Consider the following 55033-nt stretch of genomic DNA (forward strand, 5'->3'; position numbering starts at 1 on the left):
GCCCGATCTCGTACTGCGCTGTACCCGCTCCTCCACGCCACTGTTCACCACGCCGATGTCGACGGCGGCGGTCATCGACAGTCTGCGCATGTACATTTCGCGTGTGTTCGCCCCGCGATGCACGATGCACGGCGTATTTCTCGACATTCTGGGCATGGGGGTGCTGCTCACCGGCGATTCCGGCCTCGGCAAGAGCGAGCTCGGCCTGGAACTGATCAGCCGCGGTCACGGACTGGTAGCAGACGATGCGGTCGATTTCGTGCGCCTCGGGCCGGATTTCGTCGAAGGCCGTTGCCCGCCGCTGCTGCAAAACCTGCTGGAAGTGCGCGGCCTGGGTTTGCTCGACATCAAGACGATCTTCGGTGAGACGGCCGTGCGCCGGAAAATGAAGCTCAAGTTGATCGTTCAGTTGGTGCGCCGCCCCGATGGCGAATTCCAGCGGCTGCCGCTCGAAGCGCAAACCGTGGATGTGCTGGGCCTGCCCATCAACAAGGTGATTCTGCAAGTGGCGGCCGGGCGAAACCTCGCCGTGCTGGTCGAAGCCGCCGTGCGCAACACGATCCTGCAACTGCGTGGCATCGACACCCTCAAGGATTTCATGGAGCGCCAGCGTCAAGCCATGCAAGATCCGGACGGCATGCAGAATCGGCTGCTCTGAGCGATCTCCTGCCGGACGAATGCCCCGGGTTTACCGCAATTTCTGCGTCTTTCTGTCAACGCCGCGCGATTGCGGCGCGTTTTCTTTCATGTTGTAATCGCCACGCGGTCCAATCCCGTGCGTGTCGACCTTATGGAGAGACGATCATGAAAAAAGCATTCGCTGCATTGCTTCTGGTATCCCCGCTGCTCGCATCGCCCGTGTTTGCCCAGACGGCCGCCCCCGCACCTGCGCCCAAGGCTGCCAATACCCAACAAAGCAAGATGGGCGTCTGCAATGCGCAAGCTGGCAGCAAGAAAGGCGACGATCGCAAGGCGTTCATGAAGGAATGCCTGTCGAACAAGCCCGCCGCCAAGCAGACCCAGCAGGAAAAGATGAAGACCTGCAATGCCCAGGCTGGCGACAAGAAGGGCGACGATCGCAAGGCGTTCATGAAGTCGTGCCTGTCGAACAAGTAAGCGCACCGGGGGCTTTCCCGCACCGACCTTCTGACGAATCGACGGATGGACGGATAAGCGGCGAGCCTGCCCACAGGCTGACACAACGGCGCCCCTCGCGGGCGCCGTTGTCGTTTCTCGCGCGTCATTCTCGCGAATGGAGCAAAAACGCATGGAACGTTCTTCTTTTTGGCCGCTCGACACCCATACGACACAATCGCTTACCATGATCGCTGTATCCGGGGAATCTCATGAAGATCGTACTGATTACCGGCGTTTCGGGTTCCGGCAAATCGCTCGCCCTGAACGTCCTCGAAGATGCGGGTTACTACTGCGTCGACAATCTACCGTCGCGCTTTCTCCCTGAACTCGCCGAGTATCTCGAAACGCAGAACTACACACGTCTCGCCGTTGCCATCGACGCGCGCAGCGGCGGCTCGCTTGCCGATCTGCCGCCGATCATTGGCGGCCTGCGCCGCTTCGGTCACGACGTGCGAGCCCTGTTCCTCAACGCCACCACGCAAACGCTGGTTCAGCGCTTCTCGGAGACACGCCGCCGTCACCCGCTCTCCGTGACGAGCGACGATACCGTCTCGGCCAATGGTTCGCTGGTCGAAGCGATCGAGACCGAGCGCGAAATGCTCAACAGCGTGGCCGAACTCGGTCACCAGATCGACACCAGCAATTTGCGCGCGAGCGCGTTGCGCCGTTGGATCCGCGAGTTCGTCCAGCACGATCACACCGGACTCACACTGATGTTCGAGTCCTTCGGATTCAAGCATGGCGTGCCGCTCGACGCCGATCTCGTCTTCGACGTGCGCTCGCTGCCCAATCCGTATTACGACACGCAGCTGCGTCCGCTGACCGGTCGCGATCAACCGGTGATCGACTTCCTGTCGGCCATCCCCGAAGTCGACGAGATGACCAACGATATCGGCGCCTATCTGCAGAAATGGCTGCCGAGCTATATGCGCGACAACCGCAGTTACCTGACGGTGGCGATCGGCTGCACGGGCGGTCAACACCGCTCCGTGTTCATCGCCGAAACGCTGGGCAAGCGCTTTCGCTCCGAAGCCAGCGTGCTGGTACGCCATCGCGAACTCGCCCCGCTCGAGTCGACGACCTGAACCGGAACAGCCCGCTCAGGTCGGCAACGACAGTTGGCCGTCGCTCGGCGAACCGATCGACAAGGCATCGGCAATCTTGCGGATCGGCGAGGGTAGGCCGGCGGCGGCAACGCCGGCGGCGTCCAGCCACGCGTGGCGCGAGCCGTTTGGCGGCACCGCGGCGCTCGCGCCCAGCGTCACCCGCCACGGCCGCAAGTGCAGCCGAAAATGTGTGAAAACGTGCGTGAGACCGTGCAGCGGTTCGAGCGACTGCACCCTCCCGTCACCCGCACCGAGCGCGGCGGCATGCGCGCTCAGACGCTCGCGCAGCAACGCATCGTCGGCGTCGCGCGCGTCGGTCGGCGGGGTCAGTTCCGGCAGGCTCCATAAGCCGCCCCAGATACCGCTGTCCGGCCGTCGCTCGAACAACACGCGCTCGCCCGCGCAAATCACCAGCACATCGACATAACGCTCCGGCTGCGCCTTTTTGGGCTTGGATGTGGGTAACGTGCGCTCGCGTCCGGTCGCATGCGCGACGCAATCGCCGTCGAACGGGCACTCGCCGCAACGCGGCTTGCCGCGAGCGCACAGCGTCGCCCCGAGATCCATCATCCCCTGCGTATAGGCGGGCAAGTCGCGTTGCGGCAGCAGGGACTCAGCCAGCGTCCACATCGCCCGCTCGATCTTCGGCGTGCCCGGAAATCCCTCGATGCCGAACACCCGCGCGAGGACTCGTTTGACGTTGCCGTCGAGAATCGCGGCGTGCGCATCGTAGGCAAACGCGGCAATCGCCGCGGCCGTCGAACGGCCGATGCCCGGCAGCGAGGCGAGCATCTCGGGGTCGGACGGGAAACGACCGCCGTGCTCGGCCACCACGACCTGCGCGCAACGGTGCAGATTACGCGCCCGCGAGTAGTAGCCCAGGCCGCTCCAGAGCGCCATCACGTCGTCCTGCGCGGCGCTCGCCAATGCCGCGACGTCGGGGAAGCGCTCGAGAAAACGCGTGTAGTAGGGGATCACCGTCGCGACCTGGGTCTGCTGCAACATGATCTCGGAGAGCCAGATGCGATAGGCGTCGCGCGTGTTCTGCCATGGCAGGTCGTGACGGCCGTGCTCGGCCTGCCAGGCAATCAGACGCTCGGCGAAATGGCTCGCCGGCGGGCCGGCGGTGGAGTCGTTGAGGGAGTCGGTCATATCATTTTTGGGGGGCGTCGTGTACGGCAGCCGTCGCGGCCAAACCGCCGACCCGCTGCGCGATCTGCGATTGCCGCTTGCGTTATTTTTGACAATGCGGGCAGAAGAACGTGGAGCGCTGCCCTTGCACGATCTGCCGGATCGGGGTGCCACACACGCGACAGGGTTGCCCGGCACGATCGTAGACGAAATATTCCTGCTGGAAATAGCCGCGATTGCCGTCGCTGCCGACGAAGTCGCGCAACGTGCTGCCGCCCTTCTCGATCGCCGCGGCAAGCACGTCCTTGATGGCTTGGGCGAGCTTCTCGGCCCGGGGCCGCGAGAGTTTGCCCGCCGCCATGCGCGGCGCGATGCCCGCGCGGAAGAGGCTCTCCGACGCATAGATGTTGCCCACACCGACAACGATGCTGCCCGCGAGCAATGCCTGCTTGATGGCGACGGTCCTGCCGCGCGTACCTGCGTAAAGCCATCGGCCGTCGAAAGCGTCCGTCAGCGGCTCGACACCGAGACCGGCCAGCAGGGGATGTGCCAGCACGTCGCCCGCCGAGCGCGGATGGAACAACACCGCGCCGAAACGACGCGGATCGCGATAGCGCAGCGCGCATCGCTCGAAAACGAGATCGATATGGTCGTGCACCCCGGCCGCCGGCAGCGCCTGCGGCTCGGGCAGGACACGCAACGTGCCGGTCATGCCCAGATGCACCAACAGCCAGCCGGGCGCGTATTCCAGCAACAGGTACTTGCCGCGACGGGTCACGCCGACGAGCGTTTCGCCGCGCAGGAGCGTGTCGAGTCCGTCGGGCACCGGCCAGCGCAATGAGGCGTTGCGCACGTCGATGCGGGCAACGCGTGTGCCCGCCACGTGCGGCGCAATCCCGCGACGGGTGACTTCGACTTCTGGGAGTTCAGGCATGCCTGCGAACGTTTGCTGAGGATTTAGACTCTATTGTATCGGGCGCGCTACAATCGCTCGAAACCTGTCGTGGATCCCTATGCCGAACACCCGATTCCAGTCCATCCCCGCCGCGACCAGCACGGCGCTCACCGTGGCACCCGTGGTTTTGCGCCTGCGCGGCGCCCTGGCACGCGGGGCGTGGGCCGGCGCAACGGCGCTTGGCGTAACCTGCGCCAGCGCCATCATGGCATTCCTGCCTTCGTCGAACGCGTTTGCACAGTCCCGGCCGACGGCGCAAGCCGCGCCAGCGAGCGCGCCGGCAGGCGCGAGCGACGCCAGCGCAGACGTCGGCAGCGAAGCCGGGGCGTCCGCGGCGTCAGATGCGAGCGTCCCGCGCGAAAAGCTTCCGAACGTCGCGCTCTCCAGCGAGATCGTCTTCGAGGTGATGGCCGCCGAGTTGAGCCTGCAACAAGGCAGCCTGGCGCCCGCCTTCAACACCTATGTCGCACTGGCCAATCGCACGAAGGACCCGCGCATGGCCCGCCGCGCGGTCGAGATCGCGCTCGGCGCCCGCCAGCTCGGAGACGCGCTCATTGCCGCCCGACTCTGGCACGAACTCGATCCGACCTGGCGTCCTGCATCGCAGTTGCTCGCGAGCCTCGAGGTCGGCACCGGCCATCTGTCCGACGCCGAACCGCTGCTCGTCGACGAACTGAACAAGGTGCCGGAAGCACGCCGCGGCCAGGCCATTCTCGAACTGCAGCAGATGATTGCGCGCAGTCCGGAGCGCGCCACGGGGATCGCGTCGCTCAAGCGGATGCTGGCGAACGACATGCAACGCCCCGAGGCGCAACTGGCCATCGCCCGCTCGCAACTCGATGCCGGCGACACCGCCGGCGCACGCGCGTCGCTGGAAAAGGCCCTCAGTCTCAAGCCCGATTACGAGGCCGCCGCACTGCTTTACGCTCAGATGGGGCCGGAAGAGCGCAGCAGCGCCATTGCCGGATTGAAGACGTTCCTCGATCGCAATCCGAACGCCAAGGAAGCGCGCTTCGCCTACGCCAAGCTCCTGCTGGCCGACAACCAGCTCGACGCGGCACAGAAGCAGTTCGAAACGCTGGAAAAGCGTTACCCGCACGAACTCTCGACGCTCATGGCGCTCGCGCTGCTCAACCTGCACGCCAAACATCCTGAGCAGGCCGAACAATATCTGCAGAAGTACGCGTCGGAAGCCGAACAGCAGAACACCGACGGCGCGCAAGCCTATGTCTATCTCGCGCAGATCGCCCAGGACCGCAAGGATTACCCGGCCGCCGACAAGTGGCTTTCGAAGATTCGCGAAGACAGCAACGCGTATCTGCCCGCGCAGATCGGGCGCGCGCAGCTGCTCGCCGATCAGGGCAAGGTCGACGAAGGCCGTGCGCTGCTGCACAGCATCAGCATCAAGACGAGCGATCCGCGTGAGCAACTCGCGCTCAAGCGCGCCGAGTCGGATCTGCTCGTCAAGGCAAAACGCTACGACGAGGCGGAAAAGCTGCTCGCGGTCGAGGTAAAGAATCATCCCGACGATCCGGACCTGCTGTATCAGTACGGCATGGTGGCCGAGTTGAACAAACACTACGACGTCATGGAAAAGACGATGCGTCGTGTGATGGCGTCACAGCCGGAAAACGCACAAGCCTACAACGCGCTCGGCTACTCGCTGACCGTGCGAAATACCCGTCTGCCGGAAGCGCTCAAACTACTGCAAAAGGCGTCGGCGCTCGCGCCGGACGATCCGTACATTCTGGACAGCCTGGGCTGGGTGAAGTATCGCCTCGGCGACAAACCGCAGGCGCTCGAACTGCTGCGCCGCGCGTATGGCATTCAGGCGCAGGCCGAGATCGGCGCTCACTTGGGCGAGGTGCTGTGGGAATCGGGCCAGCAGGACGAGGCACGCAAGACCTGGCGTGAAGCCCTCAAGCTCGACGGCGACGACGACACGCTGCGCGCGACGATGAAACGCTACAACGTGACGCCGTAATGCATATGAGGTCGCCGTTTTCGCTCGTGGCGTCGCGTTCGGCTCGCGCCACGACCCTGGTGCTGGCCTGTGCGCTCGCCGGGCTCGTCGCCGGCTGTGCGAGCCTCGCGCCGCCCACCGCGGTGACGTCGGCGGCGGGCGCCAGCGTCGAACACTACCGTGGCCGCTTCTCCGTGCGTTACGAGCAGAATGGCGAGACGCGCAATACCTACGGCAATTTCGACTGGCAGCAGAATGGCGACAACGCGATCGTCCAGTTGCTCGACCCGCTCGGACAAACCCAGGCGATCGTGCGCGAGAATCCGCGTCGTGCGTCGCTCGAATTACCCGGCAAGGCACCGTTGAGTGGCCCGCGCCTCGAAGATGTCATGCACGACGCCCTGGGCTTCGCGCTGCCGGTGGGCGGCCTGCGCTACTGGCTGCAAATGCAGGGCGCTCCGGGATCGCAGGCGAGCATCGAGCGCGATCCCCAGACACAACGGCCGACGCATTTGAAGCAGGACGGGTGGACGATCGACTATCAGGCCTTTTTCGACGGCGCGCCACTACGCGTCAAGCGCATCGACCTGTCTCGCGATCTCGACGGGTCGCCGCTCGCTGTGCGGCTCGTGATCGACGAGTAAGGTCGAGCGACGCCGATTGGGCCGGGCACCGCCATCGCTTTGGCGACATCGGCGGTATCGACGGCCACTTGGGCGCGCTTGTTGCGACGGTGCTATGCTTGGCGCCGCCCGCTCCAGCGCACGTCGAATGCCACGCGCGCCTTGCGCAAAGGGATCGAATTGCGCGGGGAAGTCCCGTCTCCAGACACCGACGTTGCGACAGTGCCGCGTCGACGCTCGTTATCCATCGTTTTGCATCGCCATGTACGAAATCCTGCGTGACTGCCCGGCTCCGGCCAAGCTGAACCTGTTCCTGCACATCGTGGGACGCCGGCCGAACGGCTATCACGAGCTGCAGACTGTCTTCCAGCTGATCGACTGGGCCGATACGCTGCATTTCGCGCGTCGCGACGATGGACGGATCGTTCACACGAACCCGCTGCCGGGGGTGCCCCCTGAGACGGATCTGACGGTGCGCGCCGCCCGCCTTCTGCAGCACCATTGCGGCGTGCGCTTCGGGGTGGAGATTGCCATCGAGAAGCGGCTGCCGGCCGGTGGCGGCATCGGCGGCGGCAGCTCCGACGCCGCGACGACGCTGCTCGCACTCAATCGCATGTGGCAACTCGATCTGCCGCGCGCGGAACTTCAGGCGCTCGCCCTGCAACTCGGGGCCGACGTGCCGTTTTTCGTCTTCGGCCGCAATGCGTTCGCCGAAGGGCTGGGCGAGGAATTGCACGCCGTGGATTTGCCGCTTCGGTACTTCCTCGTGGTCAACCCGCGCGTCCACGTCGCGACCGACAAAATATTTCGCGATCCACTGTTGACAAGGGATTCGAAGATCGTCACAATGGCGTTCTTTCTCGAACACACCAGCAAAAACGTGTTAGGAACGGATGAAATTTTCCGTAACGACATGCAAGCGGCAGTGATTCGAGAATACGCGGAAGTCGCTGCGGTGATTGACTGGTTCAGCACCTTCACCACCGCACGTATGACGGGCTCCGGCGCCAGTGTGTTTGCAGCATTCGACACGAAGGCAGAGGCGGAAGCGGCATACCAGCGATTGCCAGAGCGCTGGCTGGGTCAAGTGACCGCCAGTCTGGCCGAACACCCGCTGTTCGCCTTCGCGTGAAGGGTTTTACTTTGTTGCGTTTCCTACGACGCGGCAAGGGCAACGGTTAGTGTAGGGGAGTCGCCAAGTTGGTTAAGGCACCGGATTTTGATTCCGGCATACGAGGGTTCGAGTCCTTCCTCCCCTGCCAATTTCTCTGTCGTGCAGTCTCAGCATCCCAACGTTCCGCAGGTAGCCAGATGAGTAGTGATAACCTAATGGTATTCACCGGGAACGCCAATCCCGCCCTGGCCCAAGCGGTCGTCGACACTCTCGGCATTCCCCTCGGCAAGGCCATGGCGAGCCGGTTCTCGGACGGTGAGATCCAGGTCGAAATCCAGGAAAACGTGCGCGGCAAGGACGTCTTCGTCCTCCAGTCGACGTGCGCGCCGACCAACGACAACCTGATGGAACTGATGATCATGGTCGATGCGCTCAAGCGCGCGTCTGCCGGCCGGATCACCGCTGCCATCCCGTATTTCGGCTATGCCCGTCAAGATCGCCGCCCCCGTTCGGCGCGTGTCGCGATCTCGGCGAAGGTCGTCGCCAACATGCTGCAAATCGCGGGCGTCGAGCGCATCATCACGATGGACCTGCACGCGGACCAGATTCAGGGTTTCTTCGATATCCCTGTCGACAACATCTACGCCTCGCCGCTGCTGCTGGCCGATGTGCGCGCGCAGAACCACGAAAACCTGTTGGTGGTCTCGCCGGACGTTGGCGGTGTGGTGCGTGCGCGTGCGCTCGCCAAGCAACTGCATTGTGATCTGGCGATCATCGACAAGCGTCGTCCGAAGGCCAACGTCGCCGAAGTGATGAACATCATCGGTGAAGTCGAAGGCCGCACCTGCGTCATCATGGACGATATGGTCGACACGGCCGGTACGCTGTGCAAAGCCGCGCAGGTGCTGAAGGAGCGTGGCGCACAGAAGGTCTATGCGTACTGCACGCACCCGGTGCTTTCCGGCGGTGCGGCGGCGCGCATCAACGCGTCGGAACTCGACGAAGTGGTCGTGACGGACACGATCGCGCTGCGCGACGACTCGAAGGGTGGCAAGATCCGCCAGTTGAGCTGCGCCAATTTGCTCGCCGAGACGTTCTCGCGTATCCGTCGTGGCGACTCGGTAATGTCGCTGTTCGCGGAATAAGCGTTCGGTAAATTTTTGCGACGGCGCCTGTGTGGCGCCGTTGTTGTGTCGGCGGGGAGCGTCTCCCCGCCTTTGTCATTCCTGAAGCCGATGTTTTTTGCACGGCATTTGGGAAGCTATCGCTGCCTGGTCGCGGGCAGTCCAAGGAGTTGTTATGAAAGTCGTCGCTTTTGAGCGTAATCTGCAAGGTACGGGTGCGAGCCGCCGCCTGCGCAATGCCGGTAAGACCACGGGCATCGTGTACGGTGGAAACGTTGATCCGAAGATGATCGAACTCGATCACAATGCGCTGTGGCATGCCCTGCGCAAGGAAGCGTTCCACTCGTCGATTCTCGAGCTGGAAGTTGCCGGCCAGACCGAACAAGTGCTGCTGCGCGATGTGCAGTACCACCCGTTCAAGCAATTGGTTCTGCACGTGGATTTCCAACGTGTCGATCCGAACAAGTCGATTCACGTGAAGGTGCCCCTGCACTTCCTGGGTGCTGAGAACGCCCCGGCCGTGAAGCTGGCGTCGAACGTGATCAGCCACACCGTGAACGAACTCGACGTGAACTGCCTGCCGGGCAAGCTGCCGGAATTCCTGGAAGTCGACCTGTCGACCCTGGAAGCGGGCAAGACGGTGCACGCCAAGGACGTCAAGCTGCCCGCCGGCGTGACGCTCACGCTGCATGTCGAGCAAGAAAACCCGGTGGTCGCGCAAGCCGTCCAACCGGCAGGTGCGGCTGCTGACGAAGCGGCTGCTCCGGCTGCCGAAGGTGCAGCGCCGGCCGCCTAAGGCCCGCGCGTTAGCCTTCAGCGGCGACGCTGGACGCAAGACCCGCCGCGACGTCATGTCCGGCGGGTTTTTTTATGGCGGCGCGCATGCCGATTCGGCGCGCGCCAAGATCGTGATACCGAAATGATCAAGCTGATCGTAGGGCTCGGCAATCCGGGCGCCGAATACACAGCAACGCGTCACAACGCCGGTTTCTGGTTCGTCGACGCGTTGGCGCAGCAATGCGGTGCGTCGCTCACGAACCAGAAGAACTTCCACGGCTATGCAGCGCGCACACGCATTGCCGGCCAGGAAGTCTGGTTGCTCGAGCCGCAGACCTTCATGAACCGCTCGGGGCAGTCGGTTGTGGCGCTCGCACGCTTCTACAAGATCCTGCCGGATGAAATCCTCGTCGTGCACGACGAACTCGATCTGCTGCCCGGCACGGTGAAACTCAAGCGTGGTGGGGGCAGCGGTGGTCACAACGGACTGAAGGACATCGCCGCGCATCTGACGACGCCCGAGTTTTGGCGTCTGCGTCTGGGCATCGGCCATCCGCGCACGCTTCAGCCGACGGGCAGCCAACAGCAGGTCGTGGACTTCGTGCTCAAGCCGCCGCGCAAGGAAGAGCAGGCGCAGATCGACGACGCGATGTCGCGCTCGCTCGACATCGTCGATCAGGTCGTCAAAGGCGAGATGGAAAAGGCAATGATGCGCCTGCACGCCGCACCGGGGAAATAAGCGGCGCTGCCGCGCACAGTGCGCGGCTGGCTTGGCCGGCACGCCGCTCAGGCCGTCTTGGCCGCTTGCAGATGGGTGTACTTCTCGAGCAGTTGCTCGGGCGTCTCGACGTGTTCGGGGTTGATGGGAATGCACTCCACCGGACACACCTGCACGCACTGCGGTTCATCGAAGTGCCCCACACATTCGGTGCACTTGTTCGGATCGATCTCGTAAATCTCGACCCCCATCGAAATCGCGTCGTTCGGGCACTCCGGCTCGCACACGTCGCAATTGATGCATTCATCGGTAATCATCAAGGCCATACGGCACCTCCAGCCGTATCGCAACGCCGGTCAGCCGCAAGGGCCGGGCCGGCGTACGCGATACTCATCCGTTCGTCGGCAGGCTGCCGACTTTCGTCATCAGCCATTTTTCGACGGAAGGAAACACGAACTTGCTGACGTCGCCACCCAGTTGCGCGATCTCGCGCACGATCGTGCCCGAGATGAACTGGTACTGGTCAGACGGCGTCATGAACATCGTTTCCACATCGGGCAACAGATAGCGGTTCATCCCGGCCATCTGGAACTCGTACTCGAAGTCGGACACGGCGCGCAGGCCGCGCACGATCACACGGGCCTGGTGCTTGCGCACGAAGTCCTTGAGCAGCCCGGAAAACCCTTCCACGCTGACGTTCGGATAGTGACCCAGCACTTCGCGCGCGATGTCGATGCGCTCTTCCAGCGAGAAGAACGGCTTCTTGTTTCGGCTATCCGCCACGCCAACGACGAGCTTGTCGAAAATCCCTGCTGCACGGCGGACCAGATCTTCATGTCCTCGGGTCAACGGGTCGAACGTCCCCGGATAAATCGCCACTACCATGCCAACGTCTCCTCGCGGCTGGGGACCTGTGCTGCGTACTTGTTCATTGTGGTCTCTAGGTTTTCGGTATCGATTCAAGCAAATGATAATGCACGGCCCCGGCTTTCGCCCGTCGCAGGCATGCGAGGTCGAGCACCGCCAGTGCGTCGTCCTCCAGCGCGATGTCCGATTCGGCGTAGATCACCCCGCCAGGGGCGAGCAGACGGGCCGCAGGCGCCAGCAGGTCGTTCATCCAGCCGCTCGCAAACGGCGGATCGAGAAACACCACGTCAAAAGCCCCGGGCGGGAGTGTGGTTATCAGACGACGGGCATCGGCCTGCACGATCTCGATCTGATCGGCCCCGAGTTTGTCCTGATTGGCACGCAGTTGCCGAACGGCCCGCGCGGCGTGCTCAACCATCAGCACGCGGGCGGCACCCCGCGAGGCGGCCTCGAATCCCAGCGCGCCGCTGCCCGCGAACGCGTCGAGGCACCGCATGCCGCCCAGATCCTGACCCAGCCAATTGAACAGGGTTTCCCGCACACGGTCAGGCGTGGGCCGCAGGCCTTCGCCCGACGGCACCGGCAGCGGCGTGCGCTTCCACTGGCCGCCAATGATGCGCACCTGCTGCGGCGCGCCGCGTGCCACGTTTCCCGAACCGGACTTCATCGTGTTCCCCGCAGGACAGCCTTGCCGGAGACACCGTCACCCGTGCAAAAATGAGTTCGCGCGCGCGGCTGCGCACGCCAGGAATCCAAAATCATGACAATTCACGCTACATTGTTGAGGCGAAACATACCACATCGCCCGCAAGACCTGCCCCATCAAGGCATACGATGGCAGACGATGCGTCGATCCCGAGCGGCGAGCGTCTGCCTCGACGCCAGTGGCACAACGACGACGCGCCCGGCAGGACATCACAGGAAACCGCCCGATTCGCCATGACCGACGCCGCCATCGAGGTAATTGAGCTATGCAAGGCCTATGACGGCCGTCCCGTGGTCGACCATCTTTCGCTGCGCGTCGCGCCGGGCGAGTGTTTCGGCTTGCTCGGGCCCAACGGGGCCGGCAAGACCACCACGTTGCGCATGCTGCTGGGCCTGGTCACGCCCGACAGCGGTGAAATCCGTCTCGGTGGCCTGTCCGTGCCGCGACAGGCGCCACAGGCGCGACGCCGCGTCGGTGTCGTGCCGCAATTCGACAACCTCGATCCCGACTTCACCGTGCGCGAGAACCTCGCGGTCTTCGGACGCTATTTCGGACTCTCCTCTGCCGAGCTTCGGGAACGCGTGCCCGCCCTGCTCGCGTTCGCGCGACTCGAGTCGAAGGCAGATGCCCGCGTCAGCCAACTCTCAGGCGGCATGAAACGACGTCTCACACTCGCCCGGGCGCTCATCAACAATCCCGATGTGCTTGTACTCGACGAGCCCACGACGGGCCTCGATCCGCAAGCTCGCCACCTGATCTGGGAACGGCTCAAGTCGCTGATGAACGAGGGCAAGACGATTCTGCTCACGACGCACTTCATGGAAGAAGCCGAGCGCCTGTGCCATCGTCTGTGCGTGATCGATGCCGGCCGCAAGATCGCCGAGGGCACCCCGCCCGAACTTGTTGCGCGGGAAATCGGCTGCGATGTCGTGGAGGTGTTCGGCGACGTGCCGCAAGCCCTGCTCGCGCGCCTGACGCCACTGGCCGACCGCATCGAGACGAGTGGCGAGACCCACTTCTGCTATGTGCGCGACGCGGTGCCGGTCGTTGCAGCGCTGCAAGAACAGCCCGGCGTTCGATATCTGCATCGGCGAGCCAATCTGGAAGACGTCTTTCTCAAACTCACCGGCCGGGAGATGCGCGATGACTAAGCGTGACCATCCCATGCCCGACGCACCCGAAACATGCGACACCGGCGATACCGGTGATACCGGCGACAGCGCGGCAGTCTCGACGGTGGGCGCGCATCGCGCGGGCCCACCCCACGAACGCACCCCGGAGACGCCTCGCTACCTGCCCGGCATCTCGCCGTGGATGGGCGTCTGGCGGCGCAACTTCCTTGTCTGGCGCAAGCTCGCCATCGCGTCGCTGTTCGGCAATCTGGCTGACCCGATGATCTACCTCTTCGGGCTGGGGTTCGGCCTCGGCATGATGGTCGGCGAGGTCGACGGCACCTCATACATTGCGTTTCTCGCCGCCGGGACCGTTGGCTCAAGCGTGATGTTCTCCGCCAGCTTCGAATCGATGTACTCGGGCTTCTCGCGCATGCATGTGCAGCGCACGTGGGAAGCGCTCATGCACACGCCGCTCACGCTGGGCGACGTAGTGCTCGGCGAAGTCGTGTGGGCGGCGAGCAAGGCCGTACTCTCAGGTGTCGCAATCCTGCTGGTGGCCAGCGCGCTCGGCTACGCGCGCATCGACAGCATGCCTGTCGTACTGCCGGCGATCCTGCTGGCGGGGCTCGCGTTCGCCAGTCTGGCGATGGTGATGACGGCGCTCGCGCCGAGCTATGACTTCTTCATGTTTTACCAGACGCTGGTCATGACACCGATGCTGCTGCTCTCGGGGGTGTTCTTCCCCTTGGCGCAACTGCCGGCGGCAGCTCGTCACGTCACTGAATGGCTGCCCCTGGCCCACGCGGTAGCGCTGATCCGCCCCGCCATGCTCGGACGCCCCATCGACCTGCCATGGCTGCATGCAAGCGCGCTCGCCATCTATGCGGTCGTCGGGTTCGCCGCGGCACTCGTACTGCTGCGCAGGCGCATTCTTCGGTAACGCCGCGTCGTACCTTTCGGCCCGCTCACGCAAGCCAACGAAAAACGGCACCGAAAGCTGTCGGTGCCGTCTGTCGTATGTCGTATGTCAATACGTCGCGTCAATCCCACGACGATGCGATGATTATTTCGTTTGCGTGCGTACCGAAGATCTTCCGCTGGGCGCCGCCGCGCCTGCGCTTGCGCCGCCGAAGACGTCACTCGGCCCCACGACGACCGTGACGAGCCGGTCCGGCGCCACGTGACGCGCGAAGGCGCTCTTTACCTGCGCAGCGGTCACGGCCTCAACGTTGCGGGTCCACGTATCGAGGTAGTCCAGCGGCAGGTGATAAAAGCCGATAGCGGCCACGTTCGCCAGCAGCTTTCGATTACTGTCGAGTCGCAGCGGAAAGCCGTTGGTCAGGTTGTCCTTGGCGGCCTGCATCTCCGCGTCGGTCGGCCCGTCCTGGACGAACTTGGCGAGCGTTTCACGCACGACCTTGAGCGCCTCCGGTGCCTGCTCACGGCGCGTCTGCAAACTGATCTCGAACGGCCCCTCCTGCAACTGCGGCATGAAGCCACTCGACACGCCGTACGTCAGACCGCGTTTTTCGCGCACCTCCGTCGTCAAGCGCGACACGAAGCCCCCGCCGCCCAGGACATAGTTACCCACGAGCAACGGGAAGTAGTCGGGATCACTGCGCGCCACCGACGCCTGCCCCGTCACAATGTGCGCCTGCTCGGCCGGGTGCGGCAGATCGATCTGCACGGCACTGCTCAACGACGCGACCGACGGCATCGCCGGCGGCGTCACGCCCACGGGCATGGCGTCGGTCAGCGTGGCGACGAGCGCCTCCGCCTGCGCTCGATCGATGTCGCCGACGATCGTCACGACCGCCCGCTTCGGGCTGTACATGTCGCGGTAGAAACGCACCAGATCGTCGCGCTTCACGGCGTTCACACTCGCCACCGTCGGGCTGACACCATACGGATGGCTGCCGTAGATCGCGCGGCGAAATGCCTTCTCGGCAATCGCCTCGGGCTTCGTATCGGATTCCGCAATCGCCGCCGACAGACGCGCCGCTTCCCGCTTGAGCACCGCATCGGGGAACGTAGGATGTTGCAGGAACTGCGCCATCGCGCCGACCGCCGCATCGCGTTCGGTCGCTGACGACAGCGTGCGCAGGGTGACGGTCGCGGCATCGCGTCCGGCACTTGTCGCTTCCATCGCGCCCACGTCGGCAAAGCGATCGGCAATCTGCGCCTCGGTCAGCGCGGGGCGCCCGGCTGCGGCGGACGCGCCCGCGTCGAGCAAGCCCGCCGTGAGCATCGCCAGACCGGACTTCCCCGGCGGATCGTAGCGACTGCCGGCATCGAAGTCGATGTTCAGGTCGATCATCGGGATCGAACGACTCTCGACGAACATCACCTTGGCGCCCGACGGCGCCACCCAGCTTTGAATCGGCAGCGCCGCGCGAGCACTCAGCGGCGTGACGGCAATAATCGCACCCGCGGCAACGGCAGCAACGCTCGCCGTAAAGCCCGTGCGCGCAGGCACAGAGAACGCACGCAACAGTGCGGAAATTTTCATCATCGTGTGGCCCTCTCAGCGCATGTTCTTCAAGTCTTCCGCCCCTTGGGCGCGGCGCTTTCGTGTCGCTTCGTCGATGGGCTGGGGAACCAGCGTCGCCACAGTCAGGGACGCATCGCCGAAGTACTTGCCGGCCACCGCCTGCACCTGTGCCGGCGTGACCGCCTTCACCTTGTCGAGCATGCGATCGATCTGCCGCCACGAGATGCCCGACATTTCGTTCAGACCGATCTCCATCGCCTGGCCGAACACCGAGTCGCGTTTGTAGATTTGCGAGGCAACGACCTGCGCCTTCACCCGCCCAAGTTCCGCCGCGGTCACACCATGCGCCGCAATATCGGCCACCTGCGCGCGAAGCGCCTTCTCGAGCTGCTCAGGCGTCTTGTCCTTCGCGGGGGTGCCGTCGAGAAGGAAGAATTGCGGGCCACGGCCCACGCCATCGTAGTTGGCACCAACATCGTTCGCGATGCGTTGCTCGCGCACGAGACGGCTCGTCAGACGCGCATTGCCATAGCCGTCGAGCACGGCGGCGAGCACCTGCAACGCATAGACGTCGTCGTCCTTTTCGACGTCGGTCAGACGGGGCGCACGCCACGCGAGCATCACGTGTGGATTCTCGGCCGGCGCTTTCACGAACACCCGGCGCACGCCGAGTTGTGCCGGCTCGTTCTGAGGACGCCGATCGGGCAACGCATGCGGCTTGAGCGAGCCGTAATAGGTCTCGGCGAGTTGCTTGACCTGCGCGGGATCGACATCGCCGCTCACGACCACCACCGCATTGTTCGGCGCATACCAGCGCGCATACCAGTCGCGTGCGTCCTGGACGGTCATGTGCTGAAGGTCGTCCATCCAGCCGACGATTGGGCGACGATAGGGATTGGCAACGAGCGCCGAGGCCATCAGTTGCTCGTAGAGCAATGCGCGCGGCTGATCGTCCGTGCGCAGCCGGCGCTCCTCCATGACCACCTGAATCTCTTTGGCGAACTCGTCGCCGGAGAGCGTGAGGTTGGCCATGCGGTCGGCCTCGAGACGCATCATCTCCGGCAGACGCGACTTCTCCGTCTGCTCGAAGTAGCCGGTGTAGTCCTTGCTGGTGAACGCATTTTCGCGGCCACCCAGCGCCGCCACCTGACGCGAAAACTGGCCCGGCCCGACAGCCTTGGTGCCCTTGAACATCATGTGTTCGAGCACGTGGGCCACACCTGTCGTGCCGTTGAATTCGTCGAGCGAGCCCGCGCGATACCAAACCACGTGGGCCACCGTCGGTGCCCGGTGGTCTTCGCGCACGATCAGCCGCAGCCCGTTCGATAACGTGAATTCCGACGTGTTATCCGCCGTTTTGCTGCCGGCGGTGTCGGCCGCCTGGCTCAGGCATGCCACACTGGCCAGGATGAGTCCGGCCAAGGTATGTCGCCAGCGCATGGTTCCCGTCATGGATCCCCTTTCGCCCGTCACGGACGTTGATTCGCGTCTGATAAAATACGTCGCATTTCCCGCGTCGGAAATCACGACCCGCCCATTGTAGGGCGTTTTGTGCGACGCGAATGGCAAGACAAATCACAGACGCACGCTGACCGCGTGCGCCCACGTCGAGTTCTTCACCCCATGTTCAGTTTCTTCAAGCGCTTCAAGTCGGGCGGTAACAAAGCCGCCGAGACGAGTCCCGCATCGACCGAATCCCTCGCGTCCGACGCGCTGGCGCCATCGCCGGAAATCCCGGAAACGCCCGCTTCGCCAAGCTTGCCGGTCGAAGACGCTGCGGCGAAGGCCGACATCGCACCGGCCGTCGTGCCCGCTAGCGTGCCGGCCGAAGCCGCGCAGGCACCCACCGCACCCATCGACGCCGCGCCCCCGCCCGTCACCCCGGTCCAAAATGCGGTGCCGTCCGAGCCGGCGCAGGCGAATGTCCCATCGCTCGTCACGCCGGCGCAGTCCACACCCACGATTGCGCCGCAAATCGCGCCCGAACAGGCGGAACTGGCGGAACCCGTCGAGCCGATTGAGCCGATTGAGCCGATTGAGCCCATTGCGCCGATATCGTCGATCGAGCCGGCCGCACCGCCCCCGGCCGTCGTTGTCAAGGATGCCCACGGCGACGCCATCGGCGAGATCGTCGCGGCCCCGGCCCAAGCCCCGGCCACCAAACGCTCCTGGCTCACGCGCCTGAAGGCGGGACTGTCGAAGACGAGCGCCGGTCTCACGGGCATCTTCATCGGCGTGAAAGTCGACGAGAACCTGTTCGAGGAACTGGAAGACGCGCTGCTGATGAGCGACGCCGGCGTGGAAGCCACAGCTTTCCTGATCGGCGCCCTGCGCAAGAAGGTCAAGACTGACCGGCTGACCGAAGGCGAGCAGGTCAAGCGCGCGCTGCACGATCTGCTGGTCGAATTGCTGCAGCCGTTGGAACAGAGCCTGGTTCTCGGTCGCGAGTCGCCGATGGTCGTGATGATCGCGGGCGTGAACGGCGCAGGCAAGACGACAAGCATCGGCAAGCTCGCCAAACACTTCCAGCACTACGGCCAGTCCGTGCTGCTCGCCGCCGGCGACACCTTCCGCGCGGCGGCACGAGAACAACTGGCGATCTGGGGCGAGCGCAACAACGTCGCCGTCGTCTCACAGGAGAACGGCGACCCGGCCGCCGTCGTGTTCGACGCTGTGACTGCCGCACGCGCGCGCAAGATCGACATCGTGATGGCCGACACCGCTGGCCGACTGCCCACACAATTGCATCTGATGGAAGAGTTGAAGAAGATCAGGCGCGTGTTGGGCAAAGCTGCCGAGGGCGCACCGCACGAGGTGCTGCTCGTGATCGACGCCAACACGGGACAAAACGCGCTCACGCAGGTCAAGGCGTTCGACGACGCGCTGCAACTCACCGGCCTCATCGTGACAAAGCTCGACGGCACGGCCAAGGGCGGCATTCTCGCCGCCATTGCGCGTCAGCGTCCGGTGCCGGTGTACTTCATCGGCGTGGGCGAAAAGGTCGAGGATCTGCAGCCGTTCTCGGCGCGCGAATTCGCCGACGCCTTGCTCGGCTAACTCAGCCGACTCAGTCAAGCGCATCCGCCGGCCACAATGCCAACGGCCCGCCCGCATCACGGGGCGGGCCGTTGCCTTTTCCGGCGACGCAAGACAGCGCCGCCCGATAACAACGCATTACCACTGCTGCGCGACGAGTCCTGCGCAGAGCCCCCACATCATCATGCCGACGATCCCATCGAGGATCTGCCATGCTCGCGCGCGCGCAAACAGCGGCGCAAGCAACCGGGCGCCATAGCCGAGCGTGGTGAACCACAAAACGGAGGCGGTCATCGCGCCCACGGCAAACCACGCATTCCCGGGCGGCACCTCGCGCGCGCCGATGCCGCCCAACAGAATCACCGTGTCGAGATAAACGTGCGGATTGAGTAACGAGAGCATCAACACGAGCACGAACGCTCGCTGCCAGGTCATGTCCTGCGTAGCCGCGCGGCTGCCGTCGGCCTGCAAGGCGCCCGCACCGCGCAACGCGGCACGCCACGCGCGCAGACCGTACCAGAACAGAAACGCGGCGCCGCCCCACGTCACGGCCGTCAGGAAGCGCGGATAGGCGGCGATCAAACCGCCCATGCCCGCGACCCCCGCCGCAATCAAGACCATGTCGCAAATTGCGCAGACAGCCACGACCACGCCGACATGGCGTCGAAGAATGCCCTGACGCAGCACAAACGCATTCTGCGCGCCAATGGCCATGATGAGGCTGGCGCCCAGCGCCATGCCCCGCCAGAACGCGGGATCAACCATCGTGTGGCTTACTCGGCGTCGGGTTGCGCTTCGGGCGCGGCGCGGCGGAAGGCGTCAAGTGTCAGGCAGTGCGCGTTGACGGCGGCAATTCGCGGGAAGCGCGTCATGTCTACCTTGAATCGGTTCGCGTTGTAGACCTGCGGCACGAGGCAGCAATCCGCGAGCGTCGGGGTGTCGCCAAAGGTGAACCTGCCGTGCGGCGACTGCGCCGCCAGGCGGGCTTCCAGCGCCGTGAAACCCTCCACGACCCAGTGGACATACCACGCATCTTTCTGCGCGTCGGTCACCCCCAGGTCGTGCTTGAGGTAACGCAGCACGCGCAGGTTGTCGATCGGGTGGATGTCCGCGGCGATGTCGAGCGCCAGTGCCCGCACCTGAGCGCGCGCCACCGGGTCGGCCGGCAGCAGCGCAGGCGTCGGATGCACGTCTTCGAGATACTCGATGATGGCCAGCGATTGATGAAGGTTCACACCCTCGTCGACGAACGTCGGCACCAATCCGTTGACGTTGAGCGCAAGGTACGCCGGTTTGCGCTGCTCGCCGCCCTCGCGCACCAGATGCACCGGCACGGTCTCGTAATCGAGGCCCTTCAAATTCAGGGCGATCCGCACGCGATACGCGGCGGAACTGCGGAAATAGCTATACAGCGTGGACATGGCTGACCTCGGAGGCGAGATTGGGGAAGGCGCGGCGCCGGCGTCAAGCCTCAGGGGCCGCGTCTGAACACGAAATGGTACTTCAAGCGCTGGTCGCGATGACACTTGATTGCGTATGATAGATGGATATCCGGCGGCAGGATCACAGCGGCTCGCCCGTCCCCTGCACCGCCCCCGCGACCCCAACACCGACGTGCCATGACCTCTGCCGCTCCTTTCGCCTGTGCACCGCTGCTCAAAATCATCGCTCGCGGGGCGAAAGGCGCACGGGCACTCAACGCCGACGAGACGCGTACCCTGTTCGACGCCATCCTCGCCGGCCGCGTGGCCCCGGCTGAGCTGGGCGGGGTTCTGATCGCCTATCGCATCAAGGGGGAAACGCCGGTCGAACTGCGCGCGATGCTCGACGCCGCACACGCGACATTTACGCCGCTCATCGCCCCCACCGACGCCCCGCCACCGGTGCTGCTGCCCAGTTACAACGGCGCGCGCAAGCAACCGAACCTCACGCCGCTGCTTGCCTTGCTGCTCGCCCGCGAGGGGATTCCGGTACTCGTGCACGGTCAGCATCACAGCGGCGCGAATCGCGTGGGCTCCCAGGCGATCTTTACCGCACTGGGTCATGCCGCCTGTCAATCGGCGACCGAGGCCGAGGCGGCACTGCGAACGCGTCGTGTCGCCTATCTGCCGATTGCGGCGCTTTCCCCGGCGCTGGAGCGACTGCTGGAGATGCGTTCGGCGCTGGGTGTTCGCAACTCCGGCCACACCGTGGTGAAGTTGTTGCAGCCGTTTGCCGGTCCCGCGTTGCGGCTCGTGAATTACACGCACCCGGAATATCGCGAAACGCTCAGTGAGATGTTTGCCGACGCGGCCAACAGTCCGGCGCCGGGCGTGCTGCTCGCGCGGGGCACGGAAGGTGAACCGGTCGCGGATGCGCGCCGTCAGGCCGCCATCGACGGCTTTTCGGATGGGGCTTACCAACTTTGGCAGGAAGCGGAAGACGGCGCGACGGGCACGCCGCCGATGCTCCCGGCGGCCGACGCACCGGCAACCGCGCAGTGGATTGAAGCGGTGCTGGCCGGCACCGTTGCCGTGCCCGCGCCGATCGCCCGGCAAGTCGAGGTGATTCGTCAGGCACTGGGGCGCATCCAATAGAAAGCCGTCGCATGCGCTCCAGCGACGCTCGAGCGCAACGGCGAGGCCCCCCCCTGGACTTCGACGCCCCGCACCTGAACACAATCAATAATTTTCGGAACAATTCATTCCGAAATTAATCAAATATGCTGTTTTGAGGCACATATCCAGCGAGTGCCAGGGGAACGCGGGGCCTAATCGGCCTGACGAAATACTGGCGATTCAGTCGGTCGACGCCATGCGAGTCGCCTGCCACGAAATGAGGTGCCATTCGTTGGCCTCAAGCACGTGCACCGCCGTATAAGCCATTTGCGACTCGAGCGAGCCGGTGGCGGTTTCCAGTTCGACCTTCAGCTTGCCCGTGACGACCACGGTGTCGCCGAACTGGCGCAGTTCCTGTGCGCGGATATCGATGTCGAGGTAACGACGGCGGCCCGAGGTGAGCGCGTCGAGAAATTCGCGTTTGCTTTCGCGTTTGCCATTCGAATGAACGTAGTGGAGACCGTCGGCCAAGAGGGCGTCGAGTTGTTCGACGTCCCCTTCGACCATCGCGTCAAAGCGCGCCGACTCGCGTTCGCGTACCGCGTCAATTTGCTTCTCCGCCATGTCGACCTCCCGTCGTCTTCGCCCCAAACGCGCGCGGCTTGGGTTGCAATTTACACCATCCGCGTGACGTTTGCGCCAGTGACTTTCCCCGTTTGATGGGGGGTGCTGGAAAACCCCGAGATTGCGGAAACTTCCCGCCCGGTAAGGGTTCTAACGTCTTTAGCACTCATTCGAAGAGAGTGCTAAAATGCTTTCCAGAGGCTAACCAGGAGTCTGCCACTTGAGTACTGCCGCCACTTTGCATCCGACGACGCCGGCCACCGGCACGGCGCCGACTTCGCGAGCCCTTGCGTTTGCCCCGTCTGCATTGATGCTGCCGGGCAGTCTGGGCAATATCGAAAGCTATATTCAAGCCGTCCATCGTATTCCGCTGCTTACCGCCGAGGAAGAGCAGTCGCTTGCCAAGCGTCTGCGCGAGAACGACGACCTCGAAGCCGCCCGTCAGCTCGTGCTCTCGCACCTGCGCCTGGTGGTGTCGATCGCGCGTAACTACCTCGGCTACGGTCTGCCGCACGCCGACCTGATCCAGGAAGGCAACATCGGCCTGATGAAAGCCGTCAAGCGCTTCGATCCGACCCAGGGGGTGCGACTCGTGTCGTACGCCATGCATTGGATCAAGGCCGAGATTCACGAGTATGTGCTGCGCAATTGGCGCACGGTCAAGGTTGCGACGACCAAGGCCCAGCGCAAGCTGTTCTTCAATCTGCGCAGCCAGAAGCAAGGCCTGCAGGCGTTCACGCCGGACGAGATCGATCAGGTCGCCCGCGATCTGAACGTCAAGCGCGAAGACGTCGTCGAGATGGAAACGCGCATGTCGGGCGGCGATATCGCCCTCGAAGGGCATAGCGACGACAGCGACAGCGCAAGCTTCGCCCCCATCGCGTATCTGGCCGACTCGCACCAGGAGCCGACCGCCGTGATCGCCGCACGCGAGCGCGACCGTCTGCAAAGCGATGGCCTGCAAACGGCCCTCGGCCGTCTCGACGCACGCAGCCGCCGCATCATCGAAGCGCGCTGGCTGTCGGTGGCCGACGACGGCAGCGGCGGCGCCACGCTGCACGAGCTGGCAGACGAATTCGGCGTGTCTGCCGAGCGCATCCGTCAGATCGAAGTCGCCGCAATGAAGAAGATGAAGGGCGCGCTGCAAGCCTCGGCGTAACACCTCGATCGGATTGTCGACGGCAATGCGACACGTTGCCACACGACATCGCCGGCACCGAAACCCCGTGAGATCCACGGGGTTTTTTTATTGGACTTCGAAAGTTCGCGCTTCATTTGCGTCGAACTTGATGCATCGCAATGTCGTCGGCGAGCGCGGTCGATAGAATCAATCTGTCTGTACGTGGCCATGCTACGTGCGAAGGACGGCCCGGGGGCCGTTCGCTGCGCCGGACCCGTGTTTCGAATCCGCATCGAACTGGCGTCGTCGGCGTGTCATCCGCCCCCGCGCCGCGGTTTGACATTTTCAAGCGATGAGGCAAAATGCGGCGAAAGTCGACGCGGTTTCCGACACAACGACTTTCGACGCCAGGAGCCGTCACGGATGGACACCCACTCTCCTAGCAGTCTGAAGCCTCCCGCCACGGCCGCGCCTGTCGCGGCGTCGCGTCCTGCCATCGCCGCCCTGCGTGCCTGGGCGATGCAGCGCTGGCGCAACCGCCCGTCCCGCTTCATGTTCGAAATCCTGATCGTCCTCGCGATCAAGGTAGCACTCCTTTTCATCCTGAAGCACGCGTTCTTCGACGCTCCGATGGCCAAGCACATGCAATTGCCGCCGGATGTCGTGGCGCGCGCCCTGATCGGGCCGCAAGCCGTCGAAGCGCCATCCCCCACCCCAAGTCAAGGTGTCCGCCATGATCAGTAGCGAAGTCGTTGACCTCTCGCGCCTGCAGTTCGCCATAACGGCGTTGTATCACTTCCTGTTTGTCCCGCTCACCCTGGGCCTGTCGTGGCTGCTTGTCATCATGGAATCGGTCTACGTGATGACCGGCAAGCCGATCTACAAGGACATGACCCAGTTCTGGGGCAAGCTCTTTCTGATCAACTTCGCGATGGGCGTGACCACCGGCCTCACGCTCGAATTCCAGTTTGGCACCAACTGGGCGTACTACTCGCACTATGTGGGCGACATCTTCGGCGTGCCACTTGCGATTGAAGGCCTGATGGCGTTCTTTCTCGAAGCCACGTTCGTCGGCCTGTTCTTCTTCGGCTGGAACAAGCTCTCGCGCATCGGCCACCTGGCCACCACGTTCGCGGTGGCACTGGGCTCGAACCTCTCGGCGTTGTGGATTCTCGTGGCCAACGGCTGGATGAACAATCCGGTCGGCGCGCACTTCAACTACGAGACCATGCGCATGGAGTTGACCAGTATCTGGGACGTGATCTTCAACCCCGTGGCCCAGGTGAAGTTCGTGCACACGCTCTCGGCCGGCTACGTCACCGCCGCCATGTTCGTGCTCGGCATCTCGGCCTGGTACCTGCTCAAGCGCCGTGACGTGCCGTTCGCGCTGCGCTCCTTCGCCGTCGCGGCCGGCTTTGGTCTGGCCTCGACGCTGTCGGTCATCGTGCTGGGCGACGAATCGGGCTACACCACGGGCGAAGTGCAGAAGGTCAAGCTCGCCGCCATCGAAGCGGAATGGGAGACGGCCAAGCCGCCTGCATCGTTCACGCTGTTCGGCTTCCCGAACCAGAAGGAAGCGCGCACGGACTATGCGGTGAAGATTCCCTGGGCGATGGGCCTGATCGCCACGCGCTCGATCGACACGCCGGTGATCGGCCTCACGCAATTGCGCGACGAACACGAGGAGAACATCCGGCGCGGCATGCTCGCCTTCGCGGCCCTCGAGAAGCTGCGCGGCGGCGACACGTCGCCGGCCATGCACGCCGAGTTCGACAAATACAAGGACGATCTCGGCTACGGTCTGCTGCTCAAGAAGTACACGCCGAACGTCGTCGACGCCACGCCTGAGCAGATCCGCCTGGCCGCCAACGATACGATTCCGGCCGTCGCGCCCGTGTTCTGGTCGTTCCGCGTCATGGTCGCGCTGGGCTTCCTGTTCCTGTTCACGTTCCTCTGGGCGTTCTGGCTGTGCGCACGTCGTCGTCTGCTCAAGCCTCGCTCGGCGTGGTTCCTGCGCTGGACGGTGTGGGCGATTCCGCTGCCGTGGATCGCCATCGAATTCGGGTGGATCGTCGCCGAGATGGGGCGTCAGCCGTGGACCATCGCCGGCGTGCTGCCGACCCACCTTTCGGTCTCGTCGCTCTCGGCAACCGACCTGTACCTGAGCCTCGCGGGCTTCATCATCTTCTACACCGCGTTGCTCATCGTCGAAATGTTCCTGATGGTGAAGTACGTCAAGCTCGGCCCGTCGTCGCTGCACACCGGCCGCTATCACTTCGAGACCGAAGGGACCGACGGCGCGGCCATGGTTGGCAAGCGTCCGACGGCTTCGGTCTGATCGTCAGGGAGACACCACATCATGATGATCGATTACACCGTACTCAAGCTGGTCTGGTGGGTGCTCATCGGCGTACTGCTGATCGGCTTCGCCTTCTTCGACGGGTTCGACATGGGCACGGCCACGCTGCTGCCCTTCCTGGGCAAGACCGACGCGGAGCGCCGCGTCATCATCAATACGGTCGCGCCCACCTGGGAAGGCAACCAGGTCTGGTTCGTGACGGCGGGCGGCGCCATGTTCGCCGCCTGGCCGCTCGTCTACGCGGCGGCGTTCTCGGGCTTGTACTGGGCGCTGCTGCTCGTGCTCTTCGCGTTGTTCCTGCGCCCGGTCGGCTTCGACTACCGCAACAAACTGCCGAGCGCACGCTGGCGCAATTCGTGGGACTGGGCGCTGTTCGCCGGCAGCGTGGTGCCGTCGCTGGTGTTCGGCGTGGCCTTCGGTAACTTGCTGCTCGGCCTGCCGTTCTCGTTCGACGACACCATGCGCTCCACGTACACCGGCTCGTTCTGGGCGCTGCTCAATCCGTTCGCGCTGCTGTGCGGCCTCGTGAGCCTGCTGATGCTGCTCACGCACGGCGCGGCCCATCTGCGCATGAAGGCCGATCCGATCGTGGCCGAACGTGCCGGACGCATCATGCGCCTCACCGCGCTGGGCACGCTGCTGCTGTTCCTCGTGGCGGGCGTGCTCGTCGCCACGCATGTCGACGGTTTCGCCATCACGAAGATGGCCGCGACCGACTCGCCGGCCAACCCGCTCCTGAAGCAGGTCACGACGGGGCCCGGCCTTTGGCTCTCGAACTATCAGACGTACCCGTGGATGATGGCGGCACCGATCGTTGCCTGTTTGTGCGCCCTGCTCGCGGCCCTGCTGGCGACCAGCCGGGCCTACGCGTGGACGTTCGTCGTCACTGGCCTGATGATGGCTGGCATCATCCTCACCGCGGGCTTCTCGATGTTCCCGTTCGTGATGCCCTCGGCTACTGTGCCCGGCAACAGCCTGACGGTCTGGGACGCCACCTCGAGTCAGCTCACGCTGCAAATCATGCTCATCGCCGTCGTCGTCTTCCTGCCCATCGTCCTGCTCTACACCGGCTGGGTGTATCGCGTGATTCGTGGACGCGTGACGATCGAGACGGTCAACGACAACCCGCACACGATGTATTGATCAAGGAGTCGCGACATGTGGTACTTCTCTTGGATTCTCGGCCTCGGCCTCGCGCTCGCGTTCGGCATCATCAATGTGATGTGGTTCGAAGCGCATGACGACCTCGAACGCCGCAGTCAGGAAGGCAATGGCCCCTGAGCGCTCCCGCTCGGGGCCGGGTCGGCAGAAGTGAAAATCGCGCCCCGAGGGGCGCGATTTTTTTGTACGCCACGCGCGATGCCGACTCAGCTCAGCAACGTGTGCAGATCCTTGGCCATCGCATCGACCGATTCGTCGGGACGCATGAACAGGCGCAACTGACCGCTCGGGTCGAAGACATAGATGCCCGCGGTATGGTCGATGGTGTAGTTGGTCGGCGTGGAGCCTTCCACCTTGTTCACCACGACGCGGAACGACTGGGTAACGGCCTTGAGCGCCGCATCGTCGGCCGGACGAAGCCCCACGAACGTCGGGTTGAACGCAGGCGCATACTGCCCCATCAGTTCCGGCGTATCGCGCTGCGGATCGACGGTCACGAACACGACCTGCACGCGTTGCGCGTCCGGACCGAGCTTCTGCATGACCTGATTGAGCTGCGCCATCGTTGTCGGGCAAACGTCTGGGCAATGCGTGTAGCCGAAGAACATCACCACCGCCTTGCCCTTGTAGTCGGCGAGCGTACGCGTCTTGCCCTGCGGATCCTGCAGCGAGAAGTTTTGTGCAAACGCCTTGTTGCCGGTGATATCGAGACTCTGGAACGTCGGGCCGTCGTTGCCGCAGGCGGCGAGCAGCACGGTGAGTCCCATCAGCAACAGCGCGCGACGCAACCAGATGACAGCCAGATTCATGAACGAATGCCCCAAAAACGGATGAAAAAATGCGTCGCGCAAAGACAACAGGCGCGCCGGTCAGGAATACCGTAACGCGCCTGTCATCGTGACTCAAACGACTGTGGACCACGAACCCGTGACTGCAACGCCAACGGCAAGGGCTTAGCCGAGCAGGAAGATCTGAACGTAATGATCCACCAGCAGTGCGGCAAACAGCAGCGACAGGTAGATGATCGAGTAGCGGAACATCGATCGCGAGAGCGCATCGGAATAGTGGCGCCACAGCTTGATCGCGTAGCCGAGGAAGATGCCCGAGAGCACGACCGCCGAAATCAGGTACACGTAACCGCTCATGCGATGCGCGAACGGTAGCAGGGACACCGCGAAGAGCACCACACTGTAGAGCAGGATTTGCAGACGCGTGTATTTCTCGCCGTGCGTGATCGGCAGCATGGGCAGCCCCGAATTCACATAATCCTGACGGCGATAGAGCGCGAGCGCCCAGAAATGCGGCGGCGTCCAGACGAAGATGATGAGCACCAGTATCCAGGCGTCCGCCGGCACGGCACCGGTGGCGGCAGCCCAGCCGAGCGCCGGCGGCATGGCCCCCGACGCGCCGCCGATCACGATGTTCTGCGGCGTGGACGGCTTGAGGATGATGGTATAGATCAGCGCATAGCCGACGAACGTGGCCAACGTGAGCCACATCGTCAGCGCATTGGTGAACGTATAGAGCACCGCCATGCCCGTTGCGCCGAGGATCGTCGAGAAGACGATGATTTGCCACGGCGCGATCTCGCCACGGGCGGATGGCCGCCACGCCGTGCGGCGCATCAGCGCGTCGACGCGTTGCTCGATCAGGCAATTCACGGCAAAGGCGGATCCAGCCAGCAGCCAGATACCGAGGGTGCCGCCGATCAGCACCTGGAGCGGCACCATGCCCCGCGTGGACAGGAACATGCCGATCACGGCGCAGAACACGGCGAGCTGCGTCACACGGGGCTTGGTCAATGCCCAGTATTGTGCGATACGGCTCGCTGGCGGATGGGGAAGGGTCGTGCTTTTCATACACTCAGAGGCAATGCGCTACGCCGAGCCAGTCGGGGCGCCGGCGAGTGGAGCGGCAGCCGGCTGCGCTGCTGGAAGGGGCTTCTGGCGGGCCGGAAGGTCATCAGCCTGATCGCTCAGGCGGGCCGCCATTAACGCCGTTTTGGCGGCGCGGATGCGGAAGTTTAACATAACGAGCAATAGCAGCAGGATCGCCGCCCCGCCGTTGTGGGCGATGGCGTTGAGCAGCGGCCATTGGAAAACGATGTTCGACAATCCGGTCGCGAATTGCACGAACACCAGGATCAATACCAGGATCGATGGCTTTCTGAGCGCGGCAAAACGTCGCAACCGGCTCGCCAGCCAGGCCAGATACGCCACCACCACCACCGCGAACGTGCGGTGCACCCAATGGATCGCGACCAGCGCGTCCATGGGAATCACCTCGCCACCGGCCGTTTTCCCCAGCGCGCGCCAGAGCCTGAAGCCGTTATGAAAGTCCATCGGCGGCACCCACTGGCCCTGACACGTCGGGAAATCGGTACAGGCAAGCACTGCGTAGTTGGTGCTCACCCATCCACCGAGCGCGATCTGGAACACCAGCAACACCAGTCCGAAGAGTGCGGCCCAGCGCCAGCGCAGCGCGCCGGGGTCGGCCGCCACGCTGGCGAGCGGCATCTGGCGCGATGCCAACCAAACGAGCGACGCCAATAAAGTGAGCGCCAACATCAAATGTGTCGAGACGATCACTGGCTGAAGCTTCATCGTGACGGTCCAGGCGCCGAACGCACCCTGCACGCAAACGAGCACAAACAGCCAGGTGGCGAGCCAGGGCGACTGCTTCAGTTCGCGTCGCTTCACCCAGGCCGTCACCATCAGCGCAATGATGAGCACGCCCACGGCCATGGCAAAGTAGCGGTGAACCATCTCGATCCACGCCTTGACGAACGTCACCGGGCCGCTCGGCAGCAGCAACTGCGCGGCATGAATGTCCGCATGGGCGGCGAACGGCGACGACGTGCCGTAGCAGCCTGGCCAGTCAGGACACCCGAGCCCCGAATCCGTGAGCCGCGTGAAGCCGCCGAACATGATCAGGTCGAGCGTGAGAAAGGTCGTTACCCAGGCCAGTTTGCGGTATTTGTTCGCGTCGCGGCGCAGCAGCACCCAGCCCAGCGGCAGCACCGCGATACACAGGCCGATAAAGCCCAGTTCCAGAAGGTAAAGCATCGGTTTTACGTCAGGTCTTCGTCATGTCCGGTGCGCCATTGCACACGGTCTCGTTGCAGTTGTCGGGGCTCGCCCCTCAACCCGTTCCCGACCACTTGAGCAGGCGCGACAGATCGCGCTTGATCTTGCTCGGGTCGGCGTGCTTCGGGAACGCCATCATCAGGTTGCCCAGCGGATCGACCAGATAGATGTGGTCGCTCACCTGGGTGCCGTCCTGCGTTGGCAGCCAGGCGGCCAGTGCGGCAGGATCGACGCGCAGACGGCGCGTGTCCGGATACGCGCTGTCGATTTTCTGCGGCACGGAGGCGGCATCCGTCACCAGCCAGAGCGTTTCCACGCGCGTGCGCTCATTGCCCTGCAACACGCGAATCTGCCGCATGTAGAAGAGCTTGCTCACGCAATTCTCGTCGCAAGCGGCCGTGTCCGCGCTGATCATCAGCCACTTGCCTTTGAGCGACGACAGCGGCAGCGTCTGCCCCGTCTCGTCGTCGCGCGCCACCAGCGCGGGCAGCGGACGCTGCGGCTCGATCAGCTTGCCGTAGGCCGACGTGCCGCCCTGCGGCTTGAAGACGTAATACATCAGGTACGCCGCCACCGCCGGCGCCGCACACACGACGAACAGCAGCACCAACATACGCCGCGCTCGGCGTCGCTGCGCCGGGTCGATGGCGGGGCCGTCGGCGTGCCCGGGATTCACCTCTGTACTCATGTTCGCCTCATGCCCGCTTGAAGTGGTTGTCGGGGGACGCCGCCAACCGGCGTCCTCGCCGATACGCCAGACGCAAGCCCAGCAGCGCGAGCATCAGCGACATGCCGGCCCACTGCGCCATATACCCGTAGTTGCGATCCGCCCCGCTGGCCGGCGCAGGCCAGTCGCGCAACAGATGATCGCCCGTGTCGTTCGTTTGCATGATCACGAACGGCTGCAGCGGCAGCGCCGATTCGCGCGCGTAATCCGCCACGTCGAGGTTCTGGCGAATCGTCATCCCCGGCGCAGAACCGCCTTTGCCCAACTCGAACGCCCGCGACGGGTCCGGCTGCGCCAGGCCTTCGATGGTGACGTCACCGGCTGGGGTCGCGTACGGCATGATCGACGTGCGATCGCGCAAATCGCGGGGCAACCATCCCCGATTGACGAGCACCACGTGATCCGGTGCGATCTGCAGCGCCATCACCACATAGAAACCGGGCAGTTCGTTGCGGGGACGATTGTCCAGGTACACCACGCGGTTCTGCAGGAAGCGTCCCGTGACGCGCACGCGCCGGTTCGCCACGTCACCGAGCGTGTAAGCCTGTGCACCCAGCACGAGTACCGGCGCGTGTTCGGCCTGCTCGATCTGCGCCTGACGCGCCAGACGCATCTGGGCACGATCGTATTGCCACACACCAAGCGCCGCCGTCAGCATCACGGCAAACAGCACCAGCACCGCCGGCACCGGGCGCATACCGCGCAAAAGGGTTTTCAACACATCCATTCCTTGTCTGACATCGCGACGCAGGCGGGCGATCAACACACCGCATTGCAGCGTGCCAGCGCGTGTTCGTTGCCCGATAATGTCGCATCATTGTGATCGGACACATCATGCGCATTATCGTTGCCATCGCCTTCGTCCTGATTCTCGGCAGTCTGGCGTCCGCATTGTTTTTCATGATGCGGGACAAGGGCGGATCGAATCGCACCGTGCATTCGCTCATGGTGCGCGTCGGCCTGTCGGTGACGCTGTTCCTGCTCATCCTGTTCGCCAACTGGATGGGGTGGATTCACAGCACGGGCATACGATACTGAGTCCCGCGCCGCTTCTCTGCGGCAAAACGCCGCACCCCATGCCCACCCCACGGGTTCGATCCACGTCATGCGACGGGTCATCGCGCGGCGTCATGGCTTGCCGGCCGGCGGCGGTCGTGCGACATAAAGCCGCATTGCGTCCGCATCCGCCTCTCGCCTCGTCCATCCCCGCCATCCCGTCCGTCCGGCCGGCCATCGAGCCGTGAAAGCGCGTGCCGGGCGCGGCCTCGCCTCGCTGCCCTCGCCTCAGCCCCCGCCATCACTGCAAAAGGAAACGCCGCCGGAATCCGGCGGCGTTCCCCCGATGCACAGACGGCTGTCGGCGTCAGAGCCAGTAGACCACCACGTACAGTCCCAGCCACACCACGTCGACGAAGTGCCAGTACCACGCGGCGCCCTCGAAGCCGAAGTGATGCTCCGGTGTGAAGTGCCCCTTCATCATGCGCACCATCATGACGGTCAGCATGATCGCGCCCAACATCACGTGAAAGCCGTGGAAGCCGGTGAGCAGGAAGAACGTCGAGCCATACACGCCCGAGGTCAGCTTCAGGTTCAGCTCGGTGTAGGCATGGTGATACTCGTACGCCTGGAAGCCCAGGAACGTGAAGCCCAACGCGACGGTGGCGAACAGCCAGAAAATCGCGCGGGCGCGATGGTTGGCGCGCAGCGCGTGGTGCGAGATCGTCAGCGTGACGCCCGAGGTCAAGAGCAGTGCCGTATTGAGCGTGGGGATCGGCCACGGGCCCATCGTCTCGAAGGCGTCCACCACGCCGGCCGGGCCGGCGTTCGGCCACACGGCGCTGAAGTCGGGCCAGAGCAGCTTGTTGTCGAGATCGCCGAGCCACGGCATCGCCAGGGTGCGGGCGTAGAACAGTGCGCCGAAAAACGCCGCGAAGAACATCACCTCGGAGAAGATGAACCAGCTCATGCCCCAGCGGTAGGACGCGTCGATGCGCTTGCCGTACAGGCCACCCTCGGACTCGGCAATCGAGTCGCCGAACCAGCTACGCAGCACCCACAGTACCCACAGCAGGCCGGCCAGCGCCGTCCACGGGGCCCACGGTTGTCCATTGACCCACGCGGCCGCCGAGCCGAGCACCACCAGCAGGCCGACACTGCAGCTCACGGGATGGCGCGACGGGGCCGGCACGTAGTAGTAAGGCGCCGTTTGGTGTTGACCACTCATTCTTATCTCTCCAGGCTTGGTTCTCTTTGTCGATGCCACTCACGTCGCGAGCCGAATGGCGAGCTTCGCCAGCAATACCAGCGCCACGACGAACAGGATGCCTCCGATCAGCCCCGCGACGATCAGATGCACAGGGTTGAGCTGCGCCATGTCGCGGTCATGATCACGCCCCTTGCGCACGCCGAAAAACGACCAGAACACGGCTTTGATGGTCTGGACGAATGACAGCTTGCGCTGGGTCGCCTCCTTCAAGTCATCCATTGCTGCCCTTGCCTCCCCCCGTCGGTCCTGCGTTCAACTCGCCAGCCTGGGCACCGGTTGCGGTATCCGCGCGCGGACTGGCGTCGTTCTTGCCGAGATCGAAAAAAGTATAGGACAGCGTAATCGTATTCACATCCTTGGGCAGCTTCGTGTCCACCACGAAGACCACCGGGTATTCCTTGGCCTCTCCGGCCTTGAGTGTCTGCTGCGTAAAGCAGAAGCACTCGATCTTCTTGAAGTAGCTCGCGGCCAGCGCCGGCGCATAGCTGGGAATCGCCTGTGCACGCACCTCATGCGACTGCTGATTCGCCACTTCGTACTCGATGGTCGCGATCTGCCCCGGATGCACCGTCAGACTGCTCTTCGCCGGCTTGAAGCGCAACGGGCCCTGGGCATTGGCGTCGAACTCGACGGTGATCGTGCGGCTTTCGTCGACCTGCGAATTGCGAGCGGTGATCTCGGTCGCGCGATCACCCAACTGGTTGATACCCACCAGATTGCAGAACGCCCGGTAGAACGGCACCATGGCGTAACCGAAGCCAAACATCACCACGACCATCAGCAGAAGCTTGCTGAAGGTGCGCACATTGATTCGTCGCAAACCGCTCATATTCGCCTTGCCGGTTCCCCGCTTGACGGCCGTCAGTCCTCCGATGCCGTCGGTTGCCGTGTGCTGCCGTGTGCCGTCGTGAACCGGCTTCTCGTACCGAGCATCCCGTCGGTGCGACGGGACGCCCGGATCAGATGCCGCCCACCAGCTTGACCTTGATCATCACCCCGAAGAAGAACACCAGCACGACGGAGCCCAGGATCAGCCCCGTGCGCAGGTTCTTCGCGCGTTGCTCGCGAGTCGCGGCCATGATCAATGCACCTTCGGCGGCGTCTCGAACGTATGGAACGGCGCCGGGCTCGGCACCGTCCACTCGAGGCCCTCCGCACCATCCCACGGCTTCGCTTCGGCCGCCGGGCCGCTGCGCCACGTCGGCAGCGCCACGAAGAACAGGAAGTACACCTGCATCAGGCCGAAGGCGAACGCGCCGATCGTCGCCACCTGGTTGAAATCCGTGAACTGCGCCGGGTAGTCCGCATAGCGACGCGGCATGCCGGCCAGCCCCAGGAAGTGCATCGGGAAGAACGTCACGTTGAACGAGATGAGCGTTCCCCAGAAGTGGAATTTGCCACGCCACTCGTTGTACATGTGGCCTGTCCACTTCGGCACCCAGTAATAGAACCCTGAGAAGAGCGCAAAGAGCGAACCGGCCACGAGCACGTAGTGGAAGTGCGCCACCACGTAGTAAGTACCGTGCATCTGGATATCGAGCGGCGCCATGGCGAGCATGAGGCCGGTGAAGCCGCCCATCGTGAACACGAAGAGGAAGCCGATGGCGAAGAGCATCGGCGTCTCGAACGTGAGCGAGCCCTTCCACATCGTGGCAACCCAGTTGAACACCTTCACGCCCGTCGGCACCGAGATCAGCATCGTGGCGTACATGAAGAAGAGCTGGCCCGTGACCGGCATGCCCGTCACGAACATGTGGTGCGCCCACACCATGAACGACAGGATCGCGATCGACGCCGTGGCGTAGACCATCGAGCTATAGCCGAACAGCGGCTTGCGCGAGAACGCCGGAATCACCTGCGAGACGATCCCGAACGCCGGCAGAATCATGATGTACACCTCCGGATGTCCGAAGAACCAGAAGATGTGCTGATACATGACCGGATCGCCGCCGCCCGCCGCGTTGAAGAACGACGTGCCGAAGTGACGGTCCGTGAGCAGCATCGTGATCGCGCCGGCGAGCACCGGCATCACGGCGATGAGCAGATAGGCGGTAATCAGCCACGTCCACACGAACATCGGCATCTTCATCAGCGTCATGCCCGGCGCGCGCATGTTGAGGATGGTCACGATGATGTTGATCGCGCCCATGATCGACGACGCGCCGAGAATGTGCGCGCCGAAGATCGCCAGATCCTGGCCCGGCCCCATCTGCACCGACAGCGGCGCGTACATCGTCCAGCCGGCTGCCGTGGCGCCGCCCGGCACGAGGAACGACGAGAGCAGCAGCAGGCCGCCGACCGGCAGCAGCCAGAAGCTGAAGTTGTTCATGCGCGCGAAGGCCATGTCCGACGCGCCGATCTGCAGCGGGATCATCCAGTTCGCAAACCCCACGAACGCCGGCATGATCGCGCCGAAAATCATCACCAGCCCGTGCATGGTGGTGAGCTGGTTGAAGAACTCCGGACGAATGAACTGCAGGCCCGGTTCGAACAACTCCGTACGGATCATCAACGCCATCACGCCGCCCGAGAGCAGCATGACAAACGAGAAGATCATGTACATCGTGCCGATGTCCTTGTGATTCGTCGCGAACAGCCAGCGACGCCACCCATGCGGATGGTCGTGCGCGTGATCGTCGTGACCCGCCACGTGATCGTGAGCGATGGAACTCATACCCAATCTCCTTCCTCGAACTGGTCGAACGGCACTTAACTGTTCTTCGCTGCGCCAGCGTCGGCAGCCCCTGCGGCCTTGGCCGACTTGTTGCCACGCGCTTCGCGCACCTGTGCCGGCTGAATCACGTCGCCGGTCTTGTTACCCCACGAATTGCGCTCGAATGTGATCACCGACGCAAGCTCAACATCGTTCAGATGCGACCAGTTAGGCATCGCATTCTTGCCATGCAGCACGATGCTGATGTGATCGGCCACCGGTCCGTTCGCGATCTTCGAGCCGTCGAGCGCCGGGAAGGCGCCGCCGCCCTTGCCGTTCGGCTGGTGGCACACCGCGCAATTCGACGCGTAGACCTTCTGGCCACGCTCCATCAACTCCTGCACGGTGTAGGTCTTGTTCGGATCGTCGGCCGACGCGGCCATCAGCTTCTTCTGCGACTCGACCCACGTGTTGTAGTCCGCTTCCGAGACGACCTTCACCACGACCGGCATGAATGCGTGTTCCTTGCCGCACAGCTCGGTGCAGAAGCCGCGATACTCGCCGACCTTTTCAGCCTTGAACCATGTGTCGCGCACGAAGCCCGGAATCGCGTCCTGCTTGATGCCGAAGGCCGGTACGTAGAACGAATGAATGACGTCGTTGGCCGTGGTGATCAGACGCACCTTCTTGTTGACCGGCACGACCATCGGGTTGTCGACTTCCTGCAGATACGTGTTGCTCTTCGGCGACTCCCCGTCGATCTGGCTGCGCGGCGTGGTGAGCGTGGAGAGGAACTTGATGCCCTCGCCGTCGCCCTTGAGGTAGTCATAACCCCATTTCCACTGATAACCGGTGACCTTGATCGTGAGATCGGCGTTGGTGGTGTCCTTCATGGCGACCACGGTCTTCGTGGCGGGCAGCGCCATCAGAATCACGATGATGAACGGCACAACGGTCCAGATGACTTCGACCGTGGTGCTTTCATGGAAATTCGCGGCTTGATGGCCCTTGGATTTGCGGTGCTTGAAGATCGAGTAGAACATCACGCCGAACACGCCGAGGAAGATCACCAGGCAGATGATCAACATCATGGTGTGCAGGCTGTGAAGCTCTTGCGCGAGTTTCGTGACCGGCGGCTGGAAGTTGAGTTCGTTGACGGCCGGCCCCCCGGGCATGTCCGTGACCGCCGCCAGGGCCGGAACGCAGGCGAGCAGCGAGGCGCCCGCAAGGAAGGCCGCCAAGGCGTGTTTCGTTTTTTTCATAGCTTCCTTACCCAAAATTACCATCCAAACCTCCCTGGCGGTCGCCCGAGATTGTCTCCATCTCTCAGGCCTGTTGGGCAAGACAACGGCGCAGCTCGCGCGCAAACGTTTCGCGGCGATGCGGCGCAAGGTAGGCACCGACAGTGACCGAGCGGCTACCCGAGCGCAAGACAATGCGCAAACGCGGCGGCTTCTCGATGTCGATGCGCACCCAGCGGGGATTGAACTCGTACTGCGTCAACCTCTGTGCTGAACGTTGCTCGACCACAAGGCTCACGGGCGACAACCGAATGACCTCGTAATCTGTGGCATGCCGGGCATGAATGACAAACGCAACGCCCACCACGAGCAAGTCCAGGCCTGTGAACGGCAAGACCAACCACCCACCGCGCCACGCCGCAATCAAGGCAACACCCAGCGACACGGCGGCCAACGACAGGTAGAACAGGACAAACTGGCGCGGCGATATCGCGCAGTTGCGCTTGTGCTTCCATTCCTTCGTCACCGAATCGGCATCGGAAGAAGAGGCTGCGAGCATCGCCGTCACCCGTGGGGCATTTTGGGTCTTTCATGTCCGACGGCCGGGAACTTGCTGCGTCCGGGCCGCGACAAACTGCCGCATTATAGAACGCGCCTTCTCCAAGCGACAACATTGATACCGAGTATTTGGCGCACCATAGCATTCTCCTGAACTCATTGATGCAAAAGGGAAATCCGTTTATTCCCCTAGTCTGAAATCGCGACGGCGAAGCGACTACGGGATACTCCCTATGCGTCATCGGTTTGACACATTGCAACAACGCGACGACTCGTTGCGGTGTCCTGACTACCCGAAGCGCCCCTCGCCAACGACCGTCACCCCACTAGTCCAGCACCGCGTCACGCCAATCGCGCAACGCGGAGCACTCCGGCCGCCTTCGCTGCGATGCGGGATTCGTCCGATATCCGTCAACCGTCGATACGGCACCATGGGGCGCGTGCGACGTTATGTCGCGCCCTGAGGCGGCGCGCCGCGGCGGCTGCACGGCGGATGCGCGCCGGCCCCTCGGCGACCATCGATGCGCGCGACGATACAACGCGTGCTAAAACCGAAACCTGTTCCCCACCTCGCCATGCCATGCGTGCCACGCGTTGCGTCACTCCCCGCTCGTTTGCCGACGGTCTGAGCGCCTTGCGCTCCGCCACCGACTTCGATGCCTTGTGCGCCCTGCTGCAAACGTTGTGCGGCTCGCTCAGCCACCGTTATTTCAGCTATCGCGGACATTTCCCTCTGCCAGGCGGGAAACGGGCAACGCCTCGACTCGGCAACTTGCCGCAGGCGTGGCAAGCGCACTACGACGCTCAGCGCTACGCGAACGTCGATCCGGTGCTGGCGCGCGCCAGCCGGCAACTCACCCCCGTCGAATGGACGCCAACGCTCTATACATCGCCCGATGCCCGGCGGCTGCTTCGCGAACAGCGCGCCGCGGGCATGCGCTACGGCGTGACGTATCCGGTATTCACCCCGTCGGGCGCGTCGGGCATGTTAAGCCTCTCATCGACCCGCCCGCCTCCCTGCTATGGGCGGGCACTCGGCGCGCCTGCCTGGAAGCCGCATGCCGGCGCGTTGTTGGCGATGCATGTGCATGAAGCCGTGTGGCGCATCGTGCAACGCGACGCCGTGCATCACGGCGCCCCTGTGCTGACACCGCGCGAGCGCGAGTGTCTGCGGTGGGTGGCGCGCGGCAAGACGTCGTGGGAAATCGGGCGCATTCTCACGCTCTCCGAGCATGGTGTGGTGTTTCATCTGCGCAGCGTCATGCGCAAGTTCGACGTCTCGAGCCGCCATCGGGCCGCGAAGCTGGCGAGCGATTACGGCCTGCTGGACGACTTCGCCGGCAGCGTGTCGCCCGTCATTGGCTCCGCGCCGCAAGATCGGCGAGCGTCTTGTATCGCGTCAACGTGAAGGTGTCGCTCGCGGCATTCACGAACGATCCGCCGCCCAATCGCCCCACGGGACGGAGCGTCTGCAAATCCACGTGATGCGTGACGGGGTCGAGCAACGCGTCGTCGACATGGACCGCAACGACGGTGCCGAGCACGACCCATCCGCCGCCCGGCGCGGCGCTGATCTCGATAATGTCGCGGACCTGGCATTCGTACGCGACCGCAGCCTCCTGAACCCGCGGCGGCCGCACGCGCGACGAGGCAACCGGGGTCATGCCGGTGAGCGCGAACTCAGACTCGCCGGGCGGCAACGGCGCCGCCGAGAGATTCACGGCCTCGATACACGACAGGCTCGCCACGTTCACGACGAACTCCGGCACCGACTCGACGTTGAGCAACGTGTCCTTCTTTCGCTTCGGTGCCGGCGGCACCACCGGGCAGAACAGTACCGTCATCGGCACACAGCACACGCCCATGAAGTACGCATAGGGCGCCAGATTCGGCCGGTCTTGCGCATCGACGGTACTGACCCATGCGATCGGCCGCGGCAGAATCGTACTCATCATGAAGTTGTAGCGACTTGCCTCGTCGAGCGTCGCCGGATCCAGTTCCATGTCGTCTCCCAAGGTTGTCATCCCTCGCCTGCTATCCGAAGGCGGGGGCTAGTTGTGTGATGCCACGCCCGTGAGCCGAAGCACCTCATTGGCGCATCCCCACGACAACGTGAAGCCCCCGCCCCCATGGCCGTAGTTGTGAAGCAGACACGGGTGGTCCGCGTCGCGCGCCACCCGTGTCACCCGTCGCATCGGCCGAAATCCGAGGCGGACTTCAACGACACGCAGCGCGGCGACGCCATCACACAGCCCGGTGCATCGGCGTACGATGTCCTCGACCTGCCGCTCGCCGATCACGGTCGACGTCAGGTCGGGATCGGCGGTGCCGCCCAGTACGATGTCCTCGTTCCGTTCGACCACGTATGTCGGCGCCTGCGGATCGGAATCGTCGATGAAGCAGCCGCGCACGGCGGCGTCGCGCTCTGCCCGAAGCACAATGGCGCGCGACAACGATAAATCGCTGTCGCCAAACGGCCGGCTTCCATAACCGCAGCAATTCACGACGTGCTCGGCGTCACCGAGCAACGACGCCGGATCGCCGACGCGCTGCGCCACATACCGGCCGCCGAGTTCGAGGAACAGCGTCATCAGGTAGCGAAGATAGACCGCTGCGTCGGCCACGGGCACGTCCATGCGGTAAGCGCAGGCGAAACGCGACGGCACGTCCGCCGGCGCCAGACGCTCAAGACCGCTGGCGCATTCCGTCCACCACGGCGGCCCGGCATCGCGTTGAAAATATTCGGTGAGCACGCGCATCCGCACGCCTGACGCCGCGTCGGCGGACAGGCGACGCATCGTCGCGTAGGTTTGCCGGGCGCGTTCGAGATAGACGAGGTCGGGCGCCTGATAAAACGGATGCCAGATGGCCGCCGCGAGCGCCGACGTCGTCTGCGCCGGCCCCTCTGCCGCGTAGATAACGACGTCGCACCCGGCCAACGCCATCGTCACGGCCGTCGTCAGGCCGCTGACCCCGGCACCGAGCACAATGATGCGCGGGCGGATCACGGCTGCGCCTCCGATTGCACGTATCCTGGGTCGTCAGGCATGCGGCGCGGCGCAGCTTCGACATAGCCCCGCAGTTGGCCGGGCGTCACAGCGTCAAAACACTGCGGAGATTTCAGGCCGCTTCCCGTCCCGAGCAGCACCACGCGCGACCGGGGCTCGATGCGCCCCGTCGCGAGACACTCGCCCAATGCGGCGTAGCCGGCGGCCGTCGACGGTTCGAACCACAGGCCGAAGCGCTGCGCGAGATTGCGCGCCGCCGCCATGATCCGTGCGTCACTGAGTGCGACGCACGCGCCGCGCGTGGCGCGCAAGGCATGCAGGGCCGCGAAATGATCGCGCGGACGACCGACCGCCAGACTGTCGGCCACGGTGTCCGGGCTGACCTGCGTGGGCGACGCAGGCAAGGCCATGGCATCGTCGCAGGCGCGCCAATCGCGCGTGATGCTGCTTGCGCTGTCGGCCTGAGCCGCGAGCAATCGCGGCATGGCGGAGGTAATGCCGAGCGAATAGAGATCGAGAAACCCCGCCGCGATGCCTGACAGAATGTTGCCGTCCCCCGTGGGTACGATGACCCAATCGGGCACACGCCAATCGAGCGCTTCCGCCATCTCGAACGCGCATGTCTTCTTCCCCTCGCGCGTGAAGGGATTGATGCCCGTATTGCGACAGCACACGCTGGCGTCGTCGGCCATGCGCTCGGCGATGTCGAAGGCGTCGTCGTAGCTGCCCTCGACCTCGCAGACCTTCGCCCCATACGCGCGAATCTGCGCGAGCTTCACGCGAGGCGTGCTTGCCGGCACGACCACGGTGGCCGACATTCCCTGCGACGCCGCGAGGCACGCCAGCGACGCACCGGCATTGCCGGTCGATGCGGTCACCGCATGCTGGCACCCGGCGCGTTTGGCGACCGCCAGCACCACGTCGGTGGCGCGGTCCTTGAGCGATCCGCTTGGGTTCCGCGCCTCATCCTTCACCCAGAGACGGACGCCGCTGTCGTCGCCGCAATCGACCAACGGCGTGGCGCCCACGACCAACCGGCTCGCCCAGTGGGCTTCCACCGGAAGGAGTGCGCCATATCGCCACATTCCCCGTCCCTGAAACGTATTCACGATGTCCGCGGCGCATGGCGAATCCGCGTCCACCCGCCGTTGAATGCGAAGATTCTGCCCACACACGGGGCAGCGATAACGGATCGCGCCCCACGACTGCGGCGTTGCACACCTCACACACACGTAGTGGTACGAAAACGGCGGCCTCACGCGAGGCATCCCGGATTCAGCAGGTGCGCCATCACGGCATTCTGCGCATGAAGTCGATTCGCGGCCTGGAGGAAAACCCACGACGACGGGCCATCGATCACGTCGTCCGTCACCTCCTGCCCCCGGTCAGCGGGAAGGCAATGCAGGTAGCCTGCGTCGGGCGCTGCGCGTCGCATGACGTCGGCGTCGACGCACCAGTCCCGGTACCGCTCGAAGACGTTGTGCATGACGGCCTCGTCGACCGGATCGCCGTGACGTTGCGGAAGATGCGCGAGACTGCACCACGATTTGGCGTAAACGGCGTGCGCATCGGTCACGCCGTCGCGCAGATCGTGGGTCACGCGCAGACGCGCCCCGGTCTGCTCGGCGAACCGCGTGGCCGCGGTCATCACCTGCGGATCGAGGCCGAGCGATGGCGGATGCGCAAGCGTCACGTCCATCCCGGATTTCACTGCGGCGAGCAACAGACTCTGCGGCACGGCCACTGGCTTGTGCCAGCTACCGGAATACGCCCAACTGATGCACAGCCGCCGGCCGGCCAGCCCGCCCAATTGCTCACGCATCGTCATCACATCGGCAAGCGCCTGACACGGATGAAAGCGGTCGCACTCCATGTTGATGACGGGCACCCGACTCGACTGAGAAAAAGCTTCGAGATGACGATGTGCCGCACCGTACACCCACCCGGCCGGTGCGCCATACATGCGAATGGCAATCGCGTCGCCATAGGATGAGAGCACGCGCGCCACGTCGGCCACGCGCTCCGTTGAGTACGGAATCTCCGCCTCGGGTAGCGCGGGCGTATAGATCCCGTTCAGCGGATCGAGGACGATCGCATGGCCGCCCATTCGCGACAGTCCGGTCTGGAAGCTACTGCGAGTGCGTAACGACGCGTTGTAAAACAGAAAGTAGATCGTTCGGCCGCGCAGCGCAGATTCCGTGTGCTGCGGATAGCGGCGCTTGAAGGCGAGCGCCGCCTCAAGGAGTGCGCGATACTCCGCCGCACTCATGGTCAGATCGGGGGCTAGCCAGTGGCAATTCACAGATCTCTCCTGGTGGTGTATCGGCGAAGCGCGGGGACAGCACAACGTTGCCCGCCGGGTTGAACCGGTTCGGCCGCATGATCGCGTGCGTCGCCACGTCAGCGGCTCGACTGGCCGACGCTCAAGGCGGCCGCCAGCGACTCGCTTGTTGCGCGAAGCGTTCCGCGCAGGCCATGCCCAATCGCTCGAACAAGCGCCGTGGCACCCGCGCCGCTTCCATCATCTGCACGCCCACTTCGAGCGGGTCGATGCTCTCGCGGATCACACGATCGGCTTCAGTGGCATCCAGCCCGACGGCACACAGATGCGCTCGCAACACCGGCAATTCAGGTGCAAGAAACGCGGTCATCAGGTCCGGAAGCAGAGTGTCGAGAAACGCGCGGTCCGCTGGGGATAACGACGGAATCCACTCGCTGGAAAAGCGGACAAACGCCGCCTGATGACGTCGTTCGTCGGCGCCATGTTCGCTCAGCATTGCGCGCACGGGCGGGTAGATATCGTCACCGGCCCCCGCCTGCCGCAGCGTGCCTGTGATCAATGTCTCGGTCACCGTTGCCGCTGCGACGATGGCCATCTCGCGATGCGTTTCGGGCACCGCCTCACACAACGCCAGCACGCGTACGACACTCAGCGATGGCGTTCGCGCCAGCTCATACCCCGCCTGTTTCAACAGATGTCTGCGGAATCGCTCCATCATCCACGTGTGAAATCCCTCGTCCGTGTAGATGGCGAGCAGATCGTCACGGCTGACCGACGCGATGCCAGGCATGTCGAGCATTTGCTCGATGGCGCGATTCACGATGTGTAGTTCGACACGTTCCGTCTTGTTCAGGTAATCGGCCAGACGGCGCGCACTCAACTGCTGCCGAGCCGCCTGACCGCGTTCACAGACCAGCGGATGCGTGGCATACGGCATGAGCGACAGGTTGAAGAACAGGTGCTCGGGCCGCAGCGGCGGGAACGGTGCCTCCCCGCCGCCGCGGGTCACGGCGGCGACGTCTCGCCACGGCCGCTGCCCATGCTCGACCGACCCGCCATCGCCGGGCATGCACGTTGCAACGCTGCTCCCCGTATGCCGATCAGACATGCGGGAACGCCGCGACGACAAGCGCCGGTTGATGCGCGCTCAGCGATACCAGGCTGGCCCGTTCCGGCCCTAGTCCGATGCCGGCCAGCGGCGCGCCGATTTGCCGCTCGACGAAATCGACGAAGCCATGCATGGCGGCATCGAGCTTGCCTTCGCGTCCGAGTGTGAGTGAGTGCTCGGACAGTCCGGGATAGATCAGCACGTCGGGCATAACGTCGCTGGACAGCACGTCGCGATTTACACGCATCGGCACGCCCTGATAAGTCGAATGGAAGTAGTGGGCCAGGCAGTCGACCTTGTTGAGGTAGACGCAGTCGATAGCGTGGGCCTTGACGATCTCTCGCAACTGCGCGAGATCGAGCATGCCGATACGACGCGGGCGCCCCGTCCCCGTGCCGTACTCGCCGGTGAGCATGCGAAGCGCGGTGCCCACGTCGAACGGATCGTTGGAGCGCAGCAGTTGTTCCGGCGAGAAGCGTACCTGCTCGTCGGTCACGCCGAGGTGAGACTGGGACGCGTCATCGCAATATTGCGCCGAGCGCTCGCCCCCCAACTCCGACGGAAACGGGCCACGCCCCACGCGCGACATGATGGCCTTCGCCACGCCGATGGTCCGACGGTGGTACTTCGGCGACAGATCGCCCCCCACATACGCATATGCCGGCACCGTGTGGCTCGACGTGACATACGGCTGACAGCCGTCAACGACATCGAGCAACACCGACTGCGCCCCTTCGAACAACACCCTGGCGCCTTGCTTCACGCGATTCGCAAGCCATCCTCGATCGGGTTCGATGTAGGCGCGCAAGGTGTCGGCGACTTTCGGCAGGCTCAACAACAGATCCGACATTTCGGCGACCCAGGGCGACGTTCCCCCGTCCGCGTTGATCATGCGCGTGAAGACATCGCGCATCGAAGCTACGGTGTCCGCCTCGCTATTGAGCAGATCGCCGAGCATCAGATTGACGCGTTTGTCGTTGCGCACACGCAGGGCGCGATCCGCGTAGCACGGCCCGATGCCGTTACCCGTGGTACCGATCGTGCCGCCGCCGCGTCGATCCAGCGCAATGTGGTGGGGCTGCACGAGCGCGGCTCGCGCACTGATGCGTAGCCGGCCCTCGAGCGAGACGCCCATCTCGCGGAGTTGTTCGATCTCGTCAGCCAGCTTCCACGGGTTGAGCGCGCACCCAGACCCGATGTACAGCGTGGCGTGGGGATGAAACACGCCTGAGGGCAGTTGCTTGAGCGCGATGCGGCCGAAGGGCGTGTCGATGGTGTGGCCGGCGTTGGCGCCGCCATTGAATCGGGCGATCACGTCGTACCCCGCAGCGAGGGCATCGATGATCTTCGCTTTGCCTTCGTCGCCATATTGCAGACCGACAAGGACGTCGGCGAAGCCTTCGGCGGGAGGCGAAGCGAGGTGAGCGGCGGGGAAGGAGGCGCTACAGGTAACGGAGGTCATGCGCGTTGCATATCGTGGAAAAAATGGGGGATGGGCGCCTGCTGCGCAGCCAACTGTTCATAGACCCAACGCCCGACGGCAATGTCCAGGATGCCCAGACCGAACGGCGAAAACACAATCGGTCGATCACGCACCGGCGCCTGTCCGCCACAGAGCAAATGCGGCAGCGACGTCGTGACGAAGCGCCGATGACCGGTCTCGACTTCAGCGAGATGAAGCGAGGTCATCGCCCGCAGACAATGATCGATGTCGTCGACGACATTGTGGGACGCAAGAACGACCGCTGGCGCAAGGTCGCGAAGCGAGAGGTGCAGCACGACAGGGCAGTGAGAGAACCATTCCGGGTCGTTCACATAGGGCGAGGGCGCCGTCGTGGTGAATACGATCACGTCCGACGCACGAACGGTGCGTTCGAGCGAGGCTTCGGTACGCGCGTCGTAGCCGAGGCGCGTACTCATGCGGGCGGCAAGTGCCGTGGCGTAGTCCGGGTTCAGGTCGTGCACCGTCACGTCACCAATGGGCAGTGCCGCGAGCGGCAGACACTCGGCCACATGGCGTGCGATCACGCCGGCGCCGACAAATGCCACGCGCAGGCTTCGCGCTGAGGTCTTGGCCGTCGCCTTCGTGGCGAGCGCGTCGCTGGCGAGACACCGTAGCGCGCTGATCGCGCTCGCCGCCGTGCGCGCCGCGCTGATGAGGCTCGCTTCCATGCACGCCATCGGATAGCCCGTCGCCCCATCGTTCAGAATGAGGACGGCCGACGCGCGCGGCATGCCACGTTCGATGTTCGCGGGAAAGCTCGATATCCACTTGATGCCGGTCACCGCCTCGCCGCGGTCATCGCGAAGGTGCGCAGGCAACGCGATGATGCGATTGCGTTGCGCGTCGGGAAAGCGGAGAAACTGACTCTCCGGATTGACGGTGCGCCCGGCGTGATGCGCGCGATACGCCGCTTCGACCGTTTCGAGAACGGCAGCCTTCCGCGTCCCGAGAGTCGAACTGACCTGCGCTCCGGTGAACACACGAAATTGCGGTAGCGGTAGTGCGTTCATGGCAATGAAGGATCGACGGTATCGACGAGTGGCGACGGTCCGCATGGCGAACGCGGGCGGCCATCGATACAGGTGGCGGCCCAATCGGGGTCGTAGAGGGTGTCGAGATATTTGTCGCCCATATCGGGAGCGACGGCGACGACTGTGTCGCTGGCGGCGATCTCGACCGACGACAACTGCACGGCACGCAACACGCTGCCCGTGGACCCGCCCGCGAGCAAACCGCGCGCGGCCAGCGTGTGGCACATGCGGAGGGTTTCGGCCTCGTCAACGTAGACGATGGCGTCCGGCGGCTCGGCCTGCGACGCTTCAGACAACGCCGGGCGGCAACTCATGCCCAGTCCGGGGATGCGGCGAGGCCCGGGCGGGCCGCCAAACGTCACCGAACCGACGGCATCGACCGCAATGACACGGGTCGGCAGTCGATGGGCGCGCACGTAACGCAGGCAGCCCATCAATGTGCCGGTGGTGCCCGCGCCGACAAACAAGTGGTCGACGTTGCGATAGGCCGCGAAGATTTCCGGCGCCGTCCATCGATAGTGCGCACGCCAGTTGCCCGGGTTGGCGTACTGATTGACCCACACCCAACGCGGGTTACGCGCCACTTGCTCACGGATCCACGCGATGCGGGTGCCGAGATACCCCCCCTGCGCATCGCGACGTTCAACGCGCACGACCTGCGCGCCCGCCGCCTGCATGGCACGGATCGCATGACGCGACGTGTTGGGATCCGTGACGCAAGTGAACGGGTAGCCGCGATTTGCGCACACCATCGCCAGCGCCATCCCGAGATTTCCCGAGGACGATTCGACGATCCGCGTATTCACGTCAACGCGGCCCGCATCCTCCAGATCCTCGATGAGTTGAAGCGCAGGCTTCAGCTTGATGGAGCCGGCTGGGTTCAGACCTTCGAGCTTGAGGTGAACCGTGGCGCGACACAGCCCGTCAATCGCCGTGAAAACGGGGGAGGTCGGTCGCAGAAAGGCGCCATCGACGCGCAGCCCCTGGCGATCGCGCGTTGTTTCGCGTTGCGCAGGTTCGACCTGCGGCGACGCCACCCACGTTTCGTGCTGGTTCCCCACCCCGACCTCCCAATGTCTCGCCCGAAGGCGATTCGATGGCGTGGCGTAGCGAAGGCAATCCGCAAGGCCCTGTGCTCATGCACGCCGTGAAGCGCCATTTAAGCGAATCGGGCGTGCGCAGAACACCTGCAAGGTCGTGTAGGACGCAGGATACGGTGGGGTGTCAGGGCGCCAGCGGGAGGGGCCGGGTCCGCGAAACTCAGCGAAACTCAGCGAGGCCGGCCGCCGCGTCCGATGTCCTGAAGGCGAACGACGGCATTGCCGGCCGCATCGGTCTTCTCGGGAATTTTCCAGGCGTGCCCGTAGACGAGTTCGAACGTCAATGCGATCGTGCCGTCCGCACCGCGCTGACGTTCCAGCGCCGCACGCAAAGCCGCAAGACGCGCCCGCCCGGTAAGGCCCCTACGACGCTCGGGTCGTGGATTCACGCCGAGCAAACGCACGTCGCGCAGCAATGTGTCAGGCGTTTCGAACGTCAGCGTGAGGCGCTCCATGTCCGTGACGGGGGTATCGAATCCACTCGCCACCATCATGTCGCCCAAGTCATGCATGTCCGTCGGCTCAAGGGCATGCGGCGCGTCATCGACTTCCGCCCACGCCGCTCGCAACTCCCGCAGGGTATCGGGACCATAGGCCGAAAACATCAGCAAACCGTCGTTGCCAAGCACGCGATGCCATTCGGGAATGACGCGATGCGGCTCGCGATACCAATGGAGCGCGAGGTTCGACCAGACGAGATCGAAGGTGCGCGGCGCGAACGGCAGCGCGGAGAAATCGGCCTGCACGACGCCATAGGGCGGCGCACTGCGCAGCAGTCGGCGCCAACCGGTTGCTGCGCCTGCCGCCGCGGCGGCCTTGACCATCGCGAGCGACGCATCGAGCCCCACGCGATAGGCCTCGGGGTAACGCTCGCCGAAGCTCAGCAAATCGCCGCCCGTGCCGCATCCGGCATCGAGCACGCGGGTCGGCTTCAGCTTGATGTAATCGAGTCGGCTCGCGAGCCGCGATGCCACCTCCCGCATCAGGAAGTCGGCCTGCGGCCAGTTCGGCGCTCGGCGGTCGAACGCAGTGCGCAAAAAGCGAGCGGAGAACGCGGAGGACGGGGTCGGGGGAGCGGCGGAAGGCTTCATGGGACGGGCGAAAAGGCGAGTCGGCAGTATACTCGTTGCTGTCCGAATGCATCGTGCACCGCCACGCGCCCCGGCGCACGCCGTTCCATGCCGAGCATCGACGATGTCGACCGCCCCGCCTTCCCACCACTTCATCGCCGCTATCACCTTGCCCTTCCTCCCTGCCACCTTGCCAACGCTCGCCAAGCTTGCTGGCGGGTGGCTGCGCATGGCGTTGCCCGATCACTGCGCGCTTTGCCACCGGCGCGCACCGCGGCAGATCTGTGCCGATTGCGCACACGCCTTCGACGCCGACCGGCCTGATGCGCCGTTGCGCTGTCGCCAATGTGCGGTCGCATTGCCATCGCGGCCCACTTACGCGGACGAAACGGACTCGCAAGGCATCGGAGGTGCGACAATTTGCCGCACCCCACCCCCGCTCGTGTGCGGACAATGTCTGCGGTTGCAACCTGCGTTCGACACGACACTGACGCTCGCAGACTACGTGGCACCGCTCGATGCGCTGATGATTCGTCTGAAATACCATGGCGCCCTGCCATTCGCACGCGAGTTCGGCGAACGCCTCGGCAACGCCCTCTCGAATTGCCGAGACGAGGCTGCGCTGCTGGTGCCCGTACCGCTTGCGCCGTCGCGACTCGCGACGCGGGGTTTCAACCAGGCGTGGGAACTCGCGCGGGTCGCGTCGCGGCGGGCGCATCTGCCCGCCAGCGCCCACGTGCTGCACCGTGAGCGAACGACCGCCGCGCAGCGACGCCTGTCGCGCGATGAACGCCGACGCAACCTGCGCGGCGCCTTCGTCGCGAGCGACCAAGTCCGTGGGCGTCGGATTGTGCTTATCGACGACGTGATGACGACGGGTGCGACGTGCGACGCCGCGGCCGCCGCCCTCAAACGCGCCGGCGCAGCGCATGTGATTGCGGCAGTCGCATTGCGCACGCCGCTCACCTCATAACTCTGTCTCAACGCTCATGTTCAACGTCGTTCTCGTCAGCCCCGAAATTCCGCCGAACACCGGCAACGTCATTCGCCTGTGTGCCAATACGGGCGCGCGCCTGCACCTGATCGAACCGCTAGGCTTCCCGCTCGACGACGCGCGTATGCGCCGCGCCGGGCTCGACTATCACGAGTATGCCGAGATGAAGGTCCACCGGGATTGGGCCGCGTTTCTGAGCGCAGAAGCGCCGGATCCCACGCGCATGTTCGCGTTGACGACGCGCGGTTCGCGCCCCTTCGGCGAGCTGTCGTTCGCCAAGGGCGATTGGTTTGTGTTCGGATCGGAAACTCGCGGCCTCGCCCCGGAACTGCTCGATACATTCGCCGCGACGCAGCGCGTGCGACTGCCGATGCGCCCGGGCAATCGCAGCCTCAATCTTTCGAATACGGTTGCCGTCGTGGTCTTCGAGGCGTGGCGTCAACAGGGTTACGCCGGCGGGTCCTGACTCGCCAGTTCGGCGCGATAACGCGCCAGCATCGCACCGTCGAAACAAACGAACTCGACGTGCTCGATGCTCGGGAAATGCGGCAGCGCGTCGCGCACGGCGAAGACAGCCAGCGGCACCGCCAGCTCGGGGGGATAACCGTAGATGCCGCAACTGATGGCCGGAAACGCTACGCTGCGACAGCCGTGCGCCGCCGCCAGACGCAAGCTCTCGCGATAGCAGCTCGCGAGCAGCGCAGGCTCATCGTTCGCGCCGCCGTGCCATACCGGCCCCACCGTATGAATCACGTATTTCGCCTTGAGTCGAAATCCCGGTGTGAGCTTGGCCTGTCCCGTCGCGCAACCCTGCAGTTTGCGACAGGCGTCCAGCAATTCCGGGCCGGCGGCACGATGGATCGCCCCGTCGACACTGCCGCCGCCCAGCAGCGATTCGTTCGCGGCATTCACGATGGCATCGACCGACGATTGCGTAATATCGCCTTCGGAGGTGTGGAGATGGGCAACTGGCGACATGGGTTCGACTCCCTTGTGCGAGTGCCGACGACGGGATTCCGCCATCGGGGAAACGGCGCGCCGACTATCCTGCGAAGCATCGCAGGCCGGTCATGCTGCGCCGGGCGAGACCGGACAACGTCGCAACGTGCCAGTGAAGCGTCAGGGTGACGCCTCACCCCGCAGGGGTGTCGTCCTCTCGTTCCGCGCGGGCATCGCGCCGCAGCAGGGATTCCACCGCCGCACGGGCCGGTAGCCCCTCGAACAGCGTAGCGCATACCGCGTCGGTAATGGGCATTTCAACACCGTGCGCGCGGGCCAGATCGCGCACCGCACGTGCACATCGTACGCCTTCCGCGACGTGCCCCAACGATGCCAGCACGTCGTCGAGCGACTTGCCCGACGCCAGTTGCAGACCGACGGTACGATTGCGCGACAGATCGCCCGTTGCCGTCAGGATCAGATCACCCATGCCGGCCAGCCCCATGAACGTCTCGGGCTTGCCGCCCAGCGCGACGCCCAGGCGGGTCATTTCGGCCAGACCCCGCGTGACGAGCGCCGCGCGGGCATTGAGTCCCAGACCGAGTCCGTCGCTGACACCCGTGGCGATGGCGAGCACGTTCTTCACGGCGCCGCCGACCTCGACGCCGACCACGTCGTCACTCGAATAGATGCGCAGTGCGCCGAAGTGACACGCGGCGATCGTCAGTTCGCACAGCGACGGCACCGCGCTCGCAATGGTCAGCGCCGCCGGCAGTCCCTGGGCGACTTCGCGGGCGAAACTCGGCCCGGAGAGCGCGCCGCCCGCCACCTGAGGGAAGACCTCGGCAACGATCTGGTGTGGCAGCAGTCCGGTATCGGACTCGAAACCCTTGCACAGCCAGATCAGGTTGTGCGGCGCATCGGCCGCAAGCGCCATATGGCCGGCCAGTGCCCGCAGGCCGGCCACGGGCACAGCCGCTACGCACAAGGCGCGTTCACCCGTGCCATGCGTGAGCGCCGTTGCGAAGTCGGCTTCGAATCGCAGACGAGGCGACAGCGGCGAACCAGGGAGGTAGAGGGAATTTTCGTGCGAGGCGTTCAGTTGCTTCACGAGCGCCGCATCGCGCGCCCAAAGGACAACCTCATGGCGTGCCGCCATGTGACTCGCCATCGCGGTGCCCCAGGCACCTGCACCGAATACGGCAATCTTCATGAGAGAGGCCTCGACGCGAAGGCCGACGCCGGGCCGGCCGTCGCGTCGATCAAGCGCAAGCGCTTAGTGGGTCTGGGCGGCCGAGCCGTCGGGCATCACGATGCCCGGGGCCGGCGTTTCGCCGTTGGCCGCTTGTTGCTCGGCCAGTTGCGCCAGTCGCTGTTCGTACAGTGCCTGGAAATTCACTTCGGCCAGATGGATCGGCTGGAACCCGGCACGGCTGATGGCATCGGCCACGTTGGCGCGCAGGTACGGGTAGACGATCGTCGGGCAAGCAATGCCAATGAGGGGGTCGAGTTGTTCGACGGGCACGTTGCGAATCTCGAAGATACCGGCTTGCTTACCTTCGACCAGGAACGCGACCTTGTCCTTGATCTTGGCCGTCACGGTGGCAATCACGGCGACTTCGAAGATTTCCTCGGCCAGGCGTTCGGCGGCGACGTCCAATTGCACTTCCACGGTCGGCATCTCTTGCTCGAGGAAGATCGCGGGCGAATTCGGCTGCTCGAGCGACAAATCTTTCAAGTAAGCGCGCTGGATGCTGAAAAACGGCTGATTCTGGTCGGACATTTTGTTTCCTTGGGATAAGACAGCCGCGCAGACACGCGGCTGGGCGCACTATTTTGCGGGCGGTATCAGGCGGCTTGCAAGAGCGGCACGAGGCCGCCGGCACGGTCGAGTGCCGACAGATCGTCGTAACCGCCAATGTGGCGCTCGTCGATGTAGATCTGCGGCACGGTGCGGCGCCCTGTGCGCGTCATCATTTCCTCGCGGCGGGCGGGTTCCTTGTCGATCAGAACCTTCTCGATTTCCTGAACGCCACGCTGACGCAGCAGTCGCTCCGCCATCTGGCAATACGGGCACACTTGCGTGCTGTACATCACGATCTTCGGCATGACTGGCGATTCCTCGATTACTTCACGACCGGCAGGCCGGCTTCCTGCCAGGTGGCAATGCCGCCCTGGAGGCTGAACGCCTCGGCGTAGCCGAGACCGCGCAGCAACGTCTGGACGCGCGCGGCGCCCTGCCCGTTCTTGCACACGATCAGGACCGGCGCGGCCTTGTTCTTGATGACCTGCCCGACCTTTTGTTCGACGTCGTCGAGCGGCAGATTGCGCGCGGAGGGCAAGTGGCCTGCGGCGAACTCTTCGCCAGAACGCACATCGAGCACCACGGCGCCTTTACGGTTGATGAGCTGGGTCGCTTCCACAGTCGACAGACCGCGCCCGCCACGCTTGAATACGGGCCATGCCAGCATGCCCCCCGAAACGAGGGCAATGGCGATCAGCGCGAGGTTGGTGTAATCAGTAAAGAACGTCACAAACCACCTGAAAAATATCAAAAGAATCCGATCATTATAAAATAATCCGTGATTGCGCCGACGGGTTGCGTTGCCAATCGCTGCGCCGGACGTCGGCGGCCCCCTCGCCGCGCCCCCGAACGTCTCTGAATTGTTGCCGCAAATCCCCTTGCCGGGCCTTGCTGCGCAAGGCGCGGCGTGTAGCAATGCGCTCGCCGGCTGCCCCCGCTTTCCAACTCTGACTGACGTTTTCTCATGTACAAGCTCGTTCTCATCCGCCACGGCGAATCGACGTGGAACAAGGAAAATCGCTTCACCGGCTGGGTCGACGTCGACCTGACCGAGAAGGGCGCCGCCGAAGCCATTCAGGCCGGCAAATTGCTCTCTGACGCCGGCTACGCGTTCGATCTCGCCTATACGTCGGTCCTCAAGCGGGCGATCCGCACGCTCTGGCATGTGCAAGACGCCATGGACCAGATGTGGATTCCCGTCATCCATAGCTGGCGCCTGAACGAGCGTCACTACGGTGCGCTCGCCGGCCTGAACAAGGCCGAGACCGCCGCCAAGTACGGCGACGATCAGGTGCACGTCTGGCGGCGCAGCTACGACACGCCGCCGCCGCCGCTGGCCGCGGATGACGAGCGCAGTTCGTACCGCGACCCGCGTTACGCCAAGCTCAAGCGCGACGAGATTCCGCTCACGGAATGCCTGAAGGACACTGTGGCGCGCGTGCTGCCGTTGTGGAACGAGTCGATCGCCCCGGCCGTGCGCGCCGGCAAGCAGGTGCTCGTCGCCGCGCATGGCAATTCGCTGCGCGCCCTCATCAAGCATCTCGACAACATTTCGGACGACGATATCGCCGGTCTGAACATCCCGAACGGCACGCCGCTCGTGTACGAGCTGGACGCCGACCTCCAGCCCATCCGGCATTACTACCTGGGCGACGCGGAGAAGATCGCCGGCGCGTTGGCCGCCGTGGCCGCGCAAGGCAAGTCGAAGTAATCGTCGATCCTCGCCTGCGCCAATTGACGACACCGAGCGCGCCGCCCCCTTGCGGCGCGCTCGCCCCCCGTTTGGCGCGCCGCTACGTCCCTCCCTTCCGCCGCTTTCGCGGCACTTCCCCCCAGCACGTCCCCCGCTGCCCCCTCCAGTAACGCGCCGTAACACGATTTCCATCGCTTTCGGGCATCCTGCCCCGCGAGGTCCAATCCTCGCCAATGCTCGCTCCGCCAGCGAAAGCCCGCCGTTATCGAGCCGCGTGCCGGAAACATCCCCCACAAAGTCGCCGCAACCGGAACTTTTCGTAGAACCACTCAGGAAAACTCCCTGTCGAATGGGCAATGCCCGCCCTGCGGGCAAACGGTTATACTTCGCCAAAGTGCGCGCGCCCCTTGGCGGGCGCCCCGAAAAATCCGGAATTTCCACGCCTATATGCGCCAAACCCTCAAACACATCGGCCTGATCGTGCTGGGCCTCGCAACCGGTGCGGCTGCCACCCTCGCGTTCTCGCAGGCTTCCGCACAAACCGCTACCACGCCGTTGCCGCTCGAACAGCTCCGGCTGCTGGCCGAAGTGTTCGGTCAAATCAAGCGCGAGTACGTGCAGCCGGTCGACGACAAGAAGCTGCTGACCGCAGCCATCAAGGGCATGGTGTCCAGCCTCGATCCGCATTCGTCCTATCTCGACAAGGACGAATACAAGGAGTTGCAGGAACAGACGCGTGGCCGCTTCGCCGGTCTTGGCATCGAGATCTCTCAGGAAGACGGCCTCGTGAAGGTCATCTCGCCGATCGAGGACAGCCCGGCCTTCAAGGCGGGCCTGAAGCCCGGCGACCTCATCACCCGCATCGATGACAAACCCGTGCGCGGCATGACCCTCGATCAGGCGGTCAAGCGCATGCGTGGCGCACCCGGCAGCAAGGTCACGCTGACCATCTACCGCAAGTCGGACGAGCGCACGTTCCCGGTGTCCATCGTGCGTGCGGAAATTCGCGTCCAGAGCATCAAGGGCAAGATGCTCGAGCCGGGCATCGCTTACGTGCGCATCACGAGCTTCCAGGAACGCACGGTGCCGGATCTGGCCAAGAAGCTGCAGGAGCTGGCCAAGGATCAACCGATCAAGGGTCTCGTGCTCGACCTGCGCAACAACGGTGGCGGCATTCTGCAGTCGGCCGTCGGCGTGTCGGCAGCCTTCATGAAGGAAGGCGCCACGGTCGTGACGACCAACGGCCAGATCGAAGACGCCAAGCAGAAGTACACGGCCACCTTCGACAACTACCGTCTGTCGGCGA

The 55033-nt window shown here is 64.3% G+C and carries 59 protein-coding genes, 1 tRNA gene and 1 pseudogene (2 of these 61 only partly in view); 25 read left to right on the plus strand and 36 right to left on the minus strand.

What is annotated here, in order from left to right:
* The 3 genes from hprK to rapZ form a co-directional block, all read left to right on the plus strand.
* A protein-coding gene (gene hprK / locus PanNE5_RS04215; protein WP_017232650.1) for an HPr(Ser) kinase/phosphatase crosses the window boundary here: on the plus strand, positions 1-658 show its 3' portion. Its footprint begins 308 nt before the window's first position; the window shows 658 of its 966 coding nt (coding positions 309-966); its start codon lies off the left edge, out of view; it ends in the stop codon at positions 656-658.
* A 146-nt stretch (positions 659-804) separates the two neighbouring features.
* Positions 805-1116 carry a PsiF family protein gene (locus tag PanNE5_RS04220; protein ID WP_261939298.1) on the plus strand — a complete coding sequence of 104 codons (312 nt, stop codon included), beginning with the start codon at positions 805-807 and terminating at the stop codon, positions 1114-1116.
* Positions 1117-1346: 230 nt separating this feature from the next.
* A complete protein-coding gene (gene rapZ, locus PanNE5_RS04225; RefSeq protein ID WP_017232652.1) occupies positions 1347-2222 on the plus strand; it encodes an RNase adapter RapZ in 876 nt (291 codons plus the stop codon).
* Between the two features lie 15 nt (positions 2223-2237).
* On the opposite strand, the gene mutY is transcribed toward rapZ, so the two are convergent.
* The gene (mutY, locus tag PanNE5_RS04230; RefSeq protein ID WP_017232653.1) at positions 2238-3395 is read right to left on the minus strand and encodes an A/G-specific adenine glycosylase; all 1158 of its coding nucleotides are present in this window, start codon (positions 3393-3395) and stop codon (positions 2238-2240) included.
* 82 nt (positions 3396-3477) lie between these two features.
* On the minus strand, positions 3478-4308 hold the full coding sequence (gene mutM, locus PanNE5_RS04235; protein ID WP_017232654.1) for a bifunctional DNA-formamidopyrimidine glycosylase/DNA-(apurinic or apyrimidinic site) lyase: 831 nt from the start codon (positions 4306-4308) through the stop codon (positions 3478-3480).
* Between the two features lie 79 nt (positions 4309-4387).
* Here mutM and PanNE5_RS04240 point away from each other — a divergent pair, with 79 nt between their 5' ends.
* The 7 genes from PanNE5_RS04240 (at position 4388) to pth (ending at position 10669) form a co-directional block, all read left to right on the plus strand.
* Positions 4388-6313: a tetratricopeptide repeat protein gene (locus tag PanNE5_RS04240; protein ID WP_261939299.1), complete on the plus strand. Its 1926-nt coding sequence runs from the start codon at positions 4388-4390 to the stop codon at positions 6311-6313.
* Between the two features lie 5 nt (positions 6314-6318).
* Positions 6319-6936, plus strand: coding sequence for an outer membrane lipoprotein LolB (locus PanNE5_RS04245; protein ID WP_026131717.1), 618 nt, complete (start codon positions 6319-6321; stop codon positions 6934-6936).
* Positions 6937-7177: 241 nt separating this feature from the next.
* Positions 7178-8047 carry a 4-(cytidine 5'-diphospho)-2-C-methyl-D-erythritol kinase gene (ispE, locus tag PanNE5_RS04250; protein ID WP_017232657.1) on the plus strand — a complete coding sequence of 290 codons (870 nt, stop codon included), beginning with the start codon at positions 7178-7180 and terminating at the stop codon, positions 8045-8047.
* Between the two features lie 53 nt (positions 8048-8100).
* Positions 8101-8177 (plus strand) — tRNA-Gln (locus PanNE5_RS04255).
* A 67-nt stretch (positions 8178-8244) separates the two neighbouring features.
* On the plus strand, positions 8245-9174 hold the full coding sequence (locus tag PanNE5_RS04260; protein ID WP_017232658.1) for a ribose-phosphate pyrophosphokinase: 930 nt from the start codon (positions 8245-8247) through the stop codon (positions 9172-9174).
* Between the two features lie 154 nt (positions 9175-9328).
* Entirely contained in the window at positions 9329-9949 is a 621-nt protein-coding gene (locus tag PanNE5_RS04265) for a 50S ribosomal protein L25/general stress protein Ctc (protein WP_017232659.1), read from the plus strand.
* A 123-nt stretch (positions 9950-10072) separates the two neighbouring features.
* Positions 10073-10669: an aminoacyl-tRNA hydrolase gene (gene pth, locus PanNE5_RS04270; protein WP_017232660.1), complete on the plus strand. Its 597-nt coding sequence runs from the start codon at positions 10073-10075 to the stop codon at positions 10667-10669.
* 47 nt (positions 10670-10716) lie between these two features.
* Here the strand turns inward: pth and PanNE5_RS04275 are convergent, their stop codons facing one another.
* From PanNE5_RS04275 to rsmD, 3 genes are all read right to left on the minus strand, one after another.
* Positions 10717-10974 (minus strand): YfhL family 4Fe-4S dicluster ferredoxin, encoded by a 258-nt coding sequence (locus PanNE5_RS04275; protein WP_017232661.1) that lies wholly within the window; start codon positions 10972-10974, stop codon positions 10717-10719.
* A gap of 64 nt (positions 10975-11038) precedes the next feature.
* Positions 11039-11533: a pantetheine-phosphate adenylyltransferase gene (coaD, locus tag PanNE5_RS04280; protein WP_017232662.1), complete on the minus strand. Its 495-nt coding sequence runs from the start codon at positions 11531-11533 to the stop codon at positions 11039-11041.
* 55 nt (positions 11534-11588) lie between these two features.
* Positions 11589-12182, minus strand: a complete 594-nt coding sequence (gene rsmD, locus PanNE5_RS04285; RefSeq protein ID WP_017232663.1) for a 16S rRNA (guanine(966)-N(2))-methyltransferase RsmD — start codon at positions 12180-12182, stop codon at positions 11589-11591.
* Between the two features lie 272 nt (positions 12183-12454).
* Here rsmD and nodI point away from each other — a divergent pair, with 272 nt between their 5' ends.
* Positions 12455-13372, plus strand: a complete 918-nt coding sequence (gene nodI, locus PanNE5_RS04290; RefSeq protein WP_026131719.1) for a nodulation factor ABC transporter ATP-binding protein NodI — start codon at positions 12455-12457, stop codon at positions 13370-13372.
* A 13-nt stretch (positions 13373-13385) separates the two neighbouring features.
* Complete coding sequence (locus tag PanNE5_RS04295) at positions 13386-14276, plus strand: ABC transporter permease (RefSeq protein ID WP_410007579.1); 891 nt, start codon at positions 13386-13388, stop codon at positions 14274-14276.
* A gap of 123 nt (positions 14277-14399) precedes the next feature.
* Here PanNE5_RS04295 and PanNE5_RS04300 read toward each other — a convergent pair whose 3' ends face one another.
* Both PanNE5_RS04300 and PanNE5_RS04305 read right to left on the minus strand, forming a co-directional pair.
* A complete protein-coding gene (locus PanNE5_RS04300; RefSeq protein WP_261939300.1) occupies positions 14400-15848 on the minus strand; it encodes a M16 family metallopeptidase in 1449 nt (482 codons plus the stop codon).
* Positions 15849-15860: 12 nt separating this feature from the next.
* Positions 15861-17279, minus strand: coding sequence for a M16 family metallopeptidase (locus PanNE5_RS04305; RefSeq protein ID WP_017232667.1), 1419 nt, complete (start codon positions 17277-17279; stop codon positions 15861-15863).
* 171 nt (positions 17280-17450) lie between these two features.
* Between PanNE5_RS04305 and ftsY the strand changes: the two genes are divergently transcribed.
* Positions 17451-18884 (plus strand): signal recognition particle-docking protein FtsY, encoded by a 1434-nt coding sequence (gene ftsY, locus PanNE5_RS04310; RefSeq protein WP_261939301.1) that lies wholly within the window; start codon positions 17451-17453, stop codon positions 18882-18884.
* Between the two features lie 117 nt (positions 18885-19001).
* Here the strand turns inward: ftsY and PanNE5_RS04315 are convergent, their stop codons facing one another.
* Together PanNE5_RS04315 and maiA are read right to left on the minus strand one after the other, a co-directional pair.
* On the minus strand, positions 19002-19628 hold the full coding sequence (locus tag PanNE5_RS04315; RefSeq protein ID WP_017232669.1) for a LysE/ArgO family amino acid transporter: 627 nt from the start codon (positions 19626-19628) through the stop codon (positions 19002-19004).
* A gap of 8 nt (positions 19629-19636) precedes the next feature.
* Complete coding sequence (gene maiA / locus PanNE5_RS04320; protein WP_017232670.1) at positions 19637-20284, minus strand: maleylacetoacetate isomerase; 648 nt, start codon at positions 20282-20284, stop codon at positions 19637-19639.
* 198 nt (positions 20285-20482) lie between these two features.
* Between maiA and ybiB the strand changes: the two genes are divergently transcribed.
* Positions 20483-21439, plus strand: a complete 957-nt coding sequence (gene ybiB, locus PanNE5_RS04325) for a DNA-binding protein YbiB (RefSeq protein WP_261939302.1) — start codon at positions 20483-20485, stop codon at positions 21437-21439.
* 201 nt (positions 21440-21640) lie between these two features.
* On the opposite strand, the gene PanNE5_RS04330 is transcribed toward ybiB, so the two are convergent.
* Complete coding sequence (locus PanNE5_RS04330; protein ID WP_017232672.1) at positions 21641-22024, minus strand: nuclear transport factor 2 family protein; 384 nt, start codon at positions 22022-22024, stop codon at positions 21641-21643.
* 220 nt (positions 22025-22244) lie between these two features.
* Here PanNE5_RS04330 and rpoH point away from each other — a divergent pair, with 220 nt between their 5' ends.
* The 5 genes from rpoH to cydX all read left to right on the plus strand — a co-directional run bounded on the left by rpoH (position 22245) and on the right by cydX (position 26784).
* Positions 22245-23183, plus strand: a complete 939-nt coding sequence (gene rpoH / locus PanNE5_RS04335) for an RNA polymerase sigma factor RpoH (protein ID WP_026131720.1) — start codon at positions 22245-22247, stop codon at positions 23181-23183.
* Between the two features lie 384 nt (positions 23184-23567).
* Positions 23568-23888, plus strand: a complete 321-nt coding sequence (cydP, locus tag PanNE5_RS04340) for a cytochrome oxidase putative small subunit CydP (RefSeq protein WP_017232674.1) — start codon at positions 23568-23570, stop codon at positions 23886-23888.
* A complete protein-coding gene (locus PanNE5_RS04345; RefSeq protein ID WP_017232675.1) occupies positions 23878-25482 on the plus strand; it encodes a cytochrome ubiquinol oxidase subunit I in 1605 nt (534 codons plus the stop codon). The genes cydP and PanNE5_RS04345 overlap by 11 nt, the downstream gene beginning before the upstream one ends.
* A gap of 27 nt (positions 25483-25509) precedes the next feature.
* Complete coding sequence (gene cydB, locus PanNE5_RS04350) at positions 25510-26646, plus strand: cytochrome d ubiquinol oxidase subunit II (protein WP_026131722.1); 1137 nt, start codon at positions 25510-25512, stop codon at positions 26644-26646.
* Positions 26647-26661: 15 nt separating this feature from the next.
* Positions 26662-26784, plus strand: coding sequence for a cytochrome bd-I oxidase subunit CydX (gene cydX, locus PanNE5_RS04355; protein WP_017232677.1), 123 nt, complete (start codon positions 26662-26664; stop codon positions 26782-26784).
* Positions 26785-26870: 86 nt separating this feature from the next.
* On the opposite strand, the gene PanNE5_RS04360 is transcribed toward cydX, so the two are convergent.
* The 5 genes from PanNE5_RS04360 to PanNE5_RS04380 form a co-directional block, all read right to left on the minus strand.
* Positions 26871-27473: an SCO family protein gene (locus PanNE5_RS04360; RefSeq protein ID WP_150562263.1), complete on the minus strand. Its 603-nt coding sequence runs from the start codon at positions 27471-27473 to the stop codon at positions 26871-26873.
* Positions 27474-27617: 144 nt separating this feature from the next.
* The gene (cyoE, locus tag PanNE5_RS04365; protein WP_261939303.1) at positions 27618-28523 is read right to left on the minus strand and encodes a heme o synthase; all 906 of its coding nucleotides are present in this window, start codon (positions 28521-28523) and stop codon (positions 27618-27620) included.
* An 18-nt stretch (positions 28524-28541) separates the two neighbouring features.
* Complete coding sequence (locus PanNE5_RS04370) at positions 28542-29729, minus strand: COX15/CtaA family protein (RefSeq protein WP_261939304.1); 1188 nt, start codon at positions 29727-29729, stop codon at positions 28542-28544.
* Positions 29730-29805: 76 nt separating this feature from the next.
* Positions 29806-30438, minus strand: coding sequence for an SCO family protein (locus PanNE5_RS04375; RefSeq protein ID WP_261939305.1), 633 nt, complete (start codon positions 30436-30438; stop codon positions 29806-29808).
* A 7-nt stretch (positions 30439-30445) separates the two neighbouring features.
* Positions 30446-31174 carry an SURF1 family protein gene (locus tag PanNE5_RS04380; protein WP_410007580.1) on the minus strand — a complete coding sequence of 243 codons (729 nt, stop codon included), beginning with the start codon at positions 31172-31174 and terminating at the stop codon, positions 30446-30448.
* 137 nt (positions 31175-31311) lie between these two features.
* On the opposite strand from PanNE5_RS04380, the gene PanNE5_RS04385 reads away from it, so the two are divergent.
* Positions 31312-31515 carry a twin transmembrane helix small protein gene (locus PanNE5_RS04385; protein WP_026131724.1) on the plus strand — a complete coding sequence of 68 codons (204 nt, stop codon included), beginning with the start codon at positions 31312-31314 and terminating at the stop codon, positions 31513-31515.
* A 325-nt stretch (positions 31516-31840) separates the two neighbouring features.
* Here PanNE5_RS04385 and PanNE5_RS04390 read toward each other — a convergent pair whose 3' ends face one another.
* From PanNE5_RS04390 to PanNE5_RS04420, 7 genes and pseudogenes are all read right to left on the minus strand, one after another.
* Complete coding sequence (locus PanNE5_RS04390) at positions 31841-32701, minus strand: cytochrome c oxidase subunit 3 (protein WP_150606402.1); 861 nt, start codon at positions 32699-32701, stop codon at positions 31841-31843.
* Positions 32702-32740: 39 nt separating this feature from the next.
* Positions 32741-32962, minus strand: a complete 222-nt coding sequence (locus tag PanNE5_RS04395) for a DUF2970 domain-containing protein (protein ID WP_017232685.1) — start codon at positions 32960-32962, stop codon at positions 32741-32743.
* Positions 32955-33572 (minus strand): cytochrome c oxidase assembly protein, encoded by a 618-nt coding sequence (locus tag PanNE5_RS04400; RefSeq protein WP_261939307.1) that lies wholly within the window; start codon positions 33570-33572, stop codon positions 32955-32957. The genes PanNE5_RS04395 and PanNE5_RS04400 overlap by 8 nt, the downstream gene beginning before the upstream one ends.
* Before the next feature lie 130 nt (positions 33573-33702).
* Positions 33703-33822 carry a cytochrome oxidase small assembly protein gene (locus PanNE5_RS04405; protein WP_017232687.1) on the minus strand — a complete coding sequence of 40 codons (120 nt, stop codon included), beginning with the start codon at positions 33820-33822 and terminating at the stop codon, positions 33703-33705.
* Positions 33823-33824: 2 nt separating this feature from the next.
* Positions 33825-35417 carry a cytochrome c oxidase subunit I gene (gene ctaD, locus PanNE5_RS04410; RefSeq protein WP_017232688.1) on the minus strand — a complete coding sequence of 531 codons (1593 nt, stop codon included), beginning with the start codon at positions 35415-35417 and terminating at the stop codon, positions 33825-33827.
* A 47-nt stretch (positions 35418-35464) separates the two neighbouring features.
* Positions 35465-36682: pseudogene (gene coxB, locus PanNE5_RS04415) on the minus strand (cytochrome c oxidase subunit II); the annotation flags it as partial.
* 40 nt (positions 36683-36722) lie between these two features.
* Positions 36723-37196, minus strand: a complete 474-nt coding sequence (locus tag PanNE5_RS04420) for a DUF2244 domain-containing protein (RefSeq protein WP_017232690.1) — start codon at positions 37194-37196, stop codon at positions 36723-36725.
* A 579-nt stretch (positions 37197-37775) separates the two neighbouring features.
* Here PanNE5_RS04420 and PanNE5_RS04425 point away from each other — a divergent pair.
* Complete coding sequence (locus tag PanNE5_RS04425) at positions 37776-38603, plus strand: helix-turn-helix transcriptional regulator (protein ID WP_017232691.1); 828 nt, start codon at positions 37776-37778, stop codon at positions 38601-38603.
* Here the strand turns inward: PanNE5_RS04425 and PanNE5_RS04430 are convergent.
* From PanNE5_RS04430 to PanNE5_RS04470, 9 genes are all read right to left on the minus strand, one after another.
* Positions 38551-39198, minus strand: a complete 648-nt coding sequence (locus PanNE5_RS04430) for a flavin reductase family protein (protein ID WP_017232692.1) — start codon at positions 39196-39198, stop codon at positions 38551-38553. The two genes, PanNE5_RS04425 and PanNE5_RS04430, sit on opposite strands and share 53 nt — an antisense overlap.
* A 48-nt stretch (positions 39199-39246) precedes the next feature.
* Entirely contained in the window at positions 39247-40203 is a 957-nt protein-coding gene (locus PanNE5_RS04435; RefSeq protein WP_017232693.1) for an FAD-dependent oxidoreductase, read from the minus strand.
* Positions 40200-41312: a threonine synthase gene (locus PanNE5_RS04440; protein WP_261939308.1), complete on the minus strand. Its 1113-nt coding sequence runs from the start codon at positions 41310-41312 to the stop codon at positions 40200-40202. Before PanNE5_RS04440 ends, PanNE5_RS04435 begins: the two co-directional genes overlap by 4 nt.
* 146 nt (positions 41313-41458) lie before the next feature.
* Positions 41459-42505: an ornithine carbamoyltransferase gene (locus PanNE5_RS04445; protein WP_261939309.1), complete on the minus strand. Its 1047-nt coding sequence runs from the start codon at positions 42503-42505 to the stop codon at positions 41459-41461.
* Positions 42506-42626: 121 nt separating this feature from the next.
* Complete coding sequence (locus PanNE5_RS04450; RefSeq protein WP_261939310.1) at positions 42627-43592, minus strand: diiron oxygenase; 966 nt, start codon at positions 43590-43592, stop codon at positions 42627-42629.
* The gene (locus PanNE5_RS04455; RefSeq protein ID WP_261939311.1) at positions 43585-45054 is read right to left on the minus strand and encodes an adenylosuccinate synthetase; all 1470 of its coding nucleotides are present in this window, start codon (positions 45052-45054) and stop codon (positions 43585-43587) included. Before PanNE5_RS04455 ends, PanNE5_RS04450 begins: the two co-directional genes overlap by 8 nt.
* A complete protein-coding gene (sbnB, locus tag PanNE5_RS04460) occupies positions 45051-46106 on the minus strand; it encodes a 2,3-diaminopropionate biosynthesis protein SbnB (protein ID WP_017232698.1) in 1056 nt (351 codons plus the stop codon). Before sbnB ends, PanNE5_RS04455 begins: the two co-directional genes overlap by 4 nt.
* Positions 46103-47188 (minus strand): 2,3-diaminopropionate biosynthesis protein SbnA, encoded by a 1086-nt coding sequence (sbnA, locus tag PanNE5_RS04465; RefSeq protein ID WP_261939312.1) that lies wholly within the window; start codon positions 47186-47188, stop codon positions 46103-46105. Before sbnA ends, sbnB begins: the two co-directional genes overlap by 4 nt.
* 209 nt (positions 47189-47397) lie before the next feature.
* Positions 47398-48318, minus strand: a complete 921-nt coding sequence (locus PanNE5_RS04470) for a methyltransferase domain-containing protein (RefSeq protein WP_261939313.1) — start codon at positions 48316-48318, stop codon at positions 47398-47400.
* Positions 48319-48421: 103 nt separating this feature from the next.
* On the opposite strand from PanNE5_RS04470, the gene PanNE5_RS04475 reads away from it, so the two are divergent.
* Both PanNE5_RS04475 and trmL read left to right on the plus strand, forming a co-directional pair.
* On the plus strand, positions 48422-49270 hold the full coding sequence (locus PanNE5_RS04475) for a ComF family protein (RefSeq protein WP_157211379.1): 849 nt from the start codon (positions 48422-48424) through the stop codon (positions 49268-49270).
* A gap of 16 nt (positions 49271-49286) precedes the next feature.
* Positions 49287-49757, plus strand: a complete 471-nt coding sequence (trmL, locus tag PanNE5_RS04480; protein WP_017232702.1) for a tRNA (uridine(34)/cytosine(34)/5-carboxymethylaminomethyluridine(34)-2'-O)-methyltransferase TrmL — start codon at positions 49287-49289, stop codon at positions 49755-49757.
* Here trmL and PanNE5_RS04485 read toward each other — a convergent pair.
* The 5 genes from PanNE5_RS04485 to PanNE5_RS04505 all read right to left on the minus strand — a co-directional run bounded on the left by PanNE5_RS04485 (position 49739) and on the right by PanNE5_RS04505 (position 52764).
* Complete coding sequence (locus PanNE5_RS04485; protein WP_150551805.1) at positions 49739-50269, minus strand: O-acetyl-ADP-ribose deacetylase; 531 nt, start codon at positions 50267-50269, stop codon at positions 49739-49741. The two genes, trmL and PanNE5_RS04485, sit on opposite strands and share 19 nt — an antisense overlap.
* A 154-nt stretch (positions 50270-50423) precedes the next feature.
* Positions 50424-51443 (minus strand): NAD(P)H-dependent glycerol-3-phosphate dehydrogenase, encoded by a 1020-nt coding sequence (locus PanNE5_RS04490; RefSeq protein WP_017232704.1) that lies wholly within the window; start codon positions 51441-51443, stop codon positions 50424-50426.
* Between the two features lie 63 nt (positions 51444-51506).
* Positions 51507-52013, minus strand: a complete 507-nt coding sequence (gene secB / locus PanNE5_RS04495; protein WP_017232705.1) for a protein-export chaperone SecB — start codon at positions 52011-52013, stop codon at positions 51507-51509.
* 65 nt (positions 52014-52078) lie between these two features.
* The gene (gene grxC / locus PanNE5_RS04500; RefSeq protein ID WP_017232706.1) at positions 52079-52339 is read right to left on the minus strand and encodes a glutaredoxin 3; all 261 of its coding nucleotides are present in this window, start codon (positions 52337-52339) and stop codon (positions 52079-52081) included.
* Between the two features lie 17 nt (positions 52340-52356).
* Complete coding sequence (locus PanNE5_RS04505; RefSeq protein ID WP_017232707.1) at positions 52357-52764, minus strand: rhodanese-like domain-containing protein; 408 nt, start codon at positions 52762-52764, stop codon at positions 52357-52359.
* 234 nt (positions 52765-52998) lie between these two features.
* Here PanNE5_RS04505 and gpmA point away from each other — a divergent pair, with 234 nt between their 5' ends.
* Positions 52999-53745 carry a 2,3-diphosphoglycerate-dependent phosphoglycerate mutase gene (gpmA, locus tag PanNE5_RS04510; protein WP_017232708.1) on the plus strand — a complete coding sequence of 249 codons (747 nt, stop codon included), beginning with the start codon at positions 52999-53001 and terminating at the stop codon, positions 53743-53745.
* A gap of 429 nt (positions 53746-54174) precedes the next feature.
* Positions 54175-55033, plus strand: partial view of a S41 family peptidase gene (locus tag PanNE5_RS04515; RefSeq protein WP_017232709.1) — the 5' portion only. The gene runs 665 nt beyond the window's last position; 859 of the gene's 1524 nt are visible here — the first part of the coding sequence; the start codon lies at positions 54175-54177; its stop codon lies beyond the right edge, outside the window.

It is taken from the genome of Pandoraea sp. NE5, assembly GCF_024363545.1.
Lineage (GTDB): Bacteria > Pseudomonadota > Gammaproteobacteria > Burkholderiales > Burkholderiaceae > Pandoraea > Pandoraea cepalis.

Coding starts and splice junctions, on each gene's coding strand:
- PanNE5_RS04455 (WP_261939311.1), bottom strand. CDS start 45,054: ATGACCTCCGTTACCTGTAGCGCCTCCTTCCCCGCCGCTCACCTCGCT.
- trmL (WP_017232702.1), top strand. CDS start 49,287: ATGTTCAACGTCGTTCTCGTCAGCCCCGAAATTCCGCCGAACACCGGC.
- PanNE5_RS04490 (WP_017232704.1), bottom strand. CDS start 51,443: ATGAAGATTGCCGTATTCGGTGCAGGTGCCTGGGGCACCGCGATGGCG.
- PanNE5_RS04385 (WP_026131724.1), top strand. CDS start 31,312: ATGCGCATTATCGTTGCCATCGCCTTCGTCCTGATTCTCGGCAGTCTG.
- PanNE5_RS04275 (WP_017232661.1), bottom strand. CDS start 10,974: ATGGCCTTGATGATTACCGATGAATGCATCAATTGCGACGTGTGCGAG.
- PanNE5_RS04370 (WP_261939304.1), bottom strand. CDS start 29,729: ATGCTTTACCTTCTGGAACTGGGCTTTATCGGCCTGTGTATCGCGGTG.
- secB (WP_017232705.1), bottom strand. CDS start 52,013: ATGTCCGACCAGAATCAGCCGTTTTTCAGCATCCAGCGCGCTTACTTG.
- PanNE5_RS04430 (WP_017232692.1), bottom strand. CDS start 39,198: ATGGAACTGGATCCGGCGACGCTCGACGAGGCAAGTCGCTACAACTTC.
- grxC (WP_017232706.1), bottom strand. CDS start 52,339: ATGCCGAAGATCGTGATGTACAGCACGCAAGTGTGCCCGTATTGCCAG.
- ctaD (WP_017232688.1), bottom strand. CDS start 35,417: ATGAGTTCCATCGCTCACGATCACGTGGCGGGTCACGACGATCACGCG.
- PanNE5_RS04390 (WP_150606402.1), bottom strand. CDS start 32,701: ATGAGTGGTCAACACCAAACGGCGCCTTACTACTACGTGCCGGCCCCG.
- rapZ (WP_017232652.1), top strand. CDS start 1,347: ATGAAGATCGTACTGATTACCGGCGTTTCGGGTTCCGGCAAATCGCTC.
- gpmA (WP_017232708.1), top strand. CDS start 52,999: ATGTACAAGCTCGTTCTCATCCGCCACGGCGAATCGACGTGGAACAAG.
- PanNE5_RS04420 (WP_017232690.1), bottom strand. CDS start 37,196: ATGCTCGCAGCCTCTTCTTCCGATGCCGATTCGGTGACGAAGGAATGG.
- PanNE5_RS04380 (WP_410007580.1), bottom strand. CDS start 31,174: ATGCGCCCGGTGCCGGCGGTGCTGGTGCTGTTTGCCGTGATGCTGACG.
- PanNE5_RS04345 (WP_017232675.1), top strand. CDS start 23,878: ATGATCAGTAGCGAAGTCGTTGACCTCTCGCGCCTGCAGTTCGCCATA.
- PanNE5_RS04400 (WP_261939307.1), bottom strand. CDS start 33,572: ATGAGCGGTTTGCGACGAATCAATGTGCGCACCTTCAGCAAGCTTCTG.
- PanNE5_RS04245 (WP_026131717.1), top strand. CDS start 6,319: ATGAGGTCGCCGTTTTCGCTCGTGGCGTCGCGTTCGGCTCGCGCCACG.
- ybiB (WP_261939302.1), top strand. CDS start 20,483: ATGACCTCTGCCGCTCCTTTCGCCTGTGCACCGCTGCTCAAAATCATC.
- nodI (WP_026131719.1), top strand. CDS start 12,455: ATGACCGACGCCGCCATCGAGGTAATTGAGCTATGCAAGGCCTATGAC.
- PanNE5_RS04470 (WP_261939313.1), bottom strand. CDS start 48,318: ATGAAGCCTTCCGCCGCTCCCCCGACCCCGTCCTCCGCGTTCTCCGCT.
- PanNE5_RS04375 (WP_261939305.1), bottom strand. CDS start 30,438: ATGAGTACAGAGGTGAATCCCGGGCACGCCGACGGCCCCGCCATCGAC.
- pth (WP_017232660.1), top strand. CDS start 10,073: ATGATCAAGCTGATCGTAGGGCTCGGCAATCCGGGCGCCGAATACACA.
- ispE (WP_017232657.1), top strand. CDS start 7,178: ATGTACGAAATCCTGCGTGACTGCCCGGCTCCGGCCAAGCTGAACCTG.
- PanNE5_RS04475 (WP_157211379.1), top strand. CDS start 48,422: ATGTCGACCGCCCCGCCTTCCCACCACTTCATCGCCGCTATCACCTTG.
- PanNE5_RS04305 (WP_017232667.1), bottom strand. CDS start 17,279: ATGACGGGAACCATGCGCTGGCGACATACCTTGGCCGGACTCATCCTG.
- PanNE5_RS04315 (WP_017232669.1), bottom strand. CDS start 19,628: ATGGTTGATCCCGCGTTCTGGCGGGGCATGGCGCTGGGCGCCAGCCTC.
- sbnB (WP_017232698.1), bottom strand. CDS start 46,106: ATGAACGCACTACCGCTACCGCAATTTCGTGTGTTCACCGGAGCGCAG.
- PanNE5_RS04265 (WP_017232659.1), top strand. CDS start 9,329: ATGAAAGTCGTCGCTTTTGAGCGTAATCTGCAAGGTACGGGTGCGAGC.
- PanNE5_RS04425 (WP_017232691.1), top strand. CDS start 37,776: ATGCGTGCCACGCGTTGCGTCACTCCCCGCTCGTTTGCCGACGGTCTG.
- cyoE (WP_261939303.1), bottom strand. CDS start 28,523: ATGAAAAGCACGACCCTTCCCCATCCGCCAGCGAGCCGTATCGCACAA.
- PanNE5_RS04330 (WP_017232672.1), bottom strand. CDS start 22,024: ATGGCGGAGAAGCAAATTGACGCGGTACGCGAACGCGAGTCGGCGCGC.
- PanNE5_RS04485 (WP_150551805.1), bottom strand. CDS start 50,269: ATGTCGCCAGTTGCCCATCTCCACACCTCCGAAGGCGATATTACGCAA.
- PanNE5_RS04450 (WP_261939310.1), bottom strand. CDS start 43,592: ATGTCTGATCGGCATACGGGGAGCAGCGTTGCAACGTGCATGCCCGGC.
- PanNE5_RS04405 (WP_017232687.1), bottom strand. CDS start 33,822: ATGGCCGCGACTCGCGAGCAACGCGCGAAGAACCTGCGCACGGGGCTG.
- PanNE5_RS04300 (WP_261939300.1), bottom strand. CDS start 15,848: ATGATGAAAATTTCCGCACTGTTGCGTGCGTTCTCTGTGCCTGCGCGC.
- PanNE5_RS04395 (WP_017232685.1), bottom strand. CDS start 32,962: ATGGATGACTTGAAGGAGGCGACCCAGCGCAAGCTGTCATTCGTCCAG.
- PanNE5_RS04220 (WP_261939298.1), top strand. CDS start 805: ATGAAAAAAGCATTCGCTGCATTGCTTCTGGTATCCCCGCTGCTCGCA.
- PanNE5_RS04260 (WP_017232658.1), top strand. CDS start 8,245: ATGGTATTCACCGGGAACGCCAATCCCGCCCTGGCCCAAGCGGTCGTC.
- ftsY (WP_261939301.1), top strand. CDS start 17,451: ATGTTCAGTTTCTTCAAGCGCTTCAAGTCGGGCGGTAACAAAGCCGCC.
- mutM (WP_017232654.1), bottom strand. CDS start 4,308: ATGCCTGAACTCCCAGAAGTCGAAGTCACCCGTCGCGGGATTGCGCCG.
- rsmD (WP_017232663.1), bottom strand. CDS start 12,182: ATGAAGTCCGGTTCGGGAAACGTGGCACGCGGCGCGCCGCAGCAGGTG.
- maiA (WP_017232670.1), bottom strand. CDS start 20,284: ATGTCCACGCTGTATAGCTATTTCCGCAGTTCCGCCGCGTATCGCGTG.
- PanNE5_RS04295 (WP_410007579.1), top strand. CDS start 13,386: ATGCCCGACGCACCCGAAACATGCGACACCGGCGATACCGGTGATACC.
- mutY (WP_017232653.1), bottom strand. CDS start 3,395: ATGACCGACTCCCTCAACGACTCCACCGCCGGCCCGCCGGCGAGCCAT.
- coaD (WP_017232662.1), bottom strand. CDS start 11,533: ATGGTAGTGGCGATTTATCCGGGGACGTTCGACCCGTTGACCCGAGGA.
- cydP (WP_017232674.1), top strand. CDS start 23,568: ATGGACACCCACTCTCCTAGCAGTCTGAAGCCTCCCGCCACGGCCGCG.
- PanNE5_RS04240 (WP_261939299.1), top strand. CDS start 4,388: ATGCCGAACACCCGATTCCAGTCCATCCCCGCCGCGACCAGCACGGCG.
- cydX (WP_017232677.1), top strand. CDS start 26,662: ATGTGGTACTTCTCTTGGATTCTCGGCCTCGGCCTCGCGCTCGCGTTC.
- PanNE5_RS04360 (WP_150562263.1), bottom strand. CDS start 27,473: ATGAATCTGGCTGTCATCTGGTTGCGTCGCGCGCTGTTGCTGATGGGA.